This window comes from bacterium (assembly GCA_024226335.1).
Lineage (GTDB): Bacteria > Myxococcota_A > UBA9160 > SZUA-336 > SZUA-336 > JAAELY01.
The window spans coordinates 1-57,489 of sequence record JAAELY010000266.1; the positions used below are offsets into that span (position 1 = coordinate 1).

General features: G+C 61.1%; 56 protein-coding genes (1 of these 56 only partly in view). 34 read left to right on the plus strand and 22 right to left on the minus strand.

What is annotated here, in order from left to right; all coding sequences use genetic code 11:
- The first annotated feature begins 173 nt into the window (after positions 1-173).
- The 3 genes from GY725_13640 (at position 174) to GY725_13650 (ending at position 3,722) form a co-directional block, all read left to right on the plus strand.
- Positions 174-1,268 carry an NADH:flavin oxidoreductase gene (locus tag GY725_13640; protein ID MCP4005228.1) on the plus strand — a complete coding sequence of 365 codons (1,095 nt, stop codon included), beginning with the start codon at positions 174-176 and terminating at the stop codon, positions 1,266-1,268.
- Between the two features lie 49 nt (positions 1,269-1,317).
- Positions 1,318-2,028: a hypothetical protein gene (locus GY725_13645; GenBank protein ID MCP4005229.1), complete on the plus strand. Its 711-nt coding sequence runs from the start codon at positions 1,318-1,320 to the stop codon at positions 2,026-2,028.
- A 314-nt stretch (positions 2,029-2,342) separates the two neighbouring features.
- Complete coding sequence (locus GY725_13650; GenBank protein ID MCP4005230.1) at positions 2,343-3,722, plus strand: hypothetical protein; 1,380 nt, start codon at positions 2,343-2,345, stop codon at positions 3,720-3,722.
- 78 nt (positions 3,723-3,800) lie between these two features.
- Here the strand turns inward: GY725_13650 and GY725_13655 are convergent, their stop codons facing one another.
- The 4 genes from GY725_13655 to arsB all read right to left on the minus strand — a co-directional run bounded on the left by GY725_13655 (position 3,801) and on the right by arsB (position 7,724).
- A complete protein-coding gene (locus tag GY725_13655; protein MCP4005231.1) occupies positions 3,801-4,169 on the minus strand; it encodes a nuclear transport factor 2 family protein in 369 nt (122 codons plus the stop codon).
- 19 nt (positions 4,170-4,188) lie between these two features.
- A complete protein-coding gene (locus GY725_13660) occupies positions 4,189-5,577 on the minus strand; it encodes an amidohydrolase family protein (protein MCP4005232.1) in 1,389 nt (462 codons plus the stop codon).
- Between the two features lie 28 nt (positions 5,578-5,605).
- Complete coding sequence (locus GY725_13665) at positions 5,606-6,532, minus strand: MBL fold metallo-hydrolase (protein ID MCP4005233.1); 927 nt, start codon at positions 6,530-6,532, stop codon at positions 5,606-5,608.
- A gap of 121 nt (positions 6,533-6,653) precedes the next feature.
- A complete protein-coding gene (gene arsB, locus GY725_13670; protein ID MCP4005234.1) occupies positions 6,654-7,724 on the minus strand; it encodes an ACR3 family arsenite efflux transporter in 1,071 nt (356 codons plus the stop codon).
- A 124-nt stretch (positions 7,725-7,848) separates the two neighbouring features.
- On the opposite strand from arsB, the gene GY725_13675 reads away from it, so the two are divergent.
- Genes GY725_13675 through GY725_13690 form a run of 4 tightly spaced genes read left to right on the plus strand, consistent with a single transcriptional unit; the run spans position 7,849 to position 11,115 of the window.
- Entirely contained in the window at positions 7,849-8,190 is a 342-nt protein-coding gene (locus tag GY725_13675; protein MCP4005235.1) for a helix-turn-helix transcriptional regulator, read from the plus strand.
- A 33-nt stretch (positions 8,191-8,223) separates the two neighbouring features.
- Positions 8,224-9,261, plus strand: a complete 1,038-nt coding sequence (locus tag GY725_13680) for a TauD/TfdA family dioxygenase (protein ID MCP4005236.1) — start codon at positions 8,224-8,226, stop codon at positions 9,259-9,261.
- Complete coding sequence (gene soxC / locus GY725_13685; GenBank protein ID MCP4005237.1) at positions 9,258-10,544, plus strand: sulfite dehydrogenase; 1,287 nt, start codon at positions 9,258-9,260, stop codon at positions 10,542-10,544. Before GY725_13680 ends, soxC begins: the two co-directional genes overlap by 4 nt.
- Positions 10,531-11,115, plus strand: a complete 585-nt coding sequence (locus GY725_13690) for a cytochrome c (protein MCP4005238.1) — start codon at positions 10,531-10,533, stop codon at positions 11,113-11,115. The genes soxC and GY725_13690 overlap by 14 nt, the downstream gene beginning before the upstream one ends.
- Positions 11,116-11,130: 15 nt before the next feature.
- Here GY725_13690 and GY725_13695 read toward each other — a convergent pair whose 3' ends face one another.
- Together GY725_13695 and GY725_13700 are read right to left on the minus strand one after the other, a co-directional pair.
- Entirely contained in the window at positions 11,131-11,994 is an 864-nt protein-coding gene (locus tag GY725_13695; protein MCP4005239.1) for an SDR family oxidoreductase, read from the minus strand.
- Positions 11,995-12,023: 29 nt separating this feature from the next.
- A complete protein-coding gene (locus GY725_13700; GenBank protein ID MCP4005240.1) occupies positions 12,024-13,184 on the minus strand; it encodes an aromatic ring-hydroxylating dioxygenase subunit alpha in 1,161 nt (386 codons plus the stop codon).
- Between the two features lie 144 nt (positions 13,185-13,328).
- Between GY725_13700 and GY725_13705 the strand changes: the two genes are divergently transcribed.
- Both GY725_13705 and GY725_13710 read left to right on the plus strand, forming a co-directional pair.
- Positions 13,329-14,327 (plus strand): AraC family transcriptional regulator, encoded by a 999-nt coding sequence (locus GY725_13705; protein ID MCP4005241.1) that lies wholly within the window; start codon positions 13,329-13,331, stop codon positions 14,325-14,327.
- A 148-nt stretch (positions 14,328-14,475) separates the two neighbouring features.
- Positions 14,476-15,705 (plus strand): cytochrome P450, encoded by a 1,230-nt coding sequence (locus tag GY725_13710; protein ID MCP4005242.1) that lies wholly within the window; start codon positions 14,476-14,478, stop codon positions 15,703-15,705.
- A 36-nt stretch (positions 15,706-15,741) separates the two neighbouring features.
- On the opposite strand, the gene GY725_13715 is transcribed toward GY725_13710, so the two are convergent.
- Positions 15,742-16,938, minus strand: a complete 1,197-nt coding sequence (locus GY725_13715; protein MCP4005243.1) for an acyl-CoA dehydrogenase — start codon at positions 16,936-16,938, stop codon at positions 15,742-15,744.
- A gap of 75 nt (positions 16,939-17,013) precedes the next feature.
- Positions 17,014-18,840, minus strand: a complete 1,827-nt coding sequence (locus tag GY725_13720) for an NAD(P)/FAD-dependent oxidoreductase (GenBank protein MCP4005244.1) — start codon at positions 18,838-18,840, stop codon at positions 17,014-17,016.
- Positions 18,841-19,091: 251 nt separating this feature from the next.
- Here GY725_13720 and GY725_13725 point away from each other — a divergent pair, with 251 nt between their 5' ends.
- The 3 genes from GY725_13725 to GY725_13735 all read left to right on the plus strand — a co-directional run bounded on the left by GY725_13725 (position 19,092) and on the right by GY725_13735 (position 20,752).
- The gene (locus tag GY725_13725; protein MCP4005245.1) at positions 19,092-19,475 is read left to right on the plus strand and encodes a hypothetical protein; all 384 of its coding nucleotides are present in this window, start codon (positions 19,092-19,094) and stop codon (positions 19,473-19,475) included.
- Positions 19,463-20,068 carry a class I SAM-dependent methyltransferase gene (locus GY725_13730; protein ID MCP4005246.1) on the plus strand — a complete coding sequence of 202 codons (606 nt, stop codon included), beginning with the start codon at positions 19,463-19,465 and terminating at the stop codon, positions 20,066-20,068. The genes GY725_13725 and GY725_13730 overlap by 13 nt, the downstream gene beginning before the upstream one ends.
- Before the next feature lie 81 nt (positions 20,069-20,149).
- On the plus strand, positions 20,150-20,752 hold the full coding sequence (locus tag GY725_13735; GenBank protein ID MCP4005247.1) for a hotdog fold thioesterase: 603 nt from the start codon (positions 20,150-20,152) through the stop codon (positions 20,750-20,752).
- 12 nt (positions 20,753-20,764) lie between these two features.
- Here the strand turns inward: GY725_13735 and GY725_13740 are convergent, their stop codons facing one another.
- From GY725_13740 to GY725_13750, 3 genes are all read right to left on the minus strand, one after another.
- The gene (locus GY725_13740; GenBank protein ID MCP4005248.1) at positions 20,765-21,541 is read right to left on the minus strand and encodes an enoyl-CoA hydratase/isomerase family protein; all 777 of its coding nucleotides are present in this window, start codon (positions 21,539-21,541) and stop codon (positions 20,765-20,767) included.
- A 61-nt stretch (positions 21,542-21,602) separates the two neighbouring features.
- On the minus strand, positions 21,603-22,031 hold the full coding sequence (locus GY725_13745; protein MCP4005249.1) for a CopD family protein: 429 nt from the start codon (positions 22,029-22,031) through the stop codon (positions 21,603-21,605).
- Positions 22,032-22,083: 52 nt separating this feature from the next.
- Positions 22,084-22,725: a tetratricopeptide repeat protein gene (locus GY725_13750; protein ID MCP4005250.1), complete on the minus strand. Its 642-nt coding sequence runs from the start codon at positions 22,723-22,725 to the stop codon at positions 22,084-22,086.
- Between the two features lie 277 nt (positions 22,726-23,002).
- Here GY725_13750 and GY725_13755 point away from each other — a divergent pair, with 277 nt between their 5' ends.
- From GY725_13755 to GY725_13780, 6 genes are all read left to right on the plus strand, one after another.
- A complete protein-coding gene (locus GY725_13755; GenBank protein MCP4005251.1) occupies positions 23,003-23,305 on the plus strand; it encodes an antibiotic biosynthesis monooxygenase in 303 nt (100 codons plus the stop codon).
- A gap of 47 nt (positions 23,306-23,352) precedes the next feature.
- Positions 23,353-24,951 (plus strand): FMN-binding glutamate synthase family protein, encoded by a 1,599-nt coding sequence (locus GY725_13760; GenBank protein MCP4005252.1) that lies wholly within the window; start codon positions 23,353-23,355, stop codon positions 24,949-24,951.
- A complete protein-coding gene (locus GY725_13765; protein ID MCP4005253.1) occupies positions 24,948-26,000 on the plus strand; it encodes a hypothetical protein in 1,053 nt (350 codons plus the stop codon). Before GY725_13760 ends, GY725_13765 begins: the two co-directional genes overlap by 4 nt.
- Positions 26,001-26,040: 40 nt before the next feature.
- Positions 26,041-26,889 (plus strand): hypothetical protein, encoded by an 849-nt coding sequence (locus GY725_13770; GenBank protein ID MCP4005254.1) that lies wholly within the window; start codon positions 26,041-26,043, stop codon positions 26,887-26,889.
- Between the two features lie 291 nt (positions 26,890-27,180).
- Positions 27,181-27,585: an OmpA family protein gene (locus tag GY725_13775; protein MCP4005255.1), complete on the plus strand. Its 405-nt coding sequence runs from the start codon at positions 27,181-27,183 to the stop codon at positions 27,583-27,585.
- A gap of 31 nt (positions 27,586-27,616) precedes the next feature.
- A complete protein-coding gene (locus GY725_13780; protein MCP4005256.1) occupies positions 27,617-28,045 on the plus strand; it encodes a hypothetical protein in 429 nt (142 codons plus the stop codon).
- Positions 28,046-28,087: 42 nt separating this feature from the next.
- Here GY725_13780 and GY725_13785 read toward each other — a convergent pair whose 3' ends face one another.
- The gene (locus tag GY725_13785; protein MCP4005257.1) at positions 28,088-29,152 is read right to left on the minus strand and encodes a hypothetical protein; all 1,065 of its coding nucleotides are present in this window, start codon (positions 29,150-29,152) and stop codon (positions 28,088-28,090) included.
- A 155-nt stretch (positions 29,153-29,307) separates the two neighbouring features.
- On the opposite strand from GY725_13785, the gene GY725_13790 reads away from it, so the two are divergent.
- Genes GY725_13790 through GY725_13800 form a run of 3 tightly spaced genes read left to right on the plus strand, consistent with a single transcriptional unit; the run spans position 29,308 to position 31,491 of the window.
- Positions 29,308-30,222: a universal stress protein gene (locus GY725_13790; GenBank protein ID MCP4005258.1), complete on the plus strand. Its 915-nt coding sequence runs from the start codon at positions 29,308-29,310 to the stop codon at positions 30,220-30,222.
- A gap of 53 nt (positions 30,223-30,275) precedes the next feature.
- Positions 30,276-30,509, plus strand: coding sequence for a hypothetical protein (locus GY725_13795; protein ID MCP4005259.1), 234 nt, complete (start codon positions 30,276-30,278; stop codon positions 30,507-30,509).
- Between the two features lie 10 nt (positions 30,510-30,519).
- Positions 30,520-31,491, plus strand: coding sequence for an adenylate/guanylate cyclase domain-containing protein (locus GY725_13800; GenBank protein MCP4005260.1), 972 nt, complete (start codon positions 30,520-30,522; stop codon positions 31,489-31,491).
- Positions 31,492-31,522: 31 nt separating this feature from the next.
- On the opposite strand, the gene GY725_13805 is transcribed toward GY725_13800, so the two are convergent.
- Positions 31,523-31,891, minus strand: coding sequence for a PPOX class F420-dependent oxidoreductase (locus tag GY725_13805; GenBank protein ID MCP4005261.1), 369 nt, complete (start codon positions 31,889-31,891; stop codon positions 31,523-31,525).
- 66 nt (positions 31,892-31,957) lie between these two features.
- Between GY725_13805 and GY725_13810 the strand changes: the two genes are divergently transcribed.
- Positions 31,958-33,163 (plus strand): CoA transferase, encoded by a 1,206-nt coding sequence (locus tag GY725_13810; protein ID MCP4005262.1) that lies wholly within the window; start codon positions 31,958-31,960, stop codon positions 33,161-33,163.
- 31 nt (positions 33,164-33,194) lie between these two features.
- On the opposite strand, the gene GY725_13815 is transcribed toward GY725_13810, so the two are convergent.
- Positions 33,195-33,773, minus strand: a complete 579-nt coding sequence (locus tag GY725_13815) for an ATP-dependent Clp protease proteolytic subunit (protein ID MCP4005263.1) — start codon at positions 33,771-33,773, stop codon at positions 33,195-33,197.
- A 725-nt stretch (positions 33,774-34,498) separates the two neighbouring features.
- Here GY725_13815 and GY725_13820 point away from each other — a divergent pair.
- The 7 genes from GY725_13820 to GY725_13850 all read left to right on the plus strand — a co-directional run bounded on the left by GY725_13820 (position 34,499) and on the right by GY725_13850 (position 45,296).
- A complete protein-coding gene (locus tag GY725_13820; protein ID MCP4005264.1) occupies positions 34,499-35,767 on the plus strand; it encodes a hypothetical protein in 1,269 nt (422 codons plus the stop codon).
- Positions 35,768-35,838: 71 nt separating this feature from the next.
- Entirely contained in the window at positions 35,839-38,667 is a 2,829-nt protein-coding gene (locus GY725_13825; protein ID MCP4005265.1) for a cytochrome c, read from the plus strand.
- A gap of 17 nt (positions 38,668-38,684) precedes the next feature.
- Positions 38,685-39,533, plus strand: a complete 849-nt coding sequence (locus GY725_13830) for a carboxypeptidase regulatory-like domain-containing protein (GenBank protein MCP4005266.1) — start codon at positions 38,685-38,687, stop codon at positions 39,531-39,533.
- Between the two features lie 23 nt (positions 39,534-39,556).
- Entirely contained in the window at positions 39,557-40,753 is a 1,197-nt protein-coding gene (locus GY725_13835; GenBank protein MCP4005267.1) for a photosynthetic protein synthase I, read from the plus strand.
- A gap of 43 nt (positions 40,754-40,796) precedes the next feature.
- Positions 40,797-42,035 (plus strand): cytochrome-c peroxidase, encoded by a 1,239-nt coding sequence (locus GY725_13840; protein MCP4005268.1) that lies wholly within the window; start codon positions 40,797-40,799, stop codon positions 42,033-42,035.
- Positions 42,032-42,586, plus strand: coding sequence for an arsenate reductase (azurin) small subunit (locus tag GY725_13845; GenBank protein MCP4005269.1), 555 nt, complete (start codon positions 42,032-42,034; stop codon positions 42,584-42,586). Before GY725_13840 ends, GY725_13845 begins: the two co-directional genes overlap by 4 nt.
- A 16-nt stretch (positions 42,587-42,602) precedes the next feature.
- The gene (locus GY725_13850; protein MCP4005270.1) at positions 42,603-45,296 is read left to right on the plus strand and encodes an arsenate reductase (azurin) large subunit; all 2,694 of its coding nucleotides are present in this window, start codon (positions 42,603-42,605) and stop codon (positions 45,294-45,296) included.
- A gap of 46 nt (positions 45,297-45,342) precedes the next feature.
- Here GY725_13850 and GY725_13855 read toward each other — a convergent pair whose 3' ends face one another.
- Positions 45,343-46,182 carry a phytanoyl-CoA dioxygenase family protein gene (locus GY725_13855; protein MCP4005271.1) on the minus strand — a complete coding sequence of 280 codons (840 nt, stop codon included), beginning with the start codon at positions 46,180-46,182 and terminating at the stop codon, positions 45,343-45,345.
- Between the two features lie 4 nt (positions 46,183-46,186).
- On the minus strand, positions 46,187-47,035 hold the full coding sequence (locus GY725_13860) for a phytanoyl-CoA dioxygenase family protein (GenBank protein MCP4005272.1): 849 nt from the start codon (positions 47,033-47,035) through the stop codon (positions 46,187-46,189).
- Positions 47,036-47,224: 189 nt separating this feature from the next.
- On the opposite strand from GY725_13860, the gene GY725_13865 reads away from it, so the two are divergent.
- Both GY725_13865 and GY725_13870 read left to right on the plus strand, forming a co-directional pair.
- Positions 47,225-48,412 (plus strand): nitronate monooxygenase, encoded by a 1,188-nt coding sequence (locus GY725_13865; GenBank protein MCP4005273.1) that lies wholly within the window; start codon positions 47,225-47,227, stop codon positions 48,410-48,412.
- Positions 48,413-48,476: 64 nt separating this feature from the next.
- Entirely contained in the window at positions 48,477-49,334 is an 858-nt protein-coding gene (locus GY725_13870) for a radical SAM protein (protein MCP4005274.1), read from the plus strand.
- A 45-nt stretch (positions 49,335-49,379) separates the two neighbouring features.
- Here the strand turns inward: GY725_13870 and GY725_13875 are convergent, their stop codons facing one another.
- Genes GY725_13875 through GY725_13890 form a run of 4 tightly spaced genes read right to left on the minus strand, consistent with a single transcriptional unit; the run spans position 49,380 to position 52,885 of the window.
- A complete protein-coding gene (locus GY725_13875) occupies positions 49,380-50,111 on the minus strand; it encodes an NAD(P)-dependent oxidoreductase (GenBank protein ID MCP4005275.1) in 732 nt (243 codons plus the stop codon).
- Positions 50,112-50,119: 8 nt separating this feature from the next.
- Positions 50,120-50,758 carry a dTDP-4-keto-6-deoxy-D-glucose epimerase gene (locus tag GY725_13880; GenBank protein ID MCP4005276.1) on the minus strand — a complete coding sequence of 213 codons (639 nt, stop codon included), beginning with the start codon at positions 50,756-50,758 and terminating at the stop codon, positions 50,120-50,122.
- Positions 50,755-51,822: a glycosyltransferase family 2 protein gene (locus GY725_13885; protein ID MCP4005277.1), complete on the minus strand. Its 1,068-nt coding sequence runs from the start codon at positions 51,820-51,822 to the stop codon at positions 50,755-50,757. Before GY725_13885 ends, GY725_13880 begins: the two co-directional genes overlap by 4 nt.
- Positions 51,823-51,862: 40 nt before the next feature.
- Entirely contained in the window at positions 51,863-52,885 is a 1,023-nt protein-coding gene (locus GY725_13890) for an SDR family oxidoreductase (GenBank protein MCP4005278.1), read from the minus strand.
- Between the two features lie 415 nt (positions 52,886-53,300).
- Here GY725_13890 and GY725_13895 point away from each other — a divergent pair, with 415 nt between their 5' ends.
- Positions 53,301-53,645, plus strand: a complete 345-nt coding sequence (locus tag GY725_13895; protein ID MCP4005279.1) for a hypothetical protein — start codon at positions 53,301-53,303, stop codon at positions 53,643-53,645.
- A 71-nt stretch (positions 53,646-53,716) separates the two neighbouring features.
- Here GY725_13895 and GY725_13900 read toward each other — a convergent pair whose 3' ends face one another.
- Both GY725_13900 and GY725_13905 read right to left on the minus strand, forming a co-directional pair.
- Entirely contained in the window at positions 53,717-54,493 is a 777-nt protein-coding gene (locus tag GY725_13900) for an alpha/beta hydrolase (GenBank protein ID MCP4005280.1), read from the minus strand.
- A gap of 45 nt (positions 54,494-54,538) precedes the next feature.
- Complete coding sequence (locus tag GY725_13905; GenBank protein ID MCP4005281.1) at positions 54,539-55,840, minus strand: glycosyltransferase family 4 protein; 1,302 nt, start codon at positions 55,838-55,840, stop codon at positions 54,539-54,541.
- Positions 55,841-56,228: 388 nt separating this feature from the next.
- Between GY725_13905 and motA the strand changes: the two genes are divergently transcribed.
- Positions 56,229-57,092, plus strand: a complete 864-nt coding sequence (gene motA / locus GY725_13910) for a flagellar motor stator protein MotA (GenBank protein MCP4005282.1) — start codon at positions 56,229-56,231, stop codon at positions 57,090-57,092.
- Positions 57,092-57,489: the 5' end (the start) of an OmpA family protein gene (locus tag GY725_13915; GenBank protein ID MCP4005283.1), read on the plus strand. 478 nt of this gene lie beyond the right edge of the window; 398 of the gene's 876 nt are visible here — the first part of the coding sequence; the start codon lies at positions 57,092-57,094; the stop codon falls past the right edge of the window. The genes motA and GY725_13915 overlap by 1 nt, the downstream gene beginning before the upstream one ends.

A 57,489-nucleotide genomic window follows, 5' to 3' on the forward strand; every position in this document is an offset into this window, starting at 1 on the left:
AGCGAGAAGCGGGAGTCGCCGCCTGAGCAAGAAGCGTGATCCGATCGCAGATCCGTAGATCTGCAGAGGGTCGCGCGACGCAGCGCAGGCGGATGCATCGCGCTTCGCAGCCGCAGCCTCCCTGTGCAGAGGTTCCCTAGCACCGGGCGGGGAAGCGGGGTATGAATTGGCTCATGACGAGTCCCCCTTCGCTTTTCGAGCCCCTGAGCTTTTCTCACGGGCCGGCCATGAAGAATCGCTTCATGCTCGCGCCAATTACGAACCAGCAGAGTCATGAGGACGGCCGTTTCAGCGAGGCGGATCTGAAATGGTTGACCATGCGCGCCCGAGGTGGATTCGGCGCCACCATGACCTGCGCCGCTCACGTGCAGACGATCGGGCAGGGCTTTCCCAATCAACTGGGAATATTTGGCGACGAGCACGTCGAGGGTCTCACACAGCTCGCCGACGGGATTCGCTCGCACGAGAGCCTCGGGATCATCCAGCTTCACCATGGCGGAATGCGCTCTTTGAAAGATCAGACCGGCGAGACTCCGGTCTGCCCGTCGGCCGAAGAAGAGACGGGAGCGCGGGCGCTTACGCTGGCCGAGGTAGAAGCGCTCAGCGAAGACTTCATCGCCGCAGCATTGCGGGCCCAACAAGCCGGCTGGGACGGGGTGGAGATCCACGGCGCCCACGGCTATCTCGTCGGTCAATTCCTGAGCGCTGAAATCAACCGGCGCGACGATCGCTACGGGGGATCCCTGGAGAATCGTTCGCGACTTCTGTTCGACATCGTCGCGGGAATTCGAGAGCGCTGTTCGTCGGACTTCATCGTCGGCGTGCGCCTCTCCGCGGAGCGTTTCGGTATTGAACTCATGGAGGCGCGGGACGTCGCCCAGCGGCTGATGCGCGAGGCCGAGATCGATTTCCTGGACATGTCACTCTGGGATGTCTTCAAGGAACCGGCTGAAGAAGCTCATCAGGGCCGGAGCCTGCTTTCGTACTTCACCGAGCTCGAGCGCGGCGATGTGCGACTCGGTGCCGCGGGCAAGATCTACAGTGCCGCGAACGCCCGAAACTGCCTCGAAGCGGGTGTCGATTTCGTGCTGCCGGGGCGCGCGGCCATCTTGCATCACGACTTCCCCCTGCGGGTGCGTGACGACTCCGCTTTTCAAAGCGTTCGAGTCCCCGTCTCCGCGGACCACCTGCGGGCGGAGGGGCTAAGCGAAACCTTCATCGGATACATGTCGACCTGGCGCGGTTTCGTCGAGCCTCCATCTTCCTAGATCAGCGTTGAATACTTCGGTTGCTGCAGTTGAGCGAAAGGATGGAGAGGTGAACCTGGGCGCGGAATCGATGTCCGTGCGCGGTGTGCGCGCCTGTGTGCTCGCCCTGTTTGCCTGGCTGCTGCTTCCGCCGGCGACCGCGCAGGGCTTTCAAGTGAGCCTCGAGTTGCAGTTCCCGAGTCAGACGGTGCTCGGGTCCTCGCTGGCCTACTACGATGACGCGGTCGCGATTCCGAACCTCGCGATGACTGCGACCGGAGATATCCTTTCGTTCGACGACCTGCTGATTCGCGAGACCTGGGCCAGTGCGGTGTCGGTGTTCCGTTTCGAGGTTCTCGATCCGGTTTCGGGTACGCTCGATCCTGCGAGCGGGGCGTATACGAGCAACGCCTTCGATGTTCAGGTCACGAAGTTCCAGAACGGTGGCACCGGTGTTCTGTGGACCGACGTCATCGAGCACGTCGTCTTGACCACCGAGAGCAGTTTTCGCGACTGCGTTAACGATGCGCTGGATGGGACCTTCTACGGTGAGCGCCTCGGCGCCGTTGCGCCCGATCAGATCTCCCTGGTTGCGAGCGCCTGCCCGTCCGACTTTGGCGGTGGAACGAACCCCGAGTTCGAGGATGCGATGTTCTTCGTGAGGCTCAGTGCCAGCCTCTATCCGGCTGCGCAATCCATTCCGGCGTCGAGTTCGCTCGGTCTGGTCGTTCTGTCTGCGATCCTGTGCGCCGTGACTGCGTGCTACCGGCCGAACTCCTGACTCCGACGATCGCGTTGCCCGACTGCGGGTTTGATATCTGAGAACCACTCAAATATCCTGATTGCGTGGTCGATGACCCGCCGCACACAACGGAAGTCGCAAAGGACGTCGGCCCCGCGACCCCGAGGGGGCATCGCAATTCCTCCAGGGACCACGCGTTTCCGTTTCCCGCTTCTGGACGTGCGAAGAAGCCAGAGCTTCCCGCGCGGACCGAATCGCGCTGGCCTTTTGTCGACATGGAAGCCGTCGATGAGGTTCGCGTCCAAGCCCGTGCGGTCCGTTCGTCCGTCTCCGCCGAGGAGTTCAGGGCCCATGTGGCCGAGTTCGCCGACGATGTCGGAATCATCTCCATCGACGATCCCGCCATCGCCCACGAACTCGAGGAAGTGCGTTGGGTCTATCCGGATGCCAGATCACTTATCTGTCTGATCGGTCGCGAGAACCCCGCGGCGATGCAGTCGCGCTACCTGCCCACGGCCAATCGCGAACTCTACGGTTGTGAAGAGCGCATCTTCGAGATGGGTCGTCAGACGATCGAATACGTGGAGTCGCTGGGCGGAGCCGGTCTCACCACCACCATCGGCTGGCCCCAAGAGGTCTCTCAGCGCTGGGCCGACAAGATCTGGCCGCTCAGTCACAGGCTCGTAGCCCAGGCGGCCGGCCTCGGGGTGATCGGCCTCAGTCGGAACTTCCTTCACCGGAAGTTCGGTGCCTATTGCCTGATCGATACGGTCATCACCAATCTCGAATTTCCGAGTGCCGAGCTGGGCGCACCGATCGAATGGAATCCCTGCCTCAAGTGCAACCTGTGTGTCGCGGGCTGTCCCGCCGAGGCCATCCGAAGCGACGGAGAGTTCGAGTTCTTCGCCTGCTACAACCACAGCTATCGCGACTCGATTCCCGGCTTCATGGATCTGGTGCGAGACCTCGGCGAGGCTCGGCCGAAACGCTTCGCCCGACGTTGGAGCGATGCGGAGATCGCCGCGCTCTGGCAGTCGATGGCCTTTCGCGTGGAGTACCGCTGCTTCAATTGCATCTCGGTGTGTCCGGCCAACGATCAAGAGGGTTTCCGCGGCAGCACTGCGGGGCGCCGAGCAGTGCTGGATCGGCAGTTGAAGCCTCTTTCTCATACCCGCTCGCAAGCCGACCAGCAGTTTGTGATCGACACGCCGTCGGCGCGCGAGAAGCACGGCATCGCGCCCGGCGACTACCGAACGGCGCTGGACCCGACGCGTCCCGGTCAGCGAGGTGTGCGATTGGTTCAGTTGAACCGCATCCGCACCTCCAGCATCGACGCGATGATGCGCAATATGCCGCACTACTTCAGGGCGAGCGAAGCGCAGGGGCTCGATTTTGCCTGTCAGTTCGATCTCACCGGCGAGGGCGGCGGCCGCTGGGCGATGCGTGTTGCCGGTCAGCGTTGCCAGGTCCATCCGGGTGAGATCGCAAACCCGGATCTGACGCTCAGCTGCGACGCCGCGCTTTTCCTGGCCATCCATCGCGAGGAAGCCAGTGCGGTGATCGCGCTCTTGCTCGGGCGCATCCGACTACGCGGTGATCGCAGTCTCTTCCTGGCCTTTCCGCGCATCTTGGGTGCGACACCGGGAAGTGGAATCCTCGACCGGGCCATCTGGCACGGTCGCAGGATGCTGAAGAGAATCCGGGGCGCCCGAGCGGGAACCCGCTCGAAGTGATCCGTGAGACCGAAGTTCTCCTGACCCTGCTCGAAGGCAAGATCGTTCACCGAGCGGAAACGCTCCGATAACGGTCAGTTAGCCGCCCTGGTGGAAGGTCTTGCTGATGATCTTCCAGGTGCCGTTCTCCCGGATCAGGTGGAAGAAGTCGGTGAAGTCGCTGCCCAGGAAACCGGTCTCGACCAGCGTGGCGCTGGCCGCATGGCCCACCACTTCGATCGATCGGATCTCCGCCTTGTATCCCGCCAGCGACTCCGGCGTTGCAGCGTTCTCGACCGCGTCGAAGAAGGGTTGCGGGGTGCCGAGGATCAGTGTGTCTCCCAGATAGCCGGTCATGCGCGCGTCGGAATGAAAGACGGCCTTCAGGGTTTCGAGGTTTCCCTGGCTGCCTTCGACATACTGCTCGATCACCCGACGTACCGCTTCGATCTCGTTTGGCTCATTCATCTGCAATCGGACCTTTCGTTCAGGGGATTTCGATGCCGGAGCCCGGGACGTGGAAGCCGCCCAGGGCCTCGGTCTCGCGTGCCACGTGGCGAGCCGCATCCGCGAGGAGCTCGCGCGCGGCCGTAGCATCTGCACACAGTACACCGTTGCGCTTCACGATCTCGCCGCCCACGAGCACGGTGTCGACGTTGCTCGCATTCGCCTGGAGCACCACGTTCGCGAGCGGATCCCGTTGGTTCCATCCCGCAAAGCCGATGCCGTCGCTGCGGATCAGCACCAGGTCGGCCTGCTTGCCCGGTGTGAGGCTACCGATCTGTCGCTCGAGTCCCGCGGCTTTCGCTCCGCCCAGAGTTCCCCATTCGAGGATCTCTCGACAGCTGACGGTCACGCCCTCCGGCATGCTTCCGGCTTCGACGATGCGCGTATTGGCGACGCCGCGCTCGACCTGCAGCGCCAGGCGCAACGGGAAGAACATATCGCCGCTGTTGTTCGAGACGATGTCGGCCCCATAGGTCGGAATGATGTCGAAGCGGCGCACGACGCCCGTGGACGGGATGCCCATGCCCATCTGCAGTTCCGTCTCGGGCGTGAATGAGACTGCGGCCCCGGAGTCGGCGACCATGCGCCACTCCTCGTCCGTCGTATAGCCCATGTGGACCAGAAGCACGTCGGGGCCCAGCAGGTCACGGGGGGCCAGGAGTCTTGAAACTTCTTCGGGATCCCTTCCTACGCGCACACAGTTAACGTGTTGGGTGATGCGCGCATCGAGTTCGCGGGCCGTCCGGTACTGAAACTCGCAGGCCTCCGGCGGCGCGAGTCCCGGTTCTTCTGGCGCGATTCCGAAGCTCAGCAGCGCATCCCTGGAAGCGAAGTGCTCGGCCGCGATCTCGCCCGCGAACTTCGCCATCTCCTCGCGGCTCTCCCAGTGCGACTTCATGCCCGGAGGCGAATTGAAGCCGAAGCACCAGACCGCGCGCAGGCCCGCATCTCGCAGGCCTCGGATGGATTCCCAGGCGTGATCCGGCGTCAGCAGATTGTGGCAGTAGTCCACGACGGTCGTGACGCCCGCGTCGAGTGCTTCCAGAGCTCCCGCATACTGGGCTGCGTACATGTCCTGAGGACGGAAGGTCGTGGCCACGCGCATGCGAATGCCGCGGAAGTAATCCATGAGCGACCAGTCGGCCGTGACGCTGCGTGCGGCCGCCTGCCAGACGTGGCGATGGGTGTCGACGAAGCCCGGCAGCACGATCGTGTCGCTCGCATCGACCACCTCGACGTCGCCCGCTTCGAGCTTCGGCCCCACTGCGAGGATCTTCCCGTTTTCGATCAGGACGTCGCCCCGCGGAAGATCTCCGATATCGGGGTCGAGGCTGACGATGCAGCCCGCGCGGATCAACAAGCGTCCCACGTACGCTCTCCTTTCCCAGAGTTATTCTTCAGATCCCGGCGAGTTCTGCCATCCGGCTCCAGAGCACCGGCAGATCCGGCTTCGACGAATCACCCGAAAATTCCGCGTAGAGCCGATCCACATTTACCGCGATGCGCTCGGCATCGCCCCAGGCCGAGTAGTCCCCGAGTGCGATGTCCTTGCAGGCTTCCATGGCATCCAGCCCGGCGTCGAAACGCTTCCGCGCCTCGTCTCGGATGAACTCCAGATAGCCTCGTACCGCGGCGGCTCCGCTTCGGTCGGTGATCGGCCCGTGGCCGGGAACGACCGTCTCCACGTCCATGCTCTCGATCTTCAAACAGGCATCGATCCAGCGCTGCACCGGACCGGCCCAGATGATGGGAGTGCCATCGATGAAAAGAATGTCTCCGGTGAACACGGTGCGATCGTCGGGCACATGGACCAATACGTCGCCACGCGTATGAGCGGGGCCCACCTGGATCAATTCCACGTCCTTGTCGCCCACACGTACGCTCAGCTCGCCTTCGAAAGTGCGAGTCGGTGGCGTGTGCTGGATTCCCTCGAAATCGAAAGCGCCGAAGCACTGGCGGAAGAAGCGGCCCATCGGACTCGGATCGTCTTTGACCGACCTCATCAATCCGGCCATGGCCTCCGGCGGCAACTCGCTCATCTCTTCTGCGGAAGCGCTGGAGGCGATGATCTCCGCGCCCTTCACGAGCTGGTTGCCGTGACAGTGGTCTCCGTTCGCGTGGGTATTGACCAGGGTGCCGATCGCGCCCGCCGCGCGGGGCTCGGCAGCGCGCATGGCGTCGAGCATTTCGCCGGTCAGCACCAGGTCGTAGAGCGTGTCGACGAGCAGGGACTCTTCGCCATCCACGATCAATCCGGCGTTGCTCCAGCCCCAGGAACCGTCGGGCGCCAGCCAGGCATAGGCACCGTTTCCGAGCGAGTGCAGGCCTTTGTTGTAGTTCCACTTCACGGTTCGAGCCTCCTCTTGAGCGGCACCTGAGCCATTCACTGCGCCACAAGCGATTTCTATCACAGGCGCTGGCGTTCAGGCGTCGGCCGGATCAGGGCTAGATCCCCGATTCCGCAGAAGCCCCGGTGGGGTCGCCGGCGAAGTGCCTCTGGGTTCGGTTGGCCAGTGCCACGAGTGAGAGCATGACCGGGACTTCGACGAGCACGCCCACCACGGTGGTCAATGCAGCGCCGCTTTCCAGGCCGAAGAGGCTGATGGCGACGGCCACGGCCAGTTCGAAGAAGTTAGAAGTGCCGATCAGCGCAGCGGGTGCGGCAATCGAGAAGGGCAGGCCCCAGGCCCAGGCCCAGCCGTACGCGATCAGGAAGATTCCGTAGCTCTGAATAATCAGGGGGGCCGCGATCAACGCGATCAGCAGCGGTTGTGCCAGGATGCGCGGCCCCTGGAACGCGAACAGCAGAACCACGGTCGCCAGCAGGCCTGCGATCGTGTAGGGCTTGAGCTTCGCGCTGAACACGTCAATGCGCTCTGTGTTCGCGCTGCTTCCGTTCTGGTCGGCCGTGGTCAGGATCTTGCGCGTGACGTATCCCGCGACCAGCGGCACCACCACGTAGAGCACGACGGACAGAAGCAACGTCGACCACGGAACGATCACCTCTGCGACGCCGAGCAGGAAAGCGACCAGGGGAGCGAAGGCGAAGACCATGATCAGATCGTTCACGGAAACCTGCACGAGTGTGTAGGTCGCGTCTCCCCGCGTGAGTTGGCTCCAGACGAAGACCATCGCGGTACAGGGTGCGGCGCCGAGCAGGATCATTCCGGCGATGTACTCCCGGGCGTCGGCCGGATCGATCCAAGAGCGGAAGAACACGCCGAAAAACAGCAGGCCCAGGCCGGCCATCGTGAACGGCTTGATCAGCCAGTTCACGACGATCGTGACGGCCAGACCCTTCGGGCGATCGCCGATGTGGCGCAGCGATGCCAGATCGACGTTGACCATCATCGGATAGATCATCACCCAGATCAGTACGGCCACGACCAGATTGACCCGGGCGATCTCGAGGCCGGCCAGCAGGGCGAACGCACCGGGAAACAGTGCGCCGAGTGCGATTCCGCCCGCGATGGCCGCCGCTACCCAGAGCGTCAGGTAACGCTCGAAGATTCCCATCTAGAGGCTCGATCCCGCTGCGGCCAGGTGTGAAGCCCGGCAGGGCGTGGTCTTCATCTGAGTTCTCCCTTTTTCGGTCGAGAAGATTCTTGACATATCTTGATATCTTTATACCATTGGAAATATGGAAAAACAAATCGCGATCAGCGCACTCGCCGCCCTGGCCCAGGAAACCCGCCTGGACGCTTTTCGCGTGCTCGTGCAGGCCGGGCTCGAAGGTCTGCCGGCCGGAGCCATCGGCGCCGAGCTCGGCATCGGTTCGGCAACGCTTTCTTTCCACCTGAAGGAACTCAAGAGCGCGGGCTTGATCCGTTGCGAGCGACAGGGCAGGTCGAGGATCTACAGCCCCGATATTTCTGCCGTGAATGAATTGATCGATTTCCTGACTGCAAACTGCTGTCGCCGCGCAGACGGTTCTGGCTCGAACGGCGATGAGTGCAAGCTAGGCAGCCGGGTCGAGTGTTAGTCCGATCCTTCCAAACCCAATGAGGAGATCCCCATGACCGCGATTCTCAACGAGCCTCTCAAGGACGCCACTGTCTGGAAGAGCGCCGACATTGTCGAACGGAGCGACTGGCTTCACACGCTCGACCGGGCTGAACTCGATGATATCGACGCCGCGCTCTCCCATGCGAAGGCGACGGGCAAGCCGGCGACCGAACTGACCCGAGACGACTTCCCGCTAAAGGCCCTGCTTCCCCAGATCGAACGCTGGATGAAGGTGCTGCACCGCGGAGCCGGCTTCATCAATGTAAAGGGCCTGCCGGTGGACCGTTACAGCGAGGAAGACCTGGAAAAGGTCCACTGGGGAATCGGGACCTATATGGGCACGGGGGTGTCCCAGAACGCAGCGGGCGACCTGCTGAGCCACATCCGAGACGTGGGGGCCAATCCCGGGGATCGATCCAAGCGGCTCTACAAGACGAACATCGAACTGGGCTTCCACAGCGATGGTTCCGACATCGTCGCGCTACTCTGCCTCAAGCAGGCGCCATGGGGCGGCAAGAACCGCCTGGCGAGTTGCGGGGCGATCTACAACGAGATCTTGCAACGCCGATCCGATCTGATCCCCTTGCTCTACGAGAACTTCTCCTGGGACCGCAACGAGGAGCAGGGCCCGGGCGAGGACCCGTTCTTCAATCTGCCGATCTGCTCCTACCACGACGGGCTCCTGCGCTTCTTCTACATCGGCTGGTATATCCGCAATGCACAACGCCACGCCCAGGTGCCGCGGCTCTCGGCTGAACAGATTCAGTTGCTCGATCTGATCGACGAGATCGCACTCGACCCGGAGTTCCATCTGGAGTTCCGGCTCGTTCCCGGCGAGATCGCCTATCTGAAGAACAGCGCCGCCCTGCACATGCGCACCGCCTACGAGGACTATGAGGAGCCGGAACTCAAGCGCCATCTGATCCGCATGTGGCTCACCGCGCACGGTCACTGGGCCGACAGCGACGCCTTCGTGCAGCAGGGCATCCCCGTCAGAGACGGCGTCGCATCCGACGTCGAAGACATCTCCAGAGATGATGGCGCATGAAGCGATCCGCGCTCGAGTACGTCGCCGGGGGAGGGCTGGTCGGTCGCAGGTCTTTTCTGCTCGCCGGTGCCTCTTTCCTGGCGGCGAGCTCCTCCGACCTCATCCGAGCGTCGGAAAACCCCGGCGACGCCCGCATCGGAGCGGGGTTTCCGGAGTGGATGAAGACACCGGGCGGCGAGGACGTTGCCTATGGCCAGCCCGTCCGTCACGAGAGTCACGTCCAGAAAAAGCCGCGTGAAGTCGTGCCCGAGACCACGGGCTTTACCCTCTGGCACACACCCATCCAGAGCCAGCGCGGAGCGATCACGCCCAATGGTCTGCATTTCGGCGTTCACCACAACGGCATCCCGGACATCGATCCCGCGCGCCACGAACTCGTGATTCACGGTCTGGTGGAACGACCCCTGAAGTTCTCGATGGACGCGCTGGCCCGCTACCCGATGGTGTCGCGCATTCTGTTTCTGGAATGCTCGGGCAATACGGCGGCCAACGCTCTTTCCGTTTTCGAGCGCGACGACTCCTGCCAGGATCTCTTCGGTCAGGTTTCCGGTTCCGAGTGGGTCGGGGTTCCGCTTCGACTTCTGCTCGAGGAAGCCGGCCTCAAACCCTCGGCAAAGTGGGCGATTGCGGAAGGAGCCGACGGCGGTTCGCACGCCCGGAGCATTCCCGTGTCCAAGCTCCTGGACGATGGGATGCTCGCCTTCTACCAGAACGGCGAACGCATCCGGGGCGCGCAGGGGTATCCGCTGCGTCTGCTGCTGCCCGGCTGGGAAGGCAATACCAATGTGAAGTGGTTGCACCGGCTCGAACTCGCGGACGCCCCCGCCCACACCAAGGACGAGTCGGGGTTGTATACCGAGTTTCTCGCGAGTGGAGAGATTGCGCGTTTCTCCTTCCACATGGACGTGAAATCCGTCATCACCCATCCGTCCGGCAAACAGGTGTTGCCCGGGCCGGGTTTCTACGAGATCTCGGGACTCGCGTGGTCGGGGCACGCAAAGGTGAGCCAGGTGGAAGTCTCGGCAGATGAAGGGCGAACCTGGGCGAAGGCCACATTGCAGGGGCCGGTACTCGACAAAGCGTTGACGCGCTTCTCGATCCCCTGGCGCTGGGACGGCAAGCCAACGGTCTTGTTGAGCCGGGCCAGCGACGAACGGGGCGTGCGCCAGCCCACCCGGGACGATTGGAAGTCGCGGTACGCCAATCACTCCTTCAACCACTACAACGCGGTCCAAGCCTGGCGGATCGGAGAGGAAGGACGGGTCGAGAATGTCTACGCGTAAAGGCGCTTGCTTCGCTCTCCTGGCGTTGTTCTTGTCGACGCCCGTCTTTCCGGGTTTCGCCGAGGAATCGCGGAAACTCGAAGTGAATCTCGGCACCCCCGTGAGCGAAGCACAGCTTCGCGCACGTGCCATCACCATCTTTCCGGACGGACGCAATCTGCCGCCGGGCAGCGGTCGGGCACGCGAGGGGGCGGTGTTGTATCGGGGTCGTTGCCGCCTGTGCCACGGCGAAACGGGTACCGAGGGTCCGGCTTCGCGACTGGCGGGCTCCGACGGTTTTCTGAGTCTCCGCGATCCTCTGCGAGTTCTGCGAATCCAGAAGCATCCGCTCCTGGTGCTGTCGGTAGGTGCCCAGTGGCCCTACGCGACGTCGATCTTTGACTACGTGCGCAGGGCGATGCCCCACAACGCACCCAAGAGCCTCAGTCACGACGAGGTCTACGCCCTGACCGCGTACATCCTGTACCTCAACGGTCTGGTCGAGGAGCAGACCGTCGTCGACAAGCAGACTCTTCCCCGAGTCCAGATGCCCGGACTCGCACGCAGCGTCGATCTCTGGCGGGGCCCGTAGAGCGCTGTCCCGGCTCTATTCCGCTTCACGCCCCTCGACCCACCAGCCGAGTTTCATCTCGCCGGTGAGCATTGCCTGCCATTCGTCATCGCTCATCTGGCGGCGAGCCGCAGCGAATCCCGGGCCCAGTTCACCGGGCCACCAGCGGAGCCGGGGCTGCGCCGTGGTCGCGGCTTCCAGGATGGTGTTGGCCACGAGTTCCGGATCCTCGCCGGAATTCTCACCTTCGGTCGTCGATGCCGCGATCTGTTCGTTGAAGGCATCGTACGGGGTGCCCTTCTGATACTGCCCTTCCATTTCCGTGTTCGCGCTCATGCCGGTGTCGAAGAAGGCCGGGGCGATGATGCTGATATCGATTCCGAAGCGCTTGACCTCGTACGAAAGGCCCTCGGCCATGCCTTCGAGAGCGAACTTGCTGGCCGAGTAGGCCGTCTCCCCGGGCAGACCGATGCAACCGGCCAGCGAGGTCACGAAGAGGATGCGCCCGGTCCCCTGCGCACGCATCGCGGGCAGGACCGCGCGCGTGGCATCGACCGATCCGAAGAAGTTGGTCTCGAAGACGGCCCGGTACTTTTCGTCTGACACCGTCTCGAGTGCCCCGAACCCACCGATCGCCGCGTTGTTGACCAGCACGTCCACGCGCCCCGATCGCTCGAGCACTTCGGCGACGGCCCGGCGATTGGACTCCGGGTCGGTCACGTCCTGTTCGATTGCGAAAAGCTTCAGGCCCTGTGCGGCGCATTGCTTTTCCAGCGACTCGCCGCGTTCGGATCGGCGCATCGTCACGTAGACTTCGCAACCCGCCTTCGCGAAGGCCAGACCGGTTCGCTGACCGAAACCGCTGGCCCGGCTGCAACCCGTGATCATTACGACGGACATCAGGTCTCCTCCTCAGATAGCTGAAAGAACTAGGGTTTTTCGATCTGATCGAGAAGCCAGTTGTGCATCTGCCAGAGTTGAGTCTCCAGGTGCGAGACGCGTCCGGGTTTTGCCAGGCGCGATTGCGCACCGGCCCAGCAGTAGCGGCCTCCGGCCATGTCTTGCTGGTGGACTGCGTCGAGCAGTGCTCGGATATCCTCGCCGACCTTCTCCGGATCGGGATGCTGATCGATGTTGGGGTGAACCAGCGGGATGTAGCGCAATCGATGGTGATCGTGGGAATCCGGAATCAACTGCAGGTAGGCCGTGTATCCAGGCACCATGAAGAACATCGTGTACGGGAAGATCGTCACGAGCTTCAGCGAGTAGAGTTCGCGTTCGGAAAGTCCCGCGGGCGGCGGATAATCGCCGGGGATTGGACTGCGGTCCTTGGTCGGATTCCAGTACAGGGAGTAGGGGCCGCGAGGGGGCTCGATCTCTGACATCGCACCCGGCATGAGATCTTCGATGATGTCCTGGTGCAATCCGATGTGGTGGTACGACTCGGAACCGGCTTCCACGCTCATCTTCCAGTTCCAGTCACAGTCGTAGTCGATCGGTTCCAGCATGCGCAGCCGCTCGAGTTCATATCCCTCGACCTCGGGGACCAGGGGGGCCAGTTGTGGGGCGAGGGGGGCCGCGTTGGTGTCCAGGTTCACGAAGATGAAGCCGCCCCAGAGTTCGGCGGGGAACTGAGGCAGGCTCCAGCGCTTCTTGTCGAAGTCCTGCGCCTGCTCCATGCCCGGTGCGCCTAGCATCTTGCCTTCCAGGTCGAACGACCACAGGTGGAACGGGCACTGGAACGAATTGCGGTTGCCGCACGACTGGCTCTTGAAGGGAAACGTCGACTCTTCGTCGTGCCCGACCAGCAGCATCCAGCGATGCGGGCAGATATTGGACAGTGCCCGGATCGTTCCACCCTGGTCGTGGACCAGGATCAGCGGTTCGCCGAAAAGGTCGATGTTGAAGTAGTCCCCGGGGTTCGCGATCTGCTCGGCGCGTCCCACCGCCAGCCAGCTGCGCCGGAACATGCGCTCCTTCTCGAGTTCGTAGAAATCGGGATCCGTGTAGCAACGAGCCGGTAGCAGCGAAGCGCGCTCGGGCTGTTCGCGGACTGCGGCGATTTCGGCGGCCGTCAGGATCTCACTCATGGCTTCTCCCTTGCTGTTCGAGGTAGGAGTCTGGGCTTCAGCTTCAGGATGAACGGAACGGGAGCGCGCGACCATGGGAGAACCGGACAGTTAATGGTCATTTTCGGCCAGTTCTGATATCGTGATCCCGTGGATCCGTTGATCGTGCCTATCGTCTACGCGGCCGAACTCGTCACCCTGCTCGAGGAAGAGGGGTTTTCCGAAGCAGATGTCTTGAGGCGGACGGGAATCTCGCGAAGTCAGCTTCGCGATCCGGACGAGTTCATCAGCCATCCCCAACAGGTCCGCCTCTACGAGAACGCACTCGCCCTGTCCCCGGAGCCGGGTCTAGGTTTTCGACTCGCGGCTCGCTTCACGCCGGGCCACCACGGGGTGCTCGGGCACGCCGCTCTGTGTGCGCGGACTGTGCGCGAAGAGTTTCGGCTCATGCTGCGCTACACGCCGATCCGCGGTTTCCTGCTCGACCTCGGTCTCTCCGAGCGGGACGGGATCGCAATACTGACGGCCCGCGACATCCTGCCGCTCGGTCCGGTCCACGTGGTTGCGGTCGAAGAACTGCTGGGAATGCTCGCCAATCCGCTGCCCCTTTGGAAACAGGGACTTCATCCGACGGAAATCCTGCTCGACTATCCGGCCCCCGCGCATCGCGCGCAGTACGAGAAGCTCTACGACTGTGCGATTCGCTTCGCGTGCGACGAAGTCGAGTTTCGCTTCCCCAGTGAAGATCTCGAGATTCCGTCCGAAATGCCCAACGCGGAGATGCTGCGAATCTGCGAGGAACGCTGCCAGGCGATCCTGGAGCGTCTGGGATCCGGAGGACGTATCGTCGAAAGCGTGCGCAGTCACCTCGTGGCTGCGCGGGACGGCTTCAGGCTCGAAACCGTGGCCGCGCGGATGACCATGAGCCCGAGGACCCTACGCCGCAGATTGCGCGAAGAGGGTACGAGCTTTCGCGGTGTCGTAGGGGATGTTCGCAAGAGTCTGGCGCTCGACTACCTGGAGTCATCCGATCTCCCGCTCGAAGAGATCGCCGGCCTGCTCGGCTACGAGGACGCGGCCAATTTCAATCGCGCCTTCCGCACGTGGGTAGGCGACTCTCCCGGTCGCTACCGCGACAAACTCAGGGCAGGGCACGCGTCCTGATTCATGTCTCGCGGCGCTTCTGCGTAGGCGTGGACGACCCGCCGAGTGTGAAGTCGGTATGCTGCCACTCGCGAATCGGCCGATCTGGCCCTCAGAAATGTGTCGCACGTGATTGGTACTATTCCGGTCGCTCTTGAAGGAGAACCCAATGGTCGACGTCGATATCGCCTATCTCGACTCCCGCAACTGGGAGGAGGCGCCCATGCTCGAGCGCTTTCGCTGGCTTCGCGAGCACGAACCCGTGCGCTGGTCCGAAAAGGACGGCCTGTGGATCATCACCCGCTACGCCGATGTTTCGGCCATCTCCAAGGACCAGAAGACCTTCACTTCGGGTCTGGGTGTGCGGCCGGGAAACGACATCAAGCTAGGTCTGATCGACGAGGAGGAACCGCGGCACGGCCAATTGCGGGGGCTGATCAAGAAAGGTTTCACCCCGAACATGGTGAAGGTCCTGGAGAAGGCTTTCCTGAAGATTACGGACAAGGCCATCGATGCGGTGGCGACCAACTCCGAGTGCGACTTCGTTGAGAGTATCTCGGTACCTCTGCCTTTGCTCTTGATTGCCGGGATGATCGGAATCCGCGAGCAGGACCACGACAAGTTCCATCACTGGTCCGACTCCATGATTGCCGCCGAGGGTAATATGGAGGATCCGGAGATCGTGGCCCGTGCCGGCCAGTCGTATCTGGAGTACGCGAACTACGTCACGCCGATCATCGAGGAGCGGCGCGCGAATCCACAGGAAGACCTGGTCAGCATTCTCGCTGGTGCAAAGGACTCGGGTCTGCTCAAGGAATACGACGAATCGGGGATCGCAGCCAGCGCGATAGCCGATCGGGAGTTGCAGAACGACGAGTTGATCAAGCTGATGGTGATCCTGATGGTCGCCGGCAACGAGACCACCCGCAACGGCATCTCCGGTGGGATGCAATTGCTGATCGAGAACCCCGCGGCCCGTCAGCGCCTGGTCGATGATCCGTCACTGATTCCGGTCGCGGTCGAAGAGATGGTTCGCGTGACCACTCCCGTGCGCTCCTTTGGCCGAACCGCCACGTGCGACGCAGAGGTCGGTGGAAAGAAGATCGCAGCCGGTCAGAAGGTGTTGATCATCTACACCTCCGCCAATCGCGACGAGCGGGAGTTCGAGGATCCCGACCGCTTCGATATCGACCGAAACCCCCACCACCTGGGATTCGGCATCGGCAATCACTTCTGCCTGGGTGCGAATCTGGCCCGCATGGAGATGCGCGTCGCCTTCGAGCGGGTTCTGAGTCGACTGCCGAATATGGAGTATTCGGCAGGTGGACCCGTGCTCCAGCCCTCTGCTCTGGTTCGGACCTGTGCCGAGATGAAGGTTCGCTATACCCCGGAAGCCTGAAAACTCGGGCCTGCCCCCCGCGTGTTTTCCGACCGATTATGCGTACTGCTTCAGTTCTCTGCGGGCGATGACCATCTTGTGGACTTCGTCCGGGCCGTCTGCGATGCGCAGTGAGCGGCCCTGGCGCCACATTGCGGCGACGGGAGTGTCGTCGGAAACGCCCAGCGCACCCATGGTCTGAATCGCACGGTCGCACACGTTCTGGAACAGGTTCGCCGCCACGACCTTGATCATCGAGATCTCCTGGCGAGCTTCCTTTTTCCCGACGGTGTCCATCTTCCAGGCCGCATGCATCGTGAGCAGGCGCGCCTGTTCGATTTCCATCTTCGAGGTTGCGATGAATTCCTGAACGAACTGCTGGTGGCCGAGCGGCTCGCCGCGCAGCTTTCGGTTTGCCGCATAGTGAACCATGATTTCATGGGCTCGCTGTGCACCACCGATGCAGCGCATGCAGTGGTGAATGCGGCCCGGTCCGAGTCGTGCCTGTGCGATCGCGAAGCCCGACCCTTCCGGTCCGAGGCAGTTCTCGACCGGTACGCGACAGTCCTCGTAGCGGATCTCGCAATGTCCACCGCCGCCCGCGTGACCCATGACCGACACCGAACGCAGGATATTGAAACCGGGAGTGTCGGTAGGCACCAGAATCTGGCTGGCGCGCTGATGCGGCGGAGCGCTGGGATCGGTGACCGCCATGACGATCGCGAATTTCGATCCGATCGCTCCCGATGTGAACCACTTATGACCGTTGATCACGTACTCGTTGCCGTCGCGCTTCGCCAGGGTCTGCAGCTGCGTCGGATCGGCGCTCGAAACCTCGGGCTCGGTCATGGAGAAGCAGCTGCGGGTCTCGCCATCCAGTAGCGGTTGCAGGTATTCCTTCTTCTGCTGTTCATTTCCGAATTCGGCGAGGATCTCCATATTGCCGGTGTCGGGGGCTGCGCAATTGAACACGCGCGATGCGATGCCCGAACGTCCCATGAGTTCACAAAGCGGCGCGTACTCCAGGTTCGTCAGTCCTGCTCCGTATGTCTCGTCGGGCAGGAACAGATTCCACAGTCCGAGCCCGCGGGCCTTGGCCTGTAGTTCCTTTACGATCGTGGGCTGGTGATGGGGATCCCCCGAAGCTTCGATCTGCTCTTGCGCAACCGACTCCGCCGGATAGACGAATTCGCCCATGAAGCGCTCGACCTGGTCGTAGAGCAGGCGGGTCTTGTCGCTGAGTTCGAAATCCATCGCTTGTCTCCTACGGCTCGAATATCGAGCCTGTCGATCCCTCTTTCGTCACGGATCTTCTGCCGGGTCTCTCTCTTAGTTGAGTTCGAGACCTTTCAGTCCACCGTCGGCGCGCCAGTCGTCCCAGAGCTTGATGAATGCGACTGAGCCGCCCCCGTAAAATCCGTCCTGAGCGCTTCGGTCGGTGGGCTTGCCTTCGTTGTTGTAGTACCCGGGAGTGCAGTTCAGCAGGAATTCATTGCCGAGGCGCGAGAGGCTGATGATGGTCTCGATCCACTCGTTCTCGGCTTCTTTCGACGCCTCGACCGTGCGCACCTTATTGTCCACACCGTTCTTGATGATGTAGGCGATGTGCTTGGCTTGCTCGTTGAGCATATGGGGATAGCTCGGAGTGAATCCGGATTGCGCATTGCTCATGATGAAGCAATTCGGAAAACCGTTGACATGCATGCCGTGGAGCGAGCGCACGCCATCCGCCCACGTGTCTGACAAGCTCTGACCTTCTCGTCCGTAGATATCGTATCCGGCTCGTCGGGTGTAGGAGGTTCCGACCTCGAAGCCGCTGGCGTAGATCAGGCAGTCCAGTTCGATCTCCTGACCATTGACCACGACACCCTTTTCAGTGACGCGTTCTACGCCCTGGCCCTTGGTGTCCACGAGTGTGACGTTGGGCCGGTTGAACGTGGGCAGGTACTCATTGTGGAAGCAGGGGCGCTTGCAGAACTGGCGGTAGTAGGGTTTGAGGGCTTCCGCCGTTTCCTCGTCACCGACCACGGAATCCACGCGAGCTCGGATCTGCTCCATCTTTTCGAAGTCCGCCAGTTCCATGCTCTCGAGCAGGGCCGCAGGCGAGACATCGGGGTTTTCCTGGGCCTGGAAGTTGACCAGTAGCTTGCGGATGATCTCGGTCCAGCCGTCGTTGACCAGATCCTCGTCCTGGAAACCACCCGATACGAGGATGTTGAAGTTGTCCATGCGCTGCTGGTGCCAGCCATCCTCCAGAGTCTTGGCCCATTCCTTATCGGTGGGATCGTTTTGCTTGACGTCGATCGACGAAGGCGTGCGCTGGAAGACGTAGAGGTGCTCTGCCGTTTCGCCCACGTGCGGAATGCATTGCACCGCCGTGGCGCCTGTACCGAGGATGCCGACGCGCTTACCGTCCAGTCCCGTCAGGCCTCCATCGGAATTGCCGCCGGTGTAATCGTAGTCCCAGCGACAAGCATGGAAGGCGTGTCCCTTGAAATCCTCGATCCCGGCGATCCCGGGAAGCTTTGGCTGGTTGAGCGGACCGAGCGCCATGGCCACGTAGTGAGCCTTCATGCGATCGCCGCGGTTCGTCGAGATGATCCAGCGAGCGCTCTCATCATCCCAGCGCAGTTCGGTGACCTTGGTCTGGAAACAGACGTCCCGGTACAGATCGTATTTCCGCCCGATCCGCTGGCTGTGTTCCAGGATCTCCGCGCCGGTCACGTACTTTTGCTTGGGCATATAGCCGGTCTCTTCGAGCAAAGGCAGATAGATATAGGACTCGATGTCACAGGCCACGCCCGGGTAGCGGTTCCAGTACCAGGTGCCGCCGAAGTCGCTTGCGCTGTCGATGATCCGCACGTCTTCGATCCCGGACTCACGCAAACGCGCTGCGGTCAGAAGTCCGCCGAACCCGCCCCCGATCACCACGACCTCGACCTCGTCCGTCAGCGGTTCGCGGCTGAAGCCCGGCTCGACATAGGGGTCGTCCAGGAAATGCGAAAACGTGCCTTTGATTTCGAGATATTGGTCGTTGCCATCGCCGCGGATGCGTTTGTCCCGCTCCGAGCGGTACTTTTCGCGCAAGGTATTCGGGTCGAATCCTGGGTTTCCCGAGTCCGTAGTCGCCTGGGTCGAATCGTTTTCGGTCGTCATGGGTCCTGCCTGATCGTGGTTGGCGTCTGGCTACACGATACCACCGAATGGAGGGTCCGTGCTGTGCGGGAAATCCGCCCTGGGGCCGTTGGAGAGATCAAGGGATCTTCATGCCAGCTATCCAGCGCGCCCCGATCCAAGGACCCCGATCCAAGGACCCCGAGCCAGGAGTTCAGGATTCATTTCCCCAAAACCAGACGCCCGGGCTAAGCTGCCCGCAAGAAGTCCAAATTCGGACTCGGGAGACGGAGTTGGAGACGCGACCCTATTTCGTGCTGGGCGATCTCGCCGCGAACATCGCGGCGGGTGTCATCATTGGGCTGATCTCGGCGCTGTTATTTGGGCCGGGCTGGAACATGTTACTGGCCATGTTCGTGGGAATGGCGCTCGGCATGGTGATTTCACTGCCGATCGCTCTGGGCTCTGGGGCGTTGTTTGGTGCCATGGAAGTGATGCTTCCGGTGATGACGACCGGCATGGTCGTCGGAATGGTGGTTCCGATGGCCGCGGCGATGGCCGAGGTAAGCTTCGCCTGGGCTGTCCGCGTGGGGGCGTGCTGCGGCGTTGGCGTAGTGATCGCGACCTATGTCGCCAATAGCCTGATCAAGCGGAGGACAGAGCGATGGACGACGTAACCCGACAGAAGTGGGACAAGGCTTCGGCCAATTTCGATCTGATGGCTGGATACGGACCCGAAAAGCGTTGGGCTCCGCGAAAGCGAGAGTTTTTTGCGCGCATGGGGGAAGGCAAAATCCTCTTCCTCGCGGTTGGGACGGGCCTCGATGTGCCGTTTTTTCCCAAGGGGCGTTCAATCGTGGGTATCGACATCAGTGAGGGCATGCTCGAAAAAGCCCGCGAGCGGGTCGATCAGTACGAAGGCACGCTCGAGTTGAAGCAGATGGACGTTCACGACATGCCATATGCGGACGGCGAGTTCGATCAGGTGTTCACCTCCTGTACGTTCTGTTCTGTGCCAAACCCGGTCAAGGGTCTGGAGGCCCTGCGTCGCATCCTCAAGCCAGGTGGCGAACTCCATATGTTCGAGCACACCGGTAGTCGGTTTTTTCCCTTCAGCTTGATGATGAATCTGATGACGCCGCTCTCGCGTCGTGTCGGTCCCGAGATGAACCGGCCTACCGTGAGGAACGTGGTGGAGGCCGGTTTTACGCTCGACGAAGTCGTTCACATCTATCTCGACGTGGTGAAGATCATCCGCGCACACGCCTGATACGGGTTTCACCGCTCGCGCGACGAGGGCTCAGGGTCGTGACACCACTATTCGGATCACCATCCAGCGGGAGGAACGGAGTTGGAACTCGAAGTTTTGCAAAAGGCGATCAAGGGATTTCTGCCCGGATTGCTGGGCATCAGCCTGGATCAGGCGAACCAGGACGGTGTGAAAGGGAGCCTTCCGGTTCGCGACGACCTGTGCACCCTGCCGGGCATCTTGCACGGCGGTGCGATCATGGCGTTTGCCGATACGCTCGGCGCGTTCGCGGCTGCCATCAATCTTCCGCCGGGTGCATCGACGACCACGATCGAGTCGAAGACCAACTTCCTGGCGGCCGGTCGGGCGGGAACGACGGTGACGGGTGAGTGCACGGCGCTGCACCTCGGTCGCCGAACCATGGTCTGGCAGACGCGCGTCACCAACCCCGACGGACGCCTGATCGCGCTGGTCACCCAGACACAGGCGGTGCTCGAGCCTCGACTCTCTCCCGAGCAGACCATGGCGTCGCTGTTCGACGGCAAGGAGGCCGGGGAGCAGAAGGAGTTACTGGCCAAGCTGGAGCGTTCTGGTGCCGCGGTGTATCGCGCCCTGGCGGAGGACGAAAGTGATCCGCAGATCCGCGCGAAACTACTGGAGGCGGCCGAGCGCGAGGAAGAGAACGCCCGCGTGCTGGAGGGGTGAGGCGAAGCGCGCCTATTTTTCCGGAAGCTTGAAGAGAGCGCGCATTTCAGGACTGTTGCGAGCAAGGGCAATCAGGTCGCCGTCGGTTTCGGACTCGTCACCCAGCGCAGCCCTGCGCGCGTAGCCTCGCAGTTGCGTCTTGGTCATGTGCACCGCGAGTTCCGGTTTGTCGAGCAGTTCGCCGACCCAGGCCGCGACTTCGTTGTCGAGATCGTCCTCATCCACGCAGCCGTGAACCATGCCCCAGTGCAGGGCCTTTTCTGCATCGATGTCGCGACACAGGAGCAGAAGCTCGCGCGTGCGGGCCGCGCCGATTTCGTGAATCAGTCGCGGTGTCGCCGCCCAGGTCAGCGGTACGCCCAGGGCGACCTCGGGCACGCGGAAGATTGCAGAGCGGGATGCGATGCGGAAATCACAGGAGAGTGCGAAACACGAACCTCCGCCGATGGCATGTCCGTGGACGCGCGCAACGGTCACCGCTTCACAGTCTTCGATTGCGCGACACGCGCGACGGCCCAGTTGCCCCAACCAGCGTCGCTCACGCTCGCTCTGCGCCTCGAGCGGATTGCTGAAGGAGTCGTCGGGCTTTCGGTCCGCACCGGCGCAGAACGACTTTCCGCGGCCACCCAGAACCACTACGCGGGTCTCGAAGTCGGTTTCCAGAGAGACGAAGAGATCGCCGACTTCGCGAAGCATGCGCGTGTTGACCGCGTTGCGCCGTTCGGGGCGGTTGAGCCAGACCCGCAGCAACGGGCCTTCGCGTTCGATCTCGAGGGTTTCGTAGTTCATGGGACGGCTCCTGCTCGGAGTCGTATCCTACACTCCCGGAGGGGTCGAATCGTCTGCGGAGTCAGCCGGTGGGTTTGAGGACCGCGAGCAGTACGATGGCGATCAGGAAGAATGTCGGCACCTCATTGAGCATGCGGCACTGGCGTCCGCTCAGGAAGAGGTCGTCCGCTGCGAAACGCTTGCGCACGTGTCCCACCCATAAGTGGTATCCCGTCAGCCCAGCGACGAGCGCGAGCTTGATCAGGACCCAGGGTAGAGTCAGGAAACCGGGAGTGTTGGCCAGCATCAGCAGGCCGAAACTCCAGGTGGCGATGATCGCCGGGGTCATGATGAGTTTCCACAGGCGCTCAGACGCGTGTTTCAACACCCGCACCGCCTGCGGATGTTCGCGGTTCTCGGCCTGATACACGAACAGACGGAAGATGTAGAAGAGGCCCGCGAACCAGGCCACCATCGCAATCAGGTGAAGAGCTTTTAGCCAGAGGTGCATCGCGCTAGGGTCGCAGCGCGAAACCTCTCGTCAAGCCCGGCAGCGCGTCCGGCTACTTCTTGTCGTTCCCGTTTTGCATCGAAGCGATCCCCCGGCCGCGGGAGCGAACATCCGCGGCTTCGTCCGTGCGCCCAAGAGCGTCGAGGGCTTTCGCGGCATCGCGGTAGGAATCGTAGTAGTCCGGGTCCTTTTTCAGGGCCAGCTTGAACCACTTGAGGGCTTCTTCGTTCTTGCCGCGATACAGATAGATCGCGCCCAGGTCGTGAATCGCACGCGCGTACTCGGGATCGATCTGCACTGCGCGATTGACGTGCTTCAATGCCTTTTCCTGTTCGCCCGTGTTCATCAGGGCGATGCCCAGATTGTGGTGGGTGACCGGATCATCGGGTGCGCTGGTCAACGCGATCCGGTAGGAATCGACGGCTTCCGTGAAGCGGCCCTTCGCAGCCAGGGTCTCTCCGATCCGCGGATCCATTGTGACGGCGTGCTCAAACAGCTGTTTGGCGGCCGCCGCGTCACCGCTCTTCTTCTTTTCGATTCCCATTTCGTAGACCGCCATGGGGTCGTCTGGAAGATCGGCCTGGAGCTCAGACGCGTTGGAGCAGGCGAGCGGAATCGCCAGCAGCGAGATGATGATCCACGACTGGAGGAACGTTTCGAACGGCTTGTATGCGATCGGCTTTGAAACAAACATGTCGGAAATCTACCGGAGTCCCGATTGCTGGCAAGGCGAGAACTCGGTCCTTTCCGTCAGCTTTATCGCGGAGTGTCAGGGGTGACGCGAGTGTCCGCGGTCGTGGCGGAACTGACGTCTCGCGGATCCTAAAGACCCGTTCGCAAGAGGATTTCCGCGGGACAATTCTGTCGCCGTTCGGCCAGGTCCAGGCTCGGTTTTTCTGCAAATCAAACGCGATTGAGTCTGACTCCGGGTCCGGGTAGGCTGGGCCCGAACTTTCCAGGAGGGCCGTGGATTGATCGTAGTTGCCGGAAGGATCCAACTGGATCCCGCAAATCGAGAGCAGGCCGTTGCCGCCGCGGTCGAGATGATGCGCGAGACCCGGAAAGAAGCCGGGTGCATCTCCTACACCTTTTCGACAGATCTTTCCGATCCCGGCGAGTTTCACATCTTCGAGGAATGGGAGTCGCAACAGGCGCTCGACGCTCATCTGGCTTCTCCTCATATGGCGGTTTTCCAGCAGACCTTCGGAGGTTTTGGGATTACCGCGATGGACGTGCAGAAGTACCAGGTGTCCTCGGTCGGACCCATTCACTGAGGGGATCGCTTCACTGACCTGTCGGGTCGATAGATAGAATGCCGTAAATGGAATTCACTGATTTCGTCCTGCTCGTGACCTTCGGGTTGCTGCTCGTGATGATGATTGCGCCGGTCCTTGTTCTGGCGGCGCTGTACTGGTCCGATCGCCGTCAAGCCCAACACGCCGTGCTGCGGAACTTTCCGCTGCTCGGCCGCCTGCGCTATTTCCTCGAGCACCTCGGGCCCGAGTTGCGCCAGTACCTGTTCGATGCAGACCGTGAGGGCAAACCGTTTTCCCGCGATCAGTATCTGAGCGTCGTTTTCTCGGGCAAGTACCTCAAGAGCCTGATCGGATTCGGATCCAAGCGAGACTTCGAAAAGCCCGGCTGGTACTTGCGCAATACTCTTCTGCCCGTGCTCATGGATGAAATGGCGGTAGTGCGTCAACCCCGCATCGAAACCCGCACCTATCAGATCGATGAGGAGGGACTCTTCCGGCGCAGCGAACGCATGGTGAGTGATCAGATCTCTCCATGGAGATTGAGCGATGATTTCGCGCCGGTGATAGGGGAAGGCCTGCCTCACCCGTGGAAACTTCGCGGACTGATCGGCATGAGCGGCATGTCGTACGGTGCACTCGGTCGCAATGCGATCCTCGCCATCAGCAAGGGTGTGGGCAGGGCGACGGGTAGCTGGATCAACACCGGCGAAGGTGGGCTTTCTCCGCACCATCTCGCGGGCGGTGGCGATATCGTGTTTCAAATCGGCCCGGGTCTTTTCGGAGTGCGAACTCAGGCGGGCGAATGGGACTGGGATCTGTTCGCTGAGCAGGCCGCTCGGTCGCAAGTTCGCGGTTTCGAGCTGAAGTTTCACCAGGGAGCCAAGATTCGCGGCGGCCACGTCGAGGGTGTGAAGGTAACGTCGGAGATCGCGGGGATCCGCAGAGTCCCGGTAGGCAAGACGATCGACTCTCCCAATCGTTTCACCATGCTGGCCTCGATCGACGAGACCCTCGACTGGATTGCGCGAATGCGACAGGAGGGCGGAAAACCCGTTGGCCTGAAGATCGTGGTCGGCGGACCCGGAGCCTGTGATCCACTGGCACAGGCGATGGCGCGTCGAGGAGATGGACCGGATTGGATCACCGTCGATGGTGGTGAGGGGGGCTCCGGTGCTTCCTACCAGGAGATGGCCGAGACGATGGGGCTCCCTGTGCGTTCGGGAATCGTCGCTCTCGACGACGCACTGCGACGCGCGGGCGTGCGCGAACGAGTCAAGGTCTTCGCTTCAGGGATGTTGCTTTCCCCCGATCGCATCGCATTGGCGTTGTGTCTCGGTGCCGATGCTGTCAACATCGCACGCGCCTTGATGATTTCGGTGGGCTGCATCCAGGCACAGAAGTGCCACACCAATACCTGCCCCGTAGGTGTTGCAACCACAGATGAGAACCTGATGACCGCGCTTGTCGTCGAAGAGAAATGCTATCGCGTGTTGAACTACGTCGTCACGATGCGTGCGGGCTTGACCTCTCTGGCCGCTGCCGCCGGGATCCACTCACCCACGCAGTTCGAACGCAAGCACGCCGTCTATCGCGATGCCTTCGGCCGTGTCTACGCCGCCGATGAGTTGTTTCCCCTCCCGGAAACGAGTGAACGAATAACGTGAGGCGCTGGCTTCTTTGCCTACTGGGACTGCCTGCTGCGCTGATCGCGTGTCTGATCGCAGGGATCCTGGCGTATGCGCTGTGGCAGGATCGCGACCTCCCCGGCCTGTGGCGTTCCTTCGGCCGGGACGACCGACCCTTCACGGTTGATCCTGATTCACTCGATCGCGCAGCATTCGCCGATCCTGTTTTCGTGGGTACCCTGGGAAGTCCACAGATTTCCGAGGCCAGCGGGCTCGCAGCTTCAAGTCGACGCGACGATCTGCTCTGGGTTCTCAACGACGGAGGCCATCCTGCTCGCCTGTACCCGATTGCCCTGAACGGAAGCGACCGCGGTTCGTTTGTATTGCCTGAAGAAGTTCACTGGAACGAGGACTGGGAGGACCTGACTTCCTTCGTGTGGCAAGGCCGGTCCTACCTGATGATCGGAGACGTCGGTGACAACTTCGCCTGGCACCGAACGCGCCGTCTGATCGTGGTCGAAGAGCCGGAACTCTCGCAGTCCGCCGCCGACTGGGCAGCGCCGGTCGAAGTCGCCTGGAGCTTCGAGTTCCGTTACGAAGACGGGCCCCGGGATTGCGAGAGCATCGCGGTCGATCCGGCGAGCGAGCGCGTGCTCCTGCTCGAGAAGGCCGAACCCCCCATGACGGTCTATGAGCTTCCACTTCGCTCCTCTGGCAGTGAACCTGAAGTCGCTCGAGCGATCGCCGTCGTGGACACGATTCCGCAACCCACGCGAATCGATCGCAAGATGCACGGATTTCGCGGGGACTGGCTCTCGCGACCCACGGCGCTCGATGTGTCTCCGGACGGGCGAGAGGCCGTCGTGCTGACCTACAAGTACGCCTATCGCTACACGAGAGCTGAGGGTGAGGCCTGGTCGACGGCTTTCGCACGAGTGCCCGAGTTCATCATCGTGCCGCCGACGCGACAGGCCGAGGCTATGAGTTTCGATCGCACCGGGCGTTCCCTGTACGTGACGAGTGAACAGCAGCCTTCTCCATTGTTTCGCATCGACCGGGTTTCTCCCCATTCCGGTCAACCCCAATAAGCCGCGACAGTGTCTAACGCTCAAGCGAGAGGAAGTTCAGATGATGGAATCCGTTGACCGCGTTCAGATCGCGGTGAGCGATCGAGCCGCGACTGCGCACTGCTGGAAAACCCTGCTCGGTGCTGAGATCGTGCGTGAGGACAAGGTTCAGGTGCTCGCTGCGCGTCGAACCGTGCTCGCGGCCGGAACGAGCGAGGTGGAACTCCTCGAGCCAGACGGCCACGGGGCGATCGCGAATTTCCTTTCCGCTGTCGGCGGCCCCGGACTCTACGCTGCGGGTTTTGAAAGCGATGATTTCGATGCGCTGAGAGCCAGCCTCAAGAAGGCTGGAGCTGCGCTCGCGGAGGAGGGGGGACAGATCTTTCTTGCCGAGGCCGCGCTCGGGATTCCCGGACTCAATGTCGTCGTGAGCCCCGTCCAATCGCGCGCACCCGTGGGGCTCCTGAAGTGTCTCTACGAAGTGACCCTTCTGGTCGCGGATGCGCGCGGCAGCACCGCTGCGATTGCGGATTGCTTCGGGCTCGACAGCCGCCACTTCGTCGCGATCGACTCGGAGGCCTATGGCTATCGCGGCAGCTTGACTCTGTTCGATCCCGATCGCCTGGACCGCGTCGAGGTGATCCACCCGCACGATCGCACGAAGACCATGGGCCGCTTCTTCCAAAAACGCGGTCCCTGCCTCTACATGTGCTACGCCGAGACCGAGCGAAGCACGGAAATCCGCGATCGTGCACTCGAACACGCGTCTTCGGACTGGACCGGCCCCGAGGCGGGTCGCCCCGACGGTCTGTACTTGCATCCGAAGGCTCTGGGTGGAGTCATGCTGGGTGTCAGCCGTACGAGTTTCGCCTGGAGTTGGTCGGGGTCCCCGGAGCGAATCGAGCCCTGACCGCGCGCAGACGTTCGTGGGTTTGTCTATGCTCGGGTAATGGGAGTATCCGCTTCGCAAAAGACGCTTCGATTTCTTCTCCTGTATCTGCTTTTGGGTGGCTGCGTTTTTCCCCAAGCACCCCCGCGCGAAGCGGCGCGCTCTGTCTCTACGACCCGGAAGGCCGAAACGCCTCTGCCATCTCCAGAAGATGAAGCGCGTGCGGAGAGGCAGCGGGCGGCGCTCGAATCGGGCATCGGCTCTTTGACACATGCAAGTGTCGGGTATTACATGGACTTGCAGGAGAGCCGCATGCGCAAAAGGCTCAACGATACGGGTGTGAGTCTGCGCCGCGTGGACAATCGTCTCAAGCTCGTGTTGCCGGGGAATCTGACTTTCAAGGTCGGTCAATCCACTCTCAATCCATCGTTCCGCGAAGTGCTCGGTACTGTGGCCGATCTGCTGAAGTTCTACGAGAAGACGTTGATAGAGATCAGCGGTCACAGTGACAGTTCCGGCGGGCCAGCGATGAACGAACGCCTCTCGCTGCAACGCGCGCAGACCGTCGCGGTTTTTCTCGTGGAGCGTGGCGTTCAAACCATGCGGATCTACAGCCAGGGAATCGCGGACCGTCTACCCATTGCGAGCAATGACTCCAAGGAGGGAAGGGCGCTCAATAGAAGGGTAGAGCTTTTTCTCGTGCCACTGGTGGAGTAGAATCAGTCGATCCCATTGGAGATCCGAATCCATGAGAACAACACGCCCTTCGCAGCTCACTCAACGCAATCGGCGAACGCCAGGTGCGAAAACTATTTCGCACCTGGTTCCACTTCTGATCGTGGCCTGTTTCGCCTTCTGGCTGCCGCGAGATGCAAGCGCTTCCGATGAGTTCGAGCACGGGTTCAAACACGAACTCGGACGCATCGCGGCTCACGAAGCCGTGGGGATCGGGCGTGCTCTGATCGGCGCAATCTTCGGCCACGGCTCTCACGAGCACCGCGGAAGCCACGGTCACGAGGATTCGCACTGCGAACACGATCACCATGCCTGCTCGCATTGCGATCACCACCACTACGGCGGGCGCCACCACGGTCACGCGGGACGGTACTACGGGAGCGTCCGCTACCGACACGAGCATTCCCGGTCCCATACATCTCGTGGACGCCACTGGGACTGATCTTTTCCGTCCGAGCGGCGCTCGCCCCGACGGGGGTGAGCCTTAGCAGCAGCTGGGTCCTTCGTTGCTTTCGTCGGTATACGCGTCGTGAAAATGGCCGCGATCGACGAACACTTCCCGTTCGGCGGCCAGGGCGAGTGTGCGCTGAACATCGATGATGTGCGGACCGTCTCGGAGCACGGACAGACGCGCGCACTGGCCTTCGACCAGGCTTCGGGAACGGTCTCCGTCGAACGCCAGTACTGCGGGACCGTGCGCTGTGATGGCTTCGCCCAGTTCGAGTGACTGTGAATGGCGGACCCGAGCAGTTCGGTACAGACCCGGCGAGATCGGGACCAGTAGATCTCGACCTTCGCTTTCTGGATCACCACACTCGACCAACACGCCGAAGTCGTCGTCGAAGCCGCAGGGGTGCAGGAGTCCGCCGATCGGCGATACACCCACCGCTCCGGGTTCAGCGCGCGCCAGGACGATTTGTTGCATCCTGGCGGGGTCAAAAGGCAAGAAGCTCCCGAGTCGATCACCGACGAGGACGACTGCGTCAATCAACGCCAGGTCATCGTCCTCGCCATCGATCTGTACGTGGACGCGTTTCGCTCGGCGCGAAACTTCTTCCAGCGCGACATTGCCAGAGGCGACCAGTCCAGCGGCGGCGCCAGCAGTGGTTGCCTCGCACATCATCGGAAACACGTTGTTGGTTCCGGTCGACAGCGGGACCATGGGTGCGTCGGGCCACGCCTGAGTCACGACACGATGCGTGCCGTCGCCGCCCAGAACCAGTAATGCGCCACAGTCTGCTGCGCGCATGGCATGGACCGCTCGGACTGTGTCAGCGGCTTCGAGCCGCGCATCGACGTCGAGCACCTCGATCTTGGCATCGAGTCTCAGATTCTCGACGGCGCTCGTCGAGATGCGAAACGGTTCCCGCAGCACGATCACGTGCTGCGCTCCTCCCGCGACCGCACCGACGACTGCGCGTGCGACCTGATCTCGTTTGGCCTCGTGCGTGGTGGTACTGGCGCGCGCGACCATGCGTCGAACGTCGCGACCGGACAGTGGATTTGCCAGGATCGCTACGGGTTTCGGCTGAGCAGGAGAGGATTTCATTGCTGGGAGTCTACCGCGATCGGCCCGGCTGGCGTGGATTTCCCGGCCTGGGCAGTCTCTGCAGATTCCACCCGAAGTCCGTAGCTGCACCGGCTTCCAGGGCGAAGAATGGGCTATACAATCAGCGGGGACCTGCTCGCGAAGGGAGCATGAGAATGAGTGCGGTCAATTCGATCCTGGTGGCTACGGACTTCTCGTCGCATGCGGAGTGCGCGCTCGAGCAGGCGACGAAGCTGGCCAGCTTGCTGGGCGCACGAGTCCACCTGGTGTTCGCGGTTCACGTACCGGTGCAACCCCTGCTTCCCGAGATGGCCATCGTTCCGGCCGACATGATCGGACAGATGCGCGAGTTCGGGCGCACGAAGGCGCAAGAGACGGCCAACAAGATCGAGGCCGCCGGAGTCGAGTACGAAATCCATATCGAAGAAGGCGAGCCGTCGCGCGTCGTGCTCGATCTGGCGGAGCGCCTGAAAATCGACATGATCGCCGTGGGACGGCGCGGGCAGAGCGCACTGGAGCACGTGATCGTGGGAAGTGTCGCCGAGCGCCTACTTCGTTCGGCCGACTGTCCCGTACTGACCGCCGTTTCCGAAGGAGGCGAACTCTCGCTCGACGAGATTCTGGTGGCGACCGATCTCTCCGACGCAGCGATCGGCGCGCTTGGCGTCGCCCAGACGATTGCTGCTGCATCGCCGCCGACCCGGCTCTTGCTCGCATACGCCCACCCGCCCGGGATCCAGGCGGTGCGCTTTCTGGCGCAGACCGACGAGCGGGTCTCGATCGGTACCGGTATTCCGATCCTCGACTCGCTTGCCGAAGATGTGGTCACCCGGGCTTCTGCCCTGCTCGATCCCGCGCGCAACGGCGGGGTTCAATCCTACCTGGTCACCGGCGATGGCAAACCGGACACCTTGATTCTCGAAACCGCTGAGCAGCGCAATGTGAAGCTGATCGTCATGGGGACGCACGGCCGCCGCGGTATCTCACATCTGGTCCTGGGAAGCGTGGCCGAGCGCGTTGTCCACGGCGCGAGTTGTTCGGTCATCACGGCTCGGATTCAGGGTTCGTGACAGAGAGTTCGGGCGAAGCGCAATCTTCGGCTGAGACTGAGGCGGATTTTTCGATCGTCGCACTCCGGCACGCGCGGAGGGTCGTGATTTTCGTCGTCGGAACCACGGTGTGTCTTTTCGGGGTCGCCATGATGGTGCTCCCGGGTCCCGGAGTCCTGGGAGTGGCCCTGGGGGTTTCGATCCTGGCGACCGAGTTCGGCTGGGCGCGTCGGCTGCTGCGCCGCGCGAAACAGGCCGTTGGAGTCGGGGACTCGAAGTCGGACGAGCCCGGGCCCGACTCGCTATAATCGCTCCCAGATGCCCGACCAACCCTCGCAACGCAGAAAGCTGGCCGCCATCCTCATGGCCGACGTCTCCGGCTTCAGTCGCCTGATGGGCGCGGATGAAGAGGGTACGACCGCACGCATGCAGGACTTCCACCGCCGTGTGCACTCACTGATCGAATCCCATCAAGGTCGACTGGTGGACACCGCGGGAGACTCCGTGTTCGGGGAGTTCGACAGCGTGGTCAACTCGGTGCGCTGCGCCTACGAAATCCAGACGGAGCAAGCTCGCGAGAATCGCGAAGAAGCGGACGATGCGCGCATCGATACGCGTATCGGCATTCATCTGGGCGACGTAATCGTCGAAGCACAGCGCGTCTGGGGAGATGGCGTGAACATCGCCGCCCGACTCGAACAGTTTGCGCAACCCGGATCGATCTGTGTTTCGGAGGCGGTCTACCAGCAAATCTTCAACAAGCTGGACTACGAGTTCCAGGACATGGGTGTCCAGGAGTTGAAGAACATCGATCAGCCGCTGCGGGTCTACGGCATCCCCGGACCCGGATCGCTTCCGGTCGCTGCACCTTCGTCCAGCGTCTCTCACCCGCGCACGCGTCGACGTGCGCACCGACGGCATTCCAAGGACCCAAACCCGCGGGGAAGGCGCGAGCCCTCGACCTGGCTCGAAGCCTTCATGCATCCGCTCGATCTGATTTCGCTGATCATCGCTGTCGCATTGATCACCTCTCCGCTGCTGATGGTTCCTACGGGTGGCATCTTTTCGACGCTGGGAGGCGTGCTCGCGGGGGTGAGCCTGGGGCGCATCTGGCGGGCCGTCAGCGGAATTCGCGGCCATCTACAGATTCCACTGGGAGTGGGTATCGCCTCCGGCGCGGCCTTCACCCATTGGAGCGTGCCAACCGACGGACTGTTTGTCGTGGCCGGGCTGATCGTGGCCGCAGTCGGCGTGAGTCGCGTGTTTACCGAGCGCCGACTCGCACGCTGACCTCGTTCCGGACCCTCGGGACCGGTCTCGACTAGAGACTGATCTCGATCATCTCGCGCTTGTCGTAACGACCCGAGAGTTTTGAGAAGAGATCTGCCAATCGGATCTGCAGTCCGTACTTCTCGCGGAACGAAACGTATGCGGCTTCGATCGTGTTGGAATCCCGGGTGATCGTCGCTGTGGCGTCGATCCAATCGCCGCGCAGCTTTCCGCGCACGTCACACGCGGCGACCCGCGCCCGGGGCGAGTTGCGCAAGCGTTTGATCTTGCCCGCATCTCCCGCGGAGAACACGTAGAGCTTGCCGTCGGACTCGGCAAACCAGACTGGAGTTTCGACGGCGACGCCGCTCTTCCGGAAGGTTGCAAGGCTCAGGTAGAGGTGCCCTTCGAGTTCGTTCATACTTCTCACTGTAACACCTGCTAACGCCGCAGCAGGATCTTCGCCCATCCTTGGCACCGAGAGTCCATGAACCCCGACGAATCCGAAGTCGAAGCCACATCGCCACCGCTGGCCGGTGTTCGAGTCCTGGACTTCACCCGCTTTCTGGCAGGACCTTTTGCCACGATGATGCTGGCGGACTACGGAGCCGAGGTCGTGAAGGTGGAGAATCGGAAGGGTCGCGAGTTCCGGCCCCCCGGAGCCGGGCGCGACAACTACTTCTTTCTCTCCAGCAATCGCGGCAAGCGCTCGCTGACTCTGGATTTTCGCGATCCGCGCGGCCGTGCGGCCATCGAACGCATGCTGCCGCGGTTCGATGTGGTCGTCGAGAACTTTCGCCCCGGGATCATGCAGAAGTTCGGACTGGGTCCCGAGGAGTTGACCGAGCGAGATCCGCGGCTCGTCTACTGTTCGATCTCGGGGTTTGGTGCGGACGGTCCGTACAGGGACCGCCCGGGCTTCGATCAGATCGCGCAGGGCATGAGTGGACTGATGAGTGTGACGGGCACCGAAGACAGCGGTCCCACGCGTTCCGGCATCGCCATCGGAGATCTGCTGGGCGGGATCTTCGCCGCACACGGCATCTGCATGGCGCTGCTGACGCGCGAACGCACGGGTCGCGGGCAGATCGTCGACACGTCACTTCTCGACGCGCTGGTGGGTGTGCTCTCCTGGAGTGCCGGGATGTTCTTCGAATCGGGACGAGCACCCGGACCGGCGGGTCAGCACCATCCGCTCTCTTCGCCCTACGGCCGTTTCCGCGCGGCCGATGGCTTCATGAACATCGCCGCGGGAACGGACGCCATGTGGCAGAAGCTGGCGCACGCCCTCGATCGGGACTCGTGGATCGGCGACCAGCGTTTTGCCGGCGCCGGGGGACGTATCGCGAATCGCCTGGAACTCAGCGCCGAGATCGAAGCGGCGCTGGCGGAGCACTCCGTCGAGCACTGGGTGGATGCGCTCAACGTCGCCGGGGTTCCCGCAGGTCCGGTCTTGAATCTGGAACAGGTCTTCGCCGATCCCCAGGTTCTGGCGCGCAAGCTATTGCACGAACTGCCCCACCCGGAGCTGGGCACGTTCAAGACCACGGGCCTGCCGATCAAACTCTCGCAGACACCGGGTGCGATCGAGACTCCGCCTCCCTTGCTGGGTGAGCACACCGATCAGGTGTTGAGCGAGTGCGGCTTTTCGTCAGCCGAAATCGAGGAGTTGCGCGCAGCCGAGCTGGTCTGAAGAAGCGCGACCTCGTGAGAAACGCAGCCCGCTAGAGCTCGTCGATGGACTGGATGATCTTGCCGACCACTCCGTAGTCGAGAGCTTCCTGGGCCGTCATCCAGAAATTCCGGTCGGTGTCTTCCTCGATGCGTTCGAGTGACTGGCCGGTCTGCTCGGACAGGATGCGATTCAGGCGCTTGCGCATCTTGACGATCTCCTGCGCCTCGATTCCGATGTCGACGGCCTGACCGCGCACACCGCCCATCGGCTGGTGCAGGAGGAAGCGCGTGTTCGGCAGGCAGAAACGGTCTTCCTTGGCTGGGGCCACGAAGATGTGCGCACCCGCGCTTGCGACCCAGCCTGTCCCCAGAATCTTCACGCGCGGCTTCACGAAGCGAATGACGTCGTGGATCGTATCGCCCGCCTCCACGTGGCCGCCCGGCGAGTTGACGAACATGACGATGTCGCCCATATCGCTTTCCGCCATCGCGATCAGCTTCTTGGAGATTTCCCGGGCGACGTCCATGTTGATCTCGCCGTACAGGAAAATCCGCCGCTTCTCGAAGAGCGTCTCTTCGAGTCGCATCGGGAAGGGCATTGGCGTTTCGCTGGCGGGCTTGTCACTCATGCGTCCGGGTCTCCTTGAAGGCAGGGAGACTAGCGCCCCGGGCGCCCGCTCCCCACCCCGGCCGTAGGCGGACTCAGGGGCTCGAAGCCCCGATATCGTCCTCCCTCAACGATGATGGCCGCGATCGGCGCAGAAGTGCGATCTGGCACCCGGAAAACGAGCAAGTCCTGAACCCGGTTTCCGTGACCGGGTGGGGCCGTTCCTCGTTGCGACAGCTACTTCCCTGGGAAAACCGTGCGACGTAACTCGAATCGATTGCGACCCGGGTAAACTGTCTGCCAAGCTGTGGGGTCAGATAAATGGGACAAACGCGCGAGCACACACGGTGTAATCTCAAACTTGGGGAATTCGAGTCAACGGAAATAGATACGAGCTACGGCCCGATTCTCCTCCACCGAGAAGGTGGGTTCCATCACAGACATCCTATGATCGAGAGGCTTTCATCTGAAATGACAGAGAGATACTTTCCGTTCTGGCGAGAAGCTCCGCTGATGATCCGCACTGACCGGGAATTCATGTCCCGAGACCGAGGGCCAGAGGCCTCCGCGAGGGTGCGATTGCTGGACAATGTGGGCGTCGAGAGGGGGGGGGTGGCCGCGAATCGAGGCTTCCATCCCACGGCAGCTTCCGCCGGAACCTCCCGATTCAGATCATGGAGGTGGATGTCGGGGTTCTTCGCAAATCTGCCACAGGTTCTTTGGGTCGCCTCCGATGGGAACCGGACAATGAAACCCAATTTTGAATCCGACGATCCCGGTCTGCCGTACACAGGAGAATCGCATTCCGTCATGCACTCTCCGGTCTCTCGCGTTTTCTCGAGAACATGCGCGACACTACTGCTCGCTTTAGCTGTGCTGGCCTCGCCACCCTATGTTCGGGCGGGGGAGCCGGAAGACGATCCGCTGCTCGAACTCGGTACTGAAGACGGTCATGGCGGCGAAGACTTCATGAAGTACGACCGCGATCAGATCAAAAAGCAGGTCAAGACCTTCATCCCGCCGCTGCTGAGCCCGGCCTTTACCCAACATGCTTTCGTTCTTCCTCCTGGTCTGTTCAGGATGGGCCTTTCGCATCGGATCGTGTCGATCGATGGCAACGACTTCTTCAAGAACGGCAACACCAATCGAGCCGTGTTTGCAAACTCGGAAGTCGACCGGGAACTGACCGATCTCGACATCTTCTACGGATTCGATCTGAATCGCGAGTACCTGCACGCCTTCACGGTGAGACTCAACATCCCGTACAAGAACTCGCGGGTTCGCGGCTACGTCCATCCCGGGGGGCTACAGGCACTCAACGCGCACAACACCGCAAGTACCCAGGAACTCGGAGATATCGGACTCTTCCTCAAGAAGAAGCTCATGGATCAGGGCAACGGCCCGATCGGAATCGCAGCCGTCGGCGCGGTCTTCTTCCCGACCGGGGACAACGACGAAAGGTACGGAAACGACGGGACGATCATGATGCAGATGCCACCGGCTGCACCGACCAGTTCTATCTTCGGGCGGTTTTCCGACGACGGTCGTCTCCCATCCACGCTACAGCCCGGCACGGGGAGTTTCAGCTACCTGGGTGGGATGTTCCTGACCCGACAGTTTGATTGGCGTGGGCTTTCGTTGCGCGGCGCCTTTCACCTCGGTGCGACCTACCGGCTCGTGTTCAAAGAAGACGGGGTCGATCCCGGCGATACCGCGACGTATTTTGCGTCGCTGGTCATGCCGATCCGAAAGGATTTCTTGTCCGCGGATCTGACCTGCATCGTGTTCGACCACGAAGACGACAGCTACAGCGGGACGTTCATGGATCCGGTCCTGGGCGTGATTCCGCGACCGGACTTTTCCGGAGGAACGACTGGCTTCATCGCGCCGTCGTTGATTTTCAGTCCCGATCCGCAGTTCCGCGTGACGCTTTCAGCGCTCCTGCGGGTCAAGGATCCGGATCTCGGACCTGCGCCCCAGTCGATTATCCGACTCGGGTTTTCGGCGACGTTCTGACAGATGGAAAAGAAATACTCGATCGCGTTGGAAATGCTTCGACCTGATTGTGCGGGGAAAACATGATGCGGATGTCAAAGAGAATCCTGGTCGGTTGCGTCATCGCCTCGATGAGCCTCTGGTGGATGGCGCCCATGGGAACCGCGAAGGTTCTCATGCACACGCCGGATGGTCGTGTCCTGCACCTCAAGGGAGGCACGGCTCAACCGGACCTGAGCCGGTTCCGGTCCGCATTGCAGAGCAAGGTCATGGATCGCCGCTTCCACACGAACGAGAACGGCTATCTCGCCAATGAGGCCTACTCCACCAGTCAGACCGGCTTCAATGACATGGTCAAGGCCGGAATTCCGGTGGCGTACAAGCCGGAGTTCCACTGGATCTCACACCAGGAAATGTACTGGAACGCGCGCTTCCTGTTGCAGTGGGCCGGCGCGGCCTCCCGACTCGGGATCTCCATGGTGCACGGCCCCTACTGGACATTGAAGGCCGATGAATTCTCGAGGCGGAACCGCTTTGGGCGAGATCGCGGTGAACGCTCTCTGTCCAACAAGGACATCCTCATTGGCATCTACCTGCCGCTCTACTACTCCCGCACCGGCTTTCCGCGTGTGTTCGATTCGGCCTTTCCTACTTATCTGCAGTACGCATCCGGCGACCCCCGCCTGGTGGGGCCGGTCGAGGTCGGGGACGACTTCGACGACCCGCAGAGCAGTAAGAAGGGCGGCTGGGGTGTGCCTCGCTATTTCCTCGATTGGACGAACCTGCGCTGGAATCACGACCGGATGGACACCACTATCCACATGGGAGGGCTGGGACAGTTCCTGAAGAGAAGGGCGCAGTGGACCGGCTATATGTTCCACAGCACGCACGTGGAGCAATCACCCTCGGACCCCGACGGCGATGAGATCTCCCTGCTCGGGAACGACGCGGAAGAAGGCTTCCGCGGAACCGTTCTGGCCACCATGGCAATCAATACCATGCTCGAGGCCAAGGCCGCATTCTTCGCTGATGCGAAGGGGAAGAAACTCGGCGGGCTCAATCCCTTCAAGTACGATCCTGAAAACGGCCTGCGATACCTTCCGCATACCATCAAGCCGAACATTCTCTGGGTAGGGGATCTTCCCGAGCGGCTCTGGTCGGTCAGCATTGCCGACAACTCCAGTCAGCTCTGGGACCAGGCGTCCTGGATCTGGGCAACCACCGAGTACAGTCACTTCGTCCTCTGGTACAACGATCAGGTCTTCACCGACAATCCGCCCGCGGATGGTGGCATCCTCGAAAAGCGGGTTGGACTCGTCTCGCGCGGGATGGCCAATGTCATCATCAAGAACCTCAGGGCCATGCACACCCGCAAGGGCATCCTCGTTTCGGAGTGGACTCCCACAGGAGGGACCGGAAAGGTCCTGAGCATGCGGGATGCTGCCATGACCATGTCGGCCTTGAAGGAGTACGACGATCGTCACGAGTTCCTCGATGAGGATGAGGATCTCCGAGAAGACGCAGTCACCATGCTGATGGATCTCGCGGATTTCCTGGTGAAGGTCCAGGCGAAGGACGGATCGTTCTACGAGAAATACGACGTGACCAGCGGCGAGGGGCTCGGTGAGAACACTGTGTCCGCTCCCAACTGGGCCGGTATCAAGGCGCTGGTCGTGGCCTGGCAGAAGACGGAAGAGGAGGCTTACGCCCGCGCTGCGCGAAAGACCTTCAACCTGATGAATAGTAAGTACTGGGTTGAAAAACACGGCCTCTATCGCACGAGACTCGGCGACGACACGGTCACCCTCACTCCGTACGACATCGCGATCACACTGGGCGCTTTGCGCGAGACGCTCTTTGCGACACCTCTTCATCTGGTCGAACCACAACTCGACAGGATCACCCGTTGGTGGGTTCAGACCATGGATTCGAGTGGCATGCAGCAGACCGAGGACAATCGCACGGGTGAACTCGCCTTCGGCACGGCCGGGATGGACGAAGATGCGGACGGGATTCCCTTCGTCGCCGGCGGTTATGGGGAATACGGCACAGCACCGGTGACCGCGGCAAAGGTCGCGGTCAACATCGGCGGGTCCGAGAACTCCGCGTTCGCGGCTCTTGATGGAGACGCCTACAACGCCCAGAAGTACGCCGAGGTCAAATTCGCCTACGTCACCCAGTCTCGCAAGGAACAAGACGAGCTCCTGCTGCCTCTGGACATCCCTTCCGAGGGGCTGATCGAGCGTCCTCCGATGCAGAAGTTCAACGGAACCACCATCCCACTGGCCTCCAGCAAGCCGGTCGAACGCGGGCTGGGAATCAAACTCGGTCTTACAGGCAAGCAGATCTTCGAGATCAACTGCGTCCTGTGCCACGGTTTTTCGGGAGAGGGGATTACCGGTCTCTCGCTAGAGAAGGACGTGATGACGTTCTCACACGAAGAGATGTTCAAGGTCCCGAACGAGGGCCGGCACGAGAAACTCATGCCTCCGTGGGGTGTCGGGAACAAAGACAGTTTCGGTGGTCCGCTGAGTGAAGAAGAGATCCACCTCATCGTCAACTACGTGCAGAGTGACGAGTTTCGCGAGAAGTTCCAGGCCCATCAGGATGCTCTTCACGCCAAGGGCGATCCTCCGAAGGATCCTTTCGAGTACCTCTCCCGGCAATACCAGAAGGGCACTTTGGAAAGCGCGACCGCTGACGATATTCGCCGCATCTCCCAGGCTCAGTGCAGGGCGAGTGATTGCATTCCGGAATCCCACAAGGTGTTCCGCCGGCTCCTGGCCGAGTCGCAGGGGAAGCAATCTCCGCGACTGGCCGATGCGGCTTCGGAGGAAGCGAAGGACCGTCCACAACCTTCTGCGGGGAGTGAATCCAGTCAGGCGCCGCCCGACAAGACAACAATCCTTACACGGCCATGACAGGAATAGATGTGACGATGGCAGAACCTCAAAACTCAGAAATGCTCTCCGAAAATCCGATTCAGCGCCTCGGTGCGCTCGTGTTGGTGCTCTTGCTCGTGCTGCCGATCACTGCTCACGCGGCCGGTTACAAGGAAACCCGGGTAGAAAACGGCGGGAGCATCACCGGCAAGCTGAGTTTCTCCGGTGAACTCCCGGCCGACGCCGTCGAAATGATCGCGGTCAACAAGAACCCGGAAGTCTGCGGAGAAGGCTATCGCGAGGTCGTCTGGGTGGACGTCGAGAACGGCGCGTTGCGCGGTGCCTTCGTCTATCTGCACAAGATCAAGAAAGGCAAGGCCTGGAGCCCACCAGACGGTGGCAAGTACATGATCAATCAGAAGGGCTGCCGTTTTCGACCTTGGGCCCAGGTCGTTCGCCAGGGCGATATCCATATCAAACACAGCGACCAGGGTGTGCAACACAACATCAATATGGTCGAACTGATCGGGGTCGACAAAGGGCGAGCGGTCGAGAGGCCGCTGATCAATCGCAATCAGCCCGATCCCGGTGAAGCCATCGAGCAGATCAAGACGGTTCGCGCGCCTCATATCGCCATGAACTGCCAGGTTCACAACTTCATGTTCGGTTTCATGATGGCTCCTAAGAGTCCGTACGCCGTGGCGGTTGAAGAGGATGGCAGTTACGTCCTCGACAACGTGCCCGCGGGCAAATACACGCTCAAATCGTGGCATCCCCGGCTGGGAGTCCAGAAGAAGAAAATCACCGTTCCCGCGAACGGAGAGGTGGTCGCCGACTTCGAGTACACAAAAGACTCGGCTTCGAAGAAGCGAAGGCGACCCAGAAAGACCAAGGCAGAGAAATGACCGAAGAACACGGAGAACGAATCGTGATCACATCAGCACGGAGATTTGCTAAACGAATTCAGCTCGCGATGGCCTGTGCCGCGACTGCGTTGATGGTTCTCGCTGGCGCTATTGCAGTGGGAACGACGGAGACGGCCCGAGCCGAATCGGCGGATGAAGCGGGCGCATATCCGGCGATCGGCCCCTTGCCGACCCGAGATGCCCCGAAGGCCTCACTGGTCGAGATGGGTCGGCGCCTGTTCTTCGATCCGCGAATTTCCGGGGATGCCGGTCAGAGCTGCGCGACCTGTCACGATCCCGCGCAGGGATTCACTCGACAGACCGATGTCGAAGGCAAACCCATGCTCCTGTCCGACGCGTATCCGGGCATTCTCTACTTCCGCAATACACCGACATTGATCAATACCGCTTTTAAGGCGGACTTTGCCAACGTTGGTTGGGCCTGGGACGGTCGCATGGGTGCCAACCTGAACGATGTCGTTCGAGATCAGCTGACCGAGAGCATGATCATGAATATGGACATGCGCCTGATGCACGAGCGCATGAAGCAGGACCCGGTCTACGTAGGCATGTGCAAGGAGAACTTCGGCGGCGAGTGTAATTCGAGCGCCGGTCGCAAGGCTCTGGTCGCATTCATGGAATCCTTGGTGTCGAAGGACGCTCCCTTCGATAGCGGAACCGTTTCCGAGGCGGCCGGGCGCGGACGAGTTCTCTTCGAGGGCAAGGCGGACTGCATCCGCTGTCACAACGGTTCCTACTTCTCCGACGGTGAGGCGCATGATACCGGCGTTTCCGAGAACCTGGATATCTTCCGAGATCCGTTGCGGCATGTCGGTCTGCGTGCCGTGTACAGCAATCACGGTGTGCCCAAGACGGATATGTGGCGGCGAGACGTCGGCTATTTCCTGGTGAGCAAGAACTACGGAGACGTGGGCAGTTTTATTACTCCGACGTTGCGGGAGCTCAAGTACACGGCTCCCTATATGCACAACGGTGTGATCGGCACGCTGAATGAGGTCGTGGAGTTCTACGACCAGGGCGGCGGGCACGACGATCCACTGGCGAATGAGCTGAAACCTCTCGGACTTAGTACGGAGGAGAAGAGTGATCTCGTCGCCTTCCTCGAGAGTCTTTCCAGCGCCACTCCGATCGCTGTCGAGCTGGTGGAGATCCCCGAAACCTACGAGCCGATCGACGAATGGCTCGGCGTCCACAACTGATTTCAGGCGTCCCGTACGACACCGCAGTTTGAAGGTAAACAAAATGAAGTCGCCAAACAGAACGCAGGGCTTGTTGATCGCGCTCTTGCTCGTCGTCGCTCCTGTGGCATTCGCCCAGGAAGACCCCGATTTCGATCCGCCTCTGGCACCACTTCCGCCACCACCGGCGCCTCCGGACAACCCGATCACGCCCGCGAAGACGGAGCTCGGCAAACTCCTGTTCTTCGACACACGCTTGACGGGTGACGCGAGCTTGAGTTGTGGCGACTGTCACGATCCGAAGAAGGGTTGGGGCTCCAGCGGACCGATCTCGCGCGGTTATCCCGGTGCGGTCCACTGGCGCAATTCCCATACTGCCGTGAACTCCGCCTACCTGGGGAAACTCTTCTGGCAGGGAAGCGCCAAGAGCCTCGAAGGCCAGGCTCCGACCGCCAATCGCGGTGCGGTGGCGGGAAATGGCGAGCGGGACGTGATGCAGAGTCGGCTTCGCCAGACTCCCTACTACATCAAGGCATTCAAGGAAGTCTTCGGCACCGAGCGACCCAATCTCGGCGACGCCTGGCAGGCTGTCGCGACGTTCGAACGCGCGGCGTTGTCTCAGCTCGATACGCCACTGGACCAGTATCTCGCGGGCGACGAGTCGGCTCTTTCCGAAGAGGCGATCGAGGGACTCGAGTTGTTCCGCGGCAAGGCCGGTTGCATCGAGTGCCACAACGGCCCTCTGCTCACGGATGAGAAATACTACAACCTGGGTCTACCGCGGCCCATCGAGTGGGAATCGATCGGTCTGAACACGATCACCTTCCGCTGGGAGACCTACGCCAAGGGTGCTCCCGAAAAGAGCTATCGAGAGTGGAAGGACGACGCGGGGCTGTACTTCACGACCAAGCGCAAGGATGACATCGGGAAGTTCCGCACTCAGCCACTCCGGTATCTCCTGTACACCCCTCCGTACGGGCACGCCGGGCAGTTCTACACACTGGAGGAGGTCGTCGACTTTTACGACGAAGGTGGAGGCGAGAACGAGTTCACCGATGGCACACACGGTTTCAATACGAAGACGCCGATCCTGAAGCCTCTCAATCTCAGCGATGAAGAGAAAGAGGTGTTGGTGATCTTCCTGGAAGAAATCAGCGGTGAGGAAATCACGATGGCCGTTCCGAAGATCCCAATGTACGAGGCGATGCCCGATGTGGCTGAACTGACGCAAGCTTCGGCCAAGCGAATCGGCCTCGAGACGTATCTGTCCTCTCTTGCTGGAAAGGAGGAGGTGAGCAAATGACCGAGCAGAAGAAATCCTCGTCGTGTCGGGGTGGTTGCATTACCAGACGTGAGGCTCTGCTAGGAGGCGCTGGAGTGATCACCAGCACCGTCTTGCTCAGCACTCTTCCCGGATGCGAGAAAAGCGAACCGGTGCCCGTTCAGGTGTCCCGTCATCCGGGCAAGCTGATCGGCAAGCTGAGTGAGTTGAAACAGAATCAATCCGTATCTTTTTCATTTCCGGAAGGCGCCGCCAACGCGACGGGCATGTTGATCAAGATGGGTGTTCAGGCCGGAGGAGGCATCGGACCGGAACAGGACATCGTCGCTTTCAATACGACCTGTCCTCACATGGGCGGACAACTCTACGGGCGCTACATACCCGAGGAGCAGGCTCTGGGCGCCTGTCCCCATCACCTTTCATCGTTCGACCTGACTCGCCACGGCATGGTCATCGCCGGCCATGCCACCGAGAGCTTGCCGCAAGTGCTGCTTGAACTCGACGGAGACGACATCTACGCCGTGGGCCTGATTGGTCTGATCTACGGCCACACTTCAAATCCCGAAGCCTGATCGAGGAATAGGAATCATGTCTGCAAAAGATTCAAAGCCATTCTACAAGTCGTCGGAGCAGGTTCCGCTTCCGCCAAAAGATGCCGAGGTCCTCACCACGTGTTGCGACTACTGCATCGTGGCGTGTGGACAGAAGGTCTACCGCTGGCCCGCCGACGGTCCCAACGGGGGCATGAAGAAGAGCGAAAATGCGCTCAACCGAGATTACCCATTGGCTCCGATGGTGGGCAACTGGCTTGGACCGAACCAGTTCACCCAGGCGATGCACAACGGGAAGCTCCACAATATTGCCGTCGTACCGGACGGCGACGCGACCGTCGTCAATGTGGGCGGAAATCACAGTATTCGCGGTGGTTGCATTGCCCAGAAGGTGTACAGCGAGAAGAAGCCGACTCGGGATCGCTTGAAGCACCCGATGATTCGCATCGCCGGGAAACTGACACCGGTGAGCTGGGACCTGGCCCTGGACGTCGCCGCCGAGGTCTCCAAGCACGTCATCAAGCACCACGGCGAAGACGCCTGGGCCCTGAAGTACTTCAGCTATCAGTTCTACGAGAACACGTACGCGCTCACGCGCTTGGCGTTCAAGAGCATCAATACGATGGCGGTCGCCCAGCACGACCACCCGGCGATCGTGGATGCGACTCCCGGCTGGACGGATATCGGCTACGACAGTTTCCCGTCGTCGTACGAGGACTTCCTGCACGCCGATTGCGTCGTGATCTCCGGAGTGGATCCGTTCGAGACCAAGTCGGTGTTGTGGAGCGAGTGGATTTCTCGGGGCATGATCGAGAACAAGACGAAACTCGTGATGATCAATCCCAGAAAGACGGTCGGCGTTGCCGCGGCCGAGAAGAACGGCGGTCTGCACCTGGATGTGAATCCCGGCTCCGATACCGTCGTACACATGGCGATCGAGCGTGTGATCCTGGAAAACGGTTGGGAGGACACCGAGTTCATCAAGAACTGGGTGAACAATTTCTGGGAGACCGATTCCGGTTTCGGTCAGGGAACCCGCAACACGCCCTGGCAGTGGCGAACCACCTGGGGGAAATTCCAGGTCAAGGACTTCGCCGACTGGAAGAAGTGGATTCTGGAGCAGGAAGAGTCCAAGCCCGATGTCGCTGCGGCGATTGCCGGGATCGACCCTCAGAAGATCTACAAGGCCGCAGAGATGATGGCCAAGCCGAAAGCTGATGGCGAACGGCCCAAGACCATGATCGCGATCGAAAAGGGCAACTACTGGTCCAATAACTATCTGAACACTGTTTCGATCGGTACGCTAGGCGTGATTCTCGGATGCAGTGGTCGCAAGGGACGTGGCATCACTCGTCTGGGTGGCCACCAGCGCGGTGGGCGGAGCGGGGGCAAGTATCCGACCTGGAAGTCTCCCTACAAGATGCCCGGTCGGCGCCATCATCGGATCGACCTGGACCGCTGGGTCGAAGATGGCCACGTGCGCTTTGCCTACGTCGTCGGTACGACGTGGATCCAGTCCATGGCCGGTTCGGGTGATCTGAAGCAGACTTTCCAAGCGAAGACTCGCGACAATCCGCATCAGATTCAGTCAGCGGATAAGCAGCACATCATCGATACGCTCAAGAAACGAGTCGAGTCGGGCGGGATGGTGGTCGCCCACCAGGATCTCTATCTCATCGAACCCATCGGTAGTGAATTTGCCGACATCGTGCTTCCTGCTTCGGGTTGGGGCGAGTCGGATTTCACGCGCTGCAACGGAGAACGTCGCATTCGCCTGTACTCCGGCTTCTACGATCCGCCGGGAGAAGCCTTGCCCGACTGGAAGATCGTTTCCATGTTCGCGAAGAAGATGGGATTCGAGGGCTACGACTGGAAGGAGTCCAATGACGTTTTCGAGGAGACCTGTCGCTTCAGTCGAGGCGGTCGAACCGATTACAACGTCTTGCGCACGGTCGCCAAACGGAAGGGCATGAAGACCCACGACCTGCTTCGGACCTACGGTACGACTGGATTGCAGTGTCCGCTGCTCCTCGATGGAGAGAAGATCATCGAGACCAAACGACTGCACGATTTCGAACGCGATGATCTACCTGCCACGGGGCCAGCGGGGGTGAGCGTTCAGCGCAAGAACCTGATGGCCTTCAAGACGCACACCGGCAAGCTGAACCTGTTGAAGTCACCCTGGAATATCTGGTCCGATTTCTACGAGTTCATGCGACCCAAAGACGATGAGCTGTGGGTAACCAACGGGCGCGTCAACGAGATCTGGCAATCGGGTTTCGACGATACAGAGCGTCGTCCGTACATTCAGCAGCGCTGGCCGGACAACTTCCTCGAGATCCATGAGGAAGATGCGCGCGCCCGCGGCATCGAAACCGGTGACCGCGTCGAGATCGAGTCGAAACGCGTTCCCGTCCAAAAGGATTTCAATCTGGGCGTCAAGAGCGACGATATGTGGTTCTCTGGTCTGATGAAGCGCAACCACATCAAGATCGTCACCGGAAAATTCGAAGCGGTGGCTATCATCACTCCGGTCGTGAAAAAGGGAGTGGTCTTTACGAACTTCCTGGACAAGAACCAACCGGCCAATAGCATCACGCCGAGGGTTCCGGATCCGCTCAGCATGAACTACCGCTTCAAGCTCTCATCGGGAACGGTCAAGAAGATCGGTGAATCCCCTTACAAGGACACCTACGCCCAGATGAGCCTCAAGAGGCGGAATATCGTTTAGCGACACCGACGCGGAGTTCCGGTGAGCCGGAACTCCGCGTCGGCCGTCACTTCGCTCCTTCACGCTCGTACAGGATGGGATTCAACGGGCTCGCGATCGGATCGCCGACCGCGCAACCCGGTGCCCAGCGCTTCTGATCGTATTCCTGGAACGCGTCGGCCGGTTCCGCGACGCGCATGTCTCGATCCATATAGATCATCGTCATGGCGGCGCGGGTTTCTTCGGTCTGGTTCGGGTCCGCCCGGTGGAACGTGAAGCCGTAGTGGAAGCTCACGTCTCCTAGTTCGTAGGGCTCGGCGACCACGCGGATTCCGGCCGCCGAAAGCGAAGCGGCGATCTCACTCTCTCCGCGCTCACTGATCCCGAAGCGCCGCCCGTGATCCGTTTCCTGGGTTCCCACTGCAAAGGCCAGGGCTCCCGCTTCGACGGACGTCGCCTGCAGCGGAATCCAGGCGGTGATGCTCAGTCCGCTCGACATCGGCCAGAAGAACTGATCGACGTGCCATGGGGTCGCTCCACCGCCGGTTTCCTTGTAGAGCGCCTGGTCGTGCCACATGCGCACGCCTTCGCATCCCAGTAGTTCGTTGGCGATGCGCGCGCAGCGCAGGTTCAGACTGAAGGGACGGATGGCTTCGTGGCGCTCCCAGAGGTTCGTGATCTGGATGAAGGCCTGCGCGTAGGCGTTTCGCTCTTCCAGCGGGAGCACGTTCGGATCTTCCGCCGAAACGATGCTCGTGATCTGCTCTGCGAAAAACTCCAGAAGCTCCTTCGAGAAGACCCCGGGAAGCCGGATGAAACCATCGCTGCGATAAGCCGCGATCTGCTCGGCGGAAAGAGAGTAGGGACGATCGAGTTCTTCCCGGAAACGCGCGGGTAGATCCTGCAACGCCCTAGGCTCCGCTCACCGGAGTCTCATCTTTGGGAGGTGGGGCGCCTCCGACGAGGATCGGGTACTGCCGATCGGGAGCATCGCAGCGGGTCCGCACGGCCTCGTCGCCAGTTCCCGTAATCACATGGGCACCGTCGGGTGCGAACTGGACGACGTAGGCGTTGCGCGGGCGGTCCGTCGTCCTATTCGGTCCGGTTTTGTGCGGCGTCAGCGATGAGAAGACGACCACCCCGCCGGCACGGACCGGAGCGGCAATCATTTCATACTTGCTCTCGTCTCCCACGCAATCGAAACCGTATTCAGTCTGCTCATGGGCCCAGGTGCCGTCCCTGTGGTAACCCGGAATAACGACCGGACAGCCGTTCTGCTCGTCGGCATCCGTCAACGCTACCCAGCAGGTCAGATACTGCTGCGGATCCACGTAGGTGTAGCCATTGTCCTGATGCCACGGAAACTCTTCGGCCATCTGCGGTTTCTTGTACACCGTCTGGTCCCAGTAAAGACGAACGTCTTGGCCGACCAGGTCGTGCACCAGGTCGCTGAAAAAGCCGCTACGCGTCAACTCCCTGGCCTTCGGCGAGCGGGTCACCATATGTGGCGTGAACGTGATTTCCCCAGAGCGTGCGATGAACATCTTTCCGCCGAAGCGCTCGTCGAGCATCTCTTCGAACTTGCGCTCGAGTGGGTCGAGTTCGCCGCGCAGAGCCTCGATCGTGGCTGCGTCGAAGACGTCTTCGAAGACCAGGAATCCCTTTTCGTCGAATTGCCTGGCCTGCTCCTCGTTGATCAGGCGGAAGGGTCCCTTGTGGTTCTCCCAATGGAAACTCTTGTTGAGTTCGTGCTTGATCACCGATCTCCTCCCGCGGCCATGGCAGCCACTTCAGATGGGCCACTCCTACCTCAGATCCTATCCCAAATACCCCTGATTCACGGATCGGCAGCCCTCAGTGGTTGGCCGGGCGAAGTGGTAGGATCGCTAGAAGCGAATCCAAAACACTCAACGGCGTTTCGTTTCGCGCGTTGGAAGACTGGAGTACTCATGCGAACCGATCTCTGTGACCTCTTCGGAATCGACGTGCCCGTATTTGCCTTCAGCCACTGTCGGGATGTCGTGGCCGCAGTGACCAACGCCGGGGGACTCGGGGTGCTGGGCGCACTCGCGTTTTCCGATGAGCAACTCGAGATCGAGTTGAACTGGATCGATGAGCACGTCAACGGAAAGCCCTACGGCGTCGACGTGGTCATGCCGGCCAGCTATGCGGGCAAGAGCGAGGGACTGGGATCTCGGGACGACAAGACAGGCACGGTCGATGCCGACGTCTTCAAGAACATGATACCCGCGGAGACCCGCGAGTGGATCGAGGAGATCCTGCAAGAGTACGAAGTTCCGCCGCTTCCCAGAGGCTCGGAGCGCGACGAAGGGGTTGGCGGCGGTAGTTCCGGATTGCTCGGTTGGACTGAAGGAGGAGGCCGCGGTCAGGTCGCCATTGCGCTCGAGCATCCGATCTCTCTGCTGGTTAACGCTCTCGGACCACCTCCAAAGGACATCATCGAGCTCGCCCATGAGCACGGCGTCAAGGTGGCCGCGCTCACCGGCGCGGTGGAGCACGCCATTCGCCAGAAAGAACAAGGTGTCGACATCATCGTCGCTCAGGGAACGGAAGCCGGCGGGCACACAGGAGAGGTGGGTTCAATGGTTCTGCTTCCGGATATTGTCGATGCGGTTTCCCCGACACCGGTTCTGGGCGCAGGCGGGATCGGCAGCGGGCGACAGGCCGCAGCGGCTCTGGCTCTCGGAGCGCAGGGTGTATGGACGGGCTCGATCTGGCTCGGTGTCGCCGAAAGCGATATGTCCCCGGTGGTCAAGAACAAACTGCTGGCCGCCGGATCGCGGGACGCTGTGCGATCCCGCAGTCTTTCAGGCAAGCCCGCCCGTTTGCTGAGGACGGCCTGGACCGAGGCCTGGTTGCGCGATGATTGTCCCGGAACGCTTCCCATGCCACTCCAGTACATGGCCTGCGCAGAGGCGCAGACGCGAATTGGCCTGGCAGCGCGCAAGCCCGGGGCGAAGGCCCGAGAACTGGTGGGCATCCCGGTGGGCCAGGTCGTGAGCCGCATGGTCGACGAGGAGACGTCCGCGCAGCTGATCTATCGCTTCATGGAGGAGTTCATCGAATGCGTCGAGCGCCTCAATGGAATGCTGACGGCGGCGGAAGACCGCGGCTGAAACTCCGTCCTGGAATACCTATCTTCCGTTCTGTAGACGGACCTGACGTGAAATCGAACTTCCGATGACGGTGACTCTTTCCACATCTTCCCATCCGCGCGCGTTTGCGGACAATTGTTATGTGTATGCGGTTCTGTCCCGCCGGGCGCGCGGTGTGTCGATCGGGTTGAACCTGAACCCAGACAAGATCTGCAACTTCAGCTGTGCCTACTGTCAGGTAGAGCGTCGAGAACCTCAGATCGCAGCTGCGATTCAGCCAGAGGTCCTGAGACGCGAACTAAGGGATATGCTGGAGAAGATCTCTGCCGGGTTTTTCGACGAAGTCGTTCGCGAGCGCGGACTCGACGCCTCGATGGGCAGGGTGACCGAGGTCGGGATCGCGGGCGATGCCGAGCCCACGTCATCGCCGGCCTTCTGCGAACTCATGATCATCACGCGCGAAGAGATCGAAGCCTCTGGGCTCGATCTGCCACTCGTGCTGTACACGAATGCCAGTCTTCTTCAGCGCGAGAAAGTGCAACGGGGAATAGCCGAACTGGATCGTCTGCACGGTGTCGTCTACGCGAAACTCGATGCGGGAACGGAAAGCTATTTCCAGCGCGTCGCGCAGACGAAGGTTCCGTTTGCGCGCATTCTGGAGAACCTCGCTTTGAGGGCCAGATCCGCAACGGGGCGCACCCAGATCCAGAGTCTGTTCTCGTGTATCTCCGGAGATCCACCGCCTCCCGAGGAGATTCAGGCCTATGGTGCGCGCCTCGCATCCATCGTCGACGGCGGTGGGCGCCTGGAGTCGATTCAGCTCATGACCGTGGCGAGGCCCCCCGCTGAAGCGAAGATGACACCGCTCACCCGCGAGCAACTGGAGTCGATTGCTGCCGAGGTCCGGCGCCAGGTTCCCGGAGTTCCAGTCGAGGTCTTCTGATCGCTCGATCGTATGGCGGTAGCCGAGGTCTGCGCGGCCCGCGGATCAGTCCGGTTCGTTCGAACCCGTGATCTCGTCAAACTTTCCGCAGTCGAGTGAAGTGTCGACCGGAACCGGGAACGAAACGTCGTGAATCGAAAGACTCCCGACGTCTTTGGAAGGGTCCAGTTCCCGCGCGTACTCCAGGACCGAGCGTCGAGAACCCCCGAGGTGTACGGTGCCGTTGACGTCTCGCTCCATCAGGGCGACGAGTTTGCGCGCGACGATGGACACGGACTGGCGGCTCGTCCACTGATCTTCAAATGCCTTGGGAAACGGAAACTCATTGGGTCCAAACGAGGTCCGCACGATCAGCGACCGATCGTAGAGCCGGGCTGCACATTCTCCGCCCAGTTTCGACCAGGCGTATTTGTTGATGGGCGAGACCGCATCGTCTTCGACATAGTTTCCCCGATCGCCTTTGAACACGTAGTCGGTGCTTATGTAGATCAGCCGACAGGCGAATCCGATGCACAGCTTTACGATGTTCGCCGTGCCGATCAGATTGGCATCCAGTGCGGACTGTGGATCTTCTTCGATACGTGGTGGCGAGGTGAAGGCTGCCGCGTGAACGACCAGGTCGACTTCGCGTCCGGTGCCGTAGGCCTCAACGCTCTGCCAGTTCGAGACGTCGAGTTCGCTGGACGACGGGTACAGAGCGTCCGGGAGGAGTCCCCTCATCTCCGTTCCCAGGAGTCCACTTCCGCCTGTGAACAGGATTCTGGACTGGGCCGGCAAGCCGACGCTCACAACTGGCCGAGTGCGAACTGTTCGGAGCGCTCGTCCTGGAGCCACGCGTCCAGACTGAGGCCTTCCCGATCCTTGTCCGTCATCAGGGGTTTGGAGTTCGCGATCCGTTCGAAGCCCTTTCGGAGTTCCGGATCGCACAAGGACCAGTCGATGTCCGCCGCCAGCGGCGAGATTCCAGCTTCGCAGCCCGGGCTGTACTCACCGGAGCACATGTACTCGATGACCGTATTCTCGGAGAAGTAGTTTCCGTGAGCAAATCCCGGGGGTACCCAGATCCACTCGTGTGAGTCCGCCGCGGAATCGGTCGGCATGTCGTAACAGATGGCCTTTCCCAGCGTGGCCGAACCCTTGCGGATATCGAGCACGATATCGACCATTCGGCCCGAGATCGTGCGGACCAGTTTGCCCATATAGGGGTTCCACTGAAAATGCAGCCCGCGAATACAACCTTCCCGAGAGAAGCTCTCGTTGGCCTGCACGAACTCCACGCCTCTCATGAATTCGAGGTCGGCGTGGCCCTGAAAATCGCTGCGTCGGAAGTGTTCGGTGAAGTAGCCGCGATCATCTGCAAAACGACCGAAGCGGATCACCTGAACGCCCTCGAGTGCCAGTTCTTTGACGTCGAGTAGCTTCACTTCGATGGACTCTGTGGCGAAACTTGTGCGGGCATGGGTTCTTGTCCCTCCAGATAGGGGTTCGAAAGGATGGCGTAATTCGCATCACGGCCGAAGCGGCGGAGCAGGGCGCTGAGGCCGGCTCTGGGAATTCGCATCGCGGTTCGCCAGTAGAGTTTCAGGAAGAGTCTGCGCTCCAGCATCGTCTCGGTCGACTGATTCGTACCGAAAACCCGCGCCTTGAGAAGCAGCGCGGCGTTCGAAGCGATGTGCAGGGCCTCGACGAGTGTCGCGTAGAAACGGCCGTGGTGTCTGATGAAGTAGTGGACACGGCTATTTCGCTCGACGGTCATGTACTTGATCTTTGAATCGGGATTGGGATTGGACTGTGGATCGCTCTGGCCCACCAGATGTGTGATTTCCGTGTCGGGCGTGTACCAGATTTCATGCCCCGCATCCTGGATGCGATGGCACCAGTCTACTTCGTCATAGGTCAGGAAGAAGTACGGGTCGATTCCGCCCACTGAGTCGAGCAGTTCCCGGCGAATCATCAACGAGGCGCCGCAGACCCAGTCTACCGGTCGAGCGTCATCTCCCTCCCAGTACGACATGTGAAACCTGCCGAATCTCGGGCTCCGGGGAAACCGATCTTCCAGTCCGAGGAAGTGATAGAGATAGGTCGTCAGCGTTGGATATGATCTCGCGGAAATCTGCCGGTCGCCGTTTGTTTCGACCAGTTTGCATCCGACGGCCCCGGCGCTCGTCTCGCGATCCAATAGTTCGATCATGGTTCTGAACGATTCGGGTCGGACGATCGTATCGGGATTCAGGAGCAGGATGTAGCGACCGTGCGCGATGGCCAGCGCGCGGTTGTTCGCTTCGGCGAAGCCGATGTTGTCTCCGTTTTCCAGGATCTGGATCTCCGGAAACTTCTCGCGGGTCCACTGGAGGGAGCCATCGCTACTCCCGTTGTCGCTCAGGATCACCTCGACATCGAGCCCTTCCAGGGCCGGAGGCAGCGATTGGAGGCAACCGCGCAGCACACGGTCGTTATTGAAGTTCACGATGATGACGGAAAGTTGCACGATCTGGTCCGGGACGATCAGTTATCGAAGAGAATGCCGGTCAGAAAGGACCGCCACCCATCGCCTTCAGTCGAAGTTCCATTTCCGACAATAGTTCGAGCCAACGGATGTTGTAGTAGATCGGGCGGTCGACATCGACGCCCTGCTCGAGTTCGTCCCACATTTCGGCGGCCGAGGATACGATTTCATCATCGCCGTTGATATCGACCACCTTGTGAAACTTGTTGCCGTCGACGCGATAGGTTCGCGAGGTTCCAACCTGTTGAACATCGAGATCCAGACGAATGCCCTTCTGGTGCTCGAGTGCTCGTCGAACTTCGTGTGCGAGCTTGATGACCTGGTAGTTTCCCGACAGGGCGTTGAAGATCTGACCGGCTACCTGCTCCACGGGCGCGTTCAAGACGCCGATGTAGGCTTTGACCGCCTGGTTGATACCCAGCATCGGCCGCCACATCCGCCCACCGGCGTGCAATGTCAAGCGTCGTTTTGCAAAGGCGTCGCGCACAAAAGTGTTGATCACGAGGTCGTACCGCATCCGAGGAGACTGGCCGTAGATCGTGCCTTTGCGCAGGGCCGTCACGGCGAAGCTCTCGTCGGCCATTTCCATCAGACCGATTTCGGCCTGGCGCTTCGACCAGGAGTAGGGCGCCTCGGGATGCACCTCGTGTTCTTCATCGAGCAGTTCGTCGCCGGGTGTCATCGAGTAGTAGATCGAGCAAGACGAAGCGAATACGAAGCGGCCGACGCCCGCTTCTTTTGCCAGACGACCCAGGCGAACGGTCGCATCCAGGTTCATGGACTTATTGGCTTCGGGGTTGTATTCGGCCGTGGGATCATTGGAAAGCCCGGCGAGGTGGACGATTCCATCCACGCCGCGTAGATGCTCTACCTCGACCTCTCGCACGTCCATGGGGATCATCTCGATGCGGTCGATGACCTCGGACAGCCCTTCGTCTCCGAAGAGCAGTTTGTCGATGACGCGCACCTCGTGCCCAGCATCGAGCAGAGCCGGTACGAGTCGGCAGCCGATGTATCCGGCGCCGCCAGTGACGAGTACTTTCATGCCCACCTTCCGCTGCTTACCCATTGCTTTATCAGACGACCGGTCCGCAACCCAGTCCGCTTCCCAACCCACCAGGACAGAAACCGCGCGGAGGGCTCCATCCCATTATCGGGAGGGTCCGAAGGCGCCTTTACCCAGCCCGCAAAAGCGTTTTTCCGGCTGACCTGCACACCTCGCGCTTGCCACGGACCGTCTCTTTCCCTCGTATGCGCCATCAGATGACGCGTCCGACCATAGACCGTAGCACGGCTCTCGGTGCTGCGAATCGGGTCGTACCAAGGGAGACCCTTTCATCCGCCTGGAGAAGCCTGCAGCACAGTCGCGCTTTGGTCTGATCACCACTGGCGGCTATTCGATTGACGGAGTTCAGGAGCCGTTCAATCCCGCCCCGAGCTTCGATGATACCTCCGTCGGAGTGCGCGCAATTCCCATCGACGTGGATCACAGCAAGCTTCGCATCGACCATGTGGCGTACGACCACCGGTTCGCGGAGGAAGACATCAACGTCAACCTGCCTCTCGATCGACTCGCCGAGCTGGAAAAGGCCGGGGAATTCGGATCCCTGGCGCGAAACACGTATGTCACCATGGGGCTGCAACCGAACACCGAGCCGCTACTCGGCCAGTTGATTCGAAAGCTCAATATTGGCGCTACCGTGGGTCGGCCGGGAGACATCGAGGGACAGCTCGATACACTGCGGCGCATGATCGCATTGATCGACGACGCTGAAGCACATGGAAGCGTTGCTCGAGACGTCTGAAAACTCGTTTCCATGACGCTCCGCTCTCGATCGCAGCGAGGTTCGGTCCGTGTCACTGAACCCGGTTGGAGCTACTCCGCCAGCGGGTTCACGATGCGGCGCTGGGCCGCTCCCTCGAGGTGGGAACGCAGGAACTCGAAGCTCCAGTCGATTTCCTCCTGGGGTATTTCCGGATGGAGGCCCGGATTCGCGTGCAGGCGTTTGTCTTCGGCGGGAAGCGCATCGAAGACTTCGAAGTAGCCCGAACGTTCGAAGAGTTCGTCTTCGAGTTGCATCAGATAGAGCAGCGGGCAATGGATCTGCGCAGCATCACCCAGCAGTCGTTCTGCAAGACCTTCTGTGGGCCCACGGGTTCCGAGTAGCCCCAGTACCGCCACGACGACGTCCGAACGCGACGCGATCAGTGGAATCCCGAAGATCGAGCCCATCGAAAGTCCGAAGTAGGCGAGCGGGCTCTGGCCTACGGCTTCGAGCGCCTGGGTCGTCGAGATCGCCAGTTGCCAGTCTTCGACCATATCGTCGATGGCGGTTGGACGCATCATCTCGGGCATGAGTGCTTCGCGACCCCCGGGGCCGACCTGACGCAATCCGTGGACAGGTCCGTCCATCGAAAGGACCGGATATCCCGCAGTGCTGAACCGGCTCGCCAGGTGCGGGATAGGAATCTGATACCGATCTCCTGACGCGCCGTGACCCAGGACAATCATGGGCTGCCCTGAAGTTCCGTTCCGAGGCAACCAGACTGCACCGGTCACGGGGCGGCATTCGCTGCGCTCGATCACGAACTCTCGCGTCGCTTCGTCTCGTGGATCGCTCGCGTTACTCCAGGTCGTCTTTGTGTCTGCCATAGCGGGAGTGTACCGCAGTCAGACGAAAGCCAGTTTCCCAGGGCGTCAGACGGAGCGTACCAGCGCAGCGACTCCGTGTTCGAGTGGAGAGTGGTTACCGGAAGGCGTGCTGGAAGGAGGCGTGGACTGCAATCCGTTTCGTCGTTCGCTCGGGATGGCCTCTTTGTAACGCGATCGCCACTCGTGCGCGTCCTGATCGATCGTCTTGACTGCGCCGATCCCCGCGCGCAACTCGGCGATGCGTTCGGGCTGGCTGATCAGTTGACGCAGCCAGTATTCGAGTTCGTTAGGGTCGCGAGGATCGAACAGGAGTCCGTTCTTTTCGTGGCTCACGATTTCCGGAATGCCGCCCACGCGCGAGGCGAGTACGGGTACACCGGCACTCAGCGCCTCGCGGGCGACGACCGGATAGTTCTCGCTCAACGAAGGAAGCACGAGTACGTCGATTCCTGAGAGGATTTGCGGAAGATCTGCGGCCTCGTAGGGCCCCGAGATGTTCATTCGCGGGTCGCGTTCGATCTCGCTCATCAAATCCGGTCCGGCACTGCCAGATCCGTGAATCTGGAGACGCGCGCGCCCCTCAACGCGGCCGAAAGAACGCGCCATGTGTTCCGCGTTCTTCAGGCGGCTGAAAGTTCCAAGAAATCCGAACACGACCTCTTCGCGTTTCTGCCGCGGCGCGTGGACCGGAGTCACACCCAGTGGCGTGGTCTTGATGTGTCCAGCCGGAAAGCCGGCTCCTTCCAGAATTCCGATCAGATAGCGGGACGGCGCCGTCACCAGATCGCATGCGTCGAACGCAGCGCGCGCCGCGTCCCGTCGCCGAGCGAAGGCTTCCACGAGGGCCGGGGCAACCTCTCCTGAGCCCGAGAATACGCATCTGGCGCACCGTTCAGGTGTGTCTGGGCCCGTCTCGCATGACTCGGATCGTTCCGGAATGAACATATGTGTGCGTCCGCAGGCGAACCACGCGTCGTGCAGGGTCAGATGGACGGGGAGTTTCGCCTGTTTTGCGACCCCGAACAGGGAGAACGGCAGTGCGATCCAGGTGTGATGAAAGTGGATCAAGTTGCAGTCGGATTTGCTGATGGCTTGTCGAAACAGTGCCTCGATGGACTCATTGCGCACCGTCAGTCCGAAGTCATGGTTTACCGGAGTCTCGAGACGGTAGACCTTCAGGCCGAATTCCTTGCGATGAATCAGGCGCGGTTCCCGTCCCGCGGCGGCGGCGGCGGAATAGAAGATGCTCACGTCGACCCCGGCGTCCTGAAGAGCATGGGCCATGTCGTGGACGTAGACTTCGACTCCCCCTCGCCAGTCCGACACAAAACTGTGAGACACCAGCATGACACGCATCGTCGGAGGCCGCTCCGTCGGAATTCTGTCGGATTCAGTCGGGAAGGTCACACCAGTCCGCATTCATTTCCGTGAAGTTCGTGCAGTGTCGGGAAGTACTTTCTCCGAGACTGGCGCGAACCAAATATGCGGCTCTTATCGGCAGCTGGATCTTCACCGGTAGGAAAATCGACTCCTAAACGAGGGTCCTATCACGGGATCGGGAATACCTCTTCGTCAACTTCCATCCGGTCAACGGCGCTCTTCCCGGGCCGTCCGTTGTCACCGGCGTTCGTTGGGGAAGGCTGCTCGTGTGCCGCAAGAAAGGGCGAGTCGCTCTGTTGGCGGATCTCAAGTGAAGACCGAGTACTCGCCGATCTTTTTGGTGGAGGGACTTGGTTTGAAGCTGATAGGCGGACTCATAGTCGTCTTCGGATGTGTCCTGGGAGGGTTCGTTCTCCACCACGGAAACTTGATGCAGCTCTTCGTTCCGACGGAGTATCTGATCATTCTCGGTTGCCTCGTCGGTGGAATGATCGTCAAGAACCCCGGAACCGTCATGATCGCTCTGGTCAAGGATATCCTGGGTCTGATCAAAGGGGGCGGCCCTGGCAAGAAGGAGTACCTCGAAGTCCTGAAGATGATCTACGAACTCATGCAGCTCGCGCGCAAAGAAGGTGTGCTGGCGCTAGAGAGTCATGTAAACGATCCTGGGACATCTTCTGTCTTCTCCAACTACCCCACCTTCACCAACGACCATCACGCCGTCCACTTCCTGTGTGACACACTCAAACTCTTCGTGGCGGGTGTGCTGGAACCGCACAATATGGACGAGCTGATGGAGCGCGATCTCGATGTGCTTCATCACGAAGAGATGCAGACGGCGAACGCCATGACCAATGCGGCCGACAGCCTTCCCGCCATCGGAATCGTCGCCGCAGTTCTCGGCATCATCCTGACCATGAGCGCGATCGACCAGGGAGCGGCCGCAGTCGGAATGAAGGTCGCCGGTGCGCTCGTCGGTACCTTCCTGGGTGTATTTATCGCCTACGGTATGGCCGGTCCCATAGCGGGTTCGATCGAGGCGAAGATCGACGCGAAGGGGCGCTACATGCAGTGCATTCGGCACGTGCTGGCGGCATCCATCAATGGCGTCAACCCTCCGATGGCCGTCGAGATCGGCCGTCGCACCATCTTCATGCATGACCGCCCCACCTTCGAAGAACTCGAAGAAGCATTGCGTGAGATGAAGGGCGGGGGTTGATGAGCGAAGATGCGGCGGGCGCCGGACACGCCCAGGCTCCGATCATCATCAAGAAGAAGGTCTCGGGACACGGAGGGCACCACGGTGGCGCCTGGAAGGTCGCCTACGCCGATATGGTCACGGCCCTCATGGCGCTGTTCATCGTGCTCTGGATTCTCGGGCAGTCCGACGAGGTCAAGCAACAGGTCGCTTCCTATTTTCGCGATCCGTCGGCCTTTGATCCCGGTGCGAAGATGAGTATCCACGACTCTTCGGGCAGTAGTAACGAGTTTCCGATCCTGGACGACATCCCCGTGCCCTCGATGGCACACGGGTCAGAAGGCGATGGTGGCGATGATAGAGCTCGTGAGCAGGCGGAATCGATTCGCACAGCCCTTTCCCAGGTGAAGGATCTCGA

Coding starts and splice junctions, on each gene's coding strand:
- GY725_13785 (MCP4005257.1), bottom strand. CDS start 29,152: ATGAAATCCTCTCCTGCTCAGCCGAAACCCGTAGCGATCCTGGCAAAT.
- GY725_13740 (MCP4005248.1), bottom strand. CDS start 21,541: ATGAACTACGAAACCCTCGAGATCGAACGCGAAGGCCCGTTGCTGCGG.
- GY725_13680 (MCP4005236.1), top strand. CDS start 8,224: ATGACCGCGATTCTCAACGAGCCTCTCAAGGACGCCACTGTCTGGAAG.
- GY725_13805 (MCP4005261.1), bottom strand. CDS start 31,891: ATGAACGAACTCGAAGGGCACCTCTACCTGAGCCTTGCAACCTTCCGG.
- arsB (MCP4005234.1), bottom strand. CDS start 7,724: ATGGGAATCTTCGAGCGTTACCTGACGCTCTGGGTAGCGGCGGCCATC.
- GY725_13900 (MCP4005280.1), bottom strand. CDS start 54,493: ATGGCAGACACAAAGACGACCTGGAGTAACGCGAGCGATCCACGAGAC.
- GY725_13810 (MCP4005262.1), top strand. CDS start 31,958: ATGAACCCCGACGAATCCGAAGTCGAAGCCACATCGCCACCGCTGGCC.
- GY725_13845 (MCP4005269.1), top strand. CDS start 42,032: ATGACCGAGCAGAAGAAATCCTCGTCGTGTCGGGGTGGTTGCATTACC.
- GY725_13865 (MCP4005273.1), top strand. CDS start 47,225: ATGCGAACCGATCTCTGTGACCTCTTCGGAATCGACGTGCCCGTATTT.
- GY725_13830 (MCP4005266.1), top strand. CDS start 38,685: ATGGCAGAACCTCAAAACTCAGAAATGCTCTCCGAAAATCCGATTCAG.
- GY725_13800 (MCP4005260.1), top strand. CDS start 30,520: ATGCCCGACCAACCCTCGCAACGCAGAAAGCTGGCCGCCATCCTCATG.
- GY725_13820 (MCP4005264.1), top strand. CDS start 34,499: ATGAAACCCAATTTTGAATCCGACGATCCCGGTCTGCCGTACACAGGA.
- GY725_13715 (MCP4005243.1), bottom strand. CDS start 16,938: ATGGATTTCGAACTCAGCGACAAGACCCGCCTGCTCTACGACCAGGTC.
- GY725_13675 (MCP4005235.1), top strand. CDS start 7,849: ATGGAAAAACAAATCGCGATCAGCGCACTCGCCGCCCTGGCCCAGGAA.
- GY725_13750 (MCP4005250.1), bottom strand. CDS start 22,725: ATGTTTGTTTCAAAGCCGATCGCATACAAGCCGTTCGAAACGTTCCTC.
- GY725_13840 (MCP4005268.1), top strand. CDS start 40,797: ATGAAGTCGCCAAACAGAACGCAGGGCTTGTTGATCGCGCTCTTGCTC.
- GY725_13890 (MCP4005278.1), bottom strand. CDS start 52,885: ATGAAAGTACTCGTCACTGGCGGCGCCGGATACATCGGCTGCCGACTC.
- GY725_13730 (MCP4005246.1), top strand. CDS start 19,463: ATGGACGACGTAACCCGACAGAAGTGGGACAAGGCTTCGGCCAATTTC.
- soxC (MCP4005237.1), top strand. CDS start 9,258: ATGAAGCGATCCGCGCTCGAGTACGTCGCCGGGGGAGGGCTGGTCGGT.
- GY725_13770 (MCP4005254.1), top strand. CDS start 26,041: ATGATGGAATCCGTTGACCGCGTTCAGATCGCGGTGAGCGATCGAGCC.
- GY725_13655 (MCP4005231.1), bottom strand. CDS start 4,169: ATGAATGAGCCAAACGAGATCGAAGCGGTACGTCGGGTGATCGAGCAG.
- GY725_13695 (MCP4005239.1), bottom strand. CDS start 11,994: ATGTCCGTCGTAATGATCACGGGTTGCAGCCGGGCCAGCGGTTTCGGT.
- GY725_13905 (MCP4005281.1), bottom strand. CDS start 55,840: ATGCTGGTGTCTCACAGTTTTGTGTCGGACTGGCGAGGGGGAGTCGAA.
- GY725_13850 (MCP4005270.1), top strand. CDS start 42,603: ATGTCTGCAAAAGATTCAAAGCCATTCTACAAGTCGTCGGAGCAGGTT.
- GY725_13815 (MCP4005263.1), bottom strand. CDS start 33,773: ATGAGTGACAAGCCCGCCAGCGAAACGCCAATGCCCTTCCCGATGCGA.
- GY725_13790 (MCP4005258.1), top strand. CDS start 29,308: ATGAGTGCGGTCAATTCGATCCTGGTGGCTACGGACTTCTCGTCGCAT.
- GY725_13720 (MCP4005244.1), bottom strand. CDS start 18,840: ATGACGACCGAAAACGATTCGACCCAGGCGACTACGGACTCGGGAAAC.
- GY725_13780 (MCP4005256.1), top strand. CDS start 27,617: ATGAGAACAACACGCCCTTCGCAGCTCACTCAACGCAATCGGCGAACG.
- GY725_13745 (MCP4005249.1), bottom strand. CDS start 22,031: ATGCACCTCTGGCTAAAAGCTCTTCACCTGATTGCGATGGTGGCCTGG.
- GY725_13870 (MCP4005274.1), top strand. CDS start 48,477: ATGACGGTGACTCTTTCCACATCTTCCCATCCGCGCGCGTTTGCGGAC.
- GY725_13775 (MCP4005255.1), top strand. CDS start 27,181: ATGCGCAAAAGGCTCAACGATACGGGTGTGAGTCTGCGCCGCGTGGAC.
- GY725_13825 (MCP4005265.1), top strand. CDS start 35,839: ATGTCAAAGAGAATCCTGGTCGGTTGCGTCATCGCCTCGATGAGCCTC.
- GY725_13710 (MCP4005242.1), top strand. CDS start 14,476: ATGGTCGACGTCGATATCGCCTATCTCGACTCCCGCAACTGGGAGGAG.
- GY725_13700 (MCP4005240.1), bottom strand. CDS start 13,184: ATGAGTGAGATCCTGACGGCCGCCGAAATCGCCGCAGTCCGCGAACAG.
- GY725_13760 (MCP4005252.1), top strand. CDS start 23,353: ATGGAATTCACTGATTTCGTCCTGCTCGTGACCTTCGGGTTGCTGCTC.
- GY725_13690 (MCP4005238.1), top strand. CDS start 10,531: ATGTCTACGCGTAAAGGCGCTTGCTTCGCTCTCCTGGCGTTGTTCTTG.
- GY725_13640 (MCP4005228.1), top strand. CDS start 174: ATGACGAGTCCCCCTTCGCTTTTCGAGCCCCTGAGCTTTTCTCACGGG.